Source organism: Pseudobutyrivibrio sp. LB2011 (assembly GCF_000701765.1).
In the GTDB taxonomy this organism is placed as follows: Bacteria; Bacillota; Clostridia; order Lachnospirales; family Lachnospiraceae; genus Pseudobutyrivibrio; species Pseudobutyrivibrio ruminis.
Genome location: NZ_JNJS01000008.1, coordinates 57,672 through 114,982, shown reverse-complemented (window position 1 = coordinate 114,982; position 57,311 = coordinate 57,672). Strand labels below are relative to the sequence as shown.

Annotated in this window: 64 protein-coding genes, 3 tRNA genes, 1 other RNA gene and 1 riboswitch (2 of these 69 cut by a window edge); of the genes, 60 read left to right on the top strand and 8 right to left on the bottom strand. The window is 38.2% G+C overall.

What is annotated here, in order from left to right; all coding sequences use genetic code 11:
• From trmL to T375_RS10460, 21 genes are all read left to right on the top strand, one after another.
• Positions 1-244 carry the final stretch of a tRNA (uridine(34)/cytosine(34)/5-carboxymethylaminomethyluridine(34)-2'-O)-methyltransferase TrmL gene (trmL, locus tag T375_RS10560; RefSeq protein WP_044938167.1) on the top strand. It extends 254 nt beyond the left edge of the window, so 244 of the gene's 498 nt are visible here — the last part of the coding sequence; its start codon lies off the left edge, out of view; the stop codon is at positions 242-244.
• Positions 245-252: 8 nt separating this feature from the next.
• A complete protein-coding gene (locus T375_RS10555; RefSeq protein ID WP_044938493.1) occupies positions 253-2,013 on the top strand; it encodes an energy-coupling factor transporter ATPase in 1,761 nt (586 codons plus the stop codon).
• A 43-nt stretch (positions 2,014-2,056) separates the two neighbouring features.
• Positions 2,057-2,857, top strand: coding sequence for an energy-coupling factor transporter transmembrane component T family protein (locus T375_RS10550; protein ID WP_044938165.1), 801 nt, complete (start codon positions 2,057-2,059; stop codon positions 2,855-2,857).
• 1 nt (position 2,858) lies between these two features.
• Positions 2,859-3,593, top strand: a complete 735-nt coding sequence (gene truA / locus T375_RS10545; RefSeq protein ID WP_033154492.1) for a tRNA pseudouridine(38-40) synthase TruA — start codon at positions 2,859-2,861, stop codon at positions 3,591-3,593.
• Between the two features lie 112 nt (positions 3,594-3,705).
• Positions 3,706-3,921 (top strand): type II toxin-antitoxin system Y4mF family antitoxin, encoded by a 216-nt coding sequence (locus T375_RS10540; protein ID WP_044938163.1) that lies wholly within the window; start codon positions 3,706-3,708, stop codon positions 3,919-3,921.
• The gene (locus tag T375_RS10535; RefSeq protein ID WP_044938161.1) at positions 3,914-4,234 is read left to right on the top strand and encodes a HipA N-terminal domain-containing protein; all 321 of its coding nucleotides are present in this window, start codon (positions 3,914-3,916) and stop codon (positions 4,232-4,234) included. The genes T375_RS10540 and T375_RS10535 overlap by 8 nt, the downstream gene beginning before the upstream one ends.
• Position 4,235: 1 nt before the next feature.
• Positions 4,236-5,183 (top strand): HipA domain-containing protein, encoded by a 948-nt coding sequence (locus T375_RS10530; RefSeq protein ID WP_044938159.1) that lies wholly within the window; start codon positions 4,236-4,238, stop codon positions 5,181-5,183.
• Positions 5,184-5,258: 75 nt separating this feature from the next.
• Positions 5,259-5,495, top strand: a complete 237-nt coding sequence (locus T375_RS10525; RefSeq protein ID WP_044938157.1) for a hypothetical protein — start codon at positions 5,259-5,261, stop codon at positions 5,493-5,495.
• Positions 5,496-5,751: 256 nt separating this feature from the next.
• Positions 5,752-6,180: a 50S ribosomal protein L13 gene (gene rplM, locus T375_RS10520; RefSeq protein ID WP_033154490.1), complete on the top strand. Its 429-nt coding sequence runs from the start codon at positions 5,752-5,754 to the stop codon at positions 6,178-6,180.
• Positions 6,181-6,193: 13 nt separating this feature from the next.
• Positions 6,194-6,592, top strand: a complete 399-nt coding sequence (gene rpsI / locus T375_RS10515; protein ID WP_033154489.1) for a 30S ribosomal protein S9 — start codon at positions 6,194-6,196, stop codon at positions 6,590-6,592.
• Between the two features lie 9 nt (positions 6,593-6,601).
• Positions 6,602-6,922 (top strand): hypothetical protein, encoded by a 321-nt coding sequence (locus T375_RS10510; RefSeq protein WP_044938155.1) that lies wholly within the window; start codon positions 6,602-6,604, stop codon positions 6,920-6,922.
• A gap of 118 nt (positions 6,923-7,040) precedes the next feature.
• On the top strand, positions 7,041-8,390 hold the full coding sequence (locus T375_RS10505) for an MATE family efflux transporter (protein WP_044938153.1): 1,350 nt from the start codon (positions 7,041-7,043) through the stop codon (positions 8,388-8,390).
• A gap of 168 nt (positions 8,391-8,558) precedes the next feature.
• Positions 8,559-8,807, top strand: a complete 249-nt coding sequence (locus tag T375_RS10500; RefSeq protein WP_033154488.1) for a DUF1653 domain-containing protein — start codon at positions 8,559-8,561, stop codon at positions 8,805-8,807.
• 39 nt (positions 8,808-8,846) lie between these two features.
• Positions 8,847-9,587, top strand: coding sequence for a hypothetical protein (locus tag T375_RS10495; RefSeq protein WP_044938151.1), 741 nt, complete (start codon positions 8,847-8,849; stop codon positions 9,585-9,587).
• The gene (locus T375_RS10490; RefSeq protein WP_044938149.1) at positions 9,574-10,047 is read left to right on the top strand and encodes a hypothetical protein; all 474 of its coding nucleotides are present in this window, start codon (positions 9,574-9,576) and stop codon (positions 10,045-10,047) included. The genes T375_RS10495 and T375_RS10490 overlap by 14 nt, the downstream gene beginning before the upstream one ends.
• Before the next feature lie 111 nt (positions 10,048-10,158).
• Positions 10,159-11,526, top strand: coding sequence for a sodium-dependent transporter (locus tag T375_RS10485; RefSeq protein WP_044938147.1), 1,368 nt, complete (start codon positions 10,159-10,161; stop codon positions 11,524-11,526).
• A 5-nt stretch (positions 11,527-11,531) separates the two neighbouring features.
• Positions 11,532-12,218 carry a DNA alkylation repair protein gene (locus T375_RS13750; RefSeq protein ID WP_044938144.1) on the top strand — a complete coding sequence of 229 codons (687 nt, stop codon included), beginning with the start codon at positions 11,532-11,534 and terminating at the stop codon, positions 12,216-12,218.
• A 6-nt stretch (positions 12,219-12,224) separates the two neighbouring features.
• On the top strand, positions 12,225-12,881 hold the full coding sequence (locus T375_RS13745) for a YoaK family protein (RefSeq protein WP_044938142.1): 657 nt from the start codon (positions 12,225-12,227) through the stop codon (positions 12,879-12,881).
• 103 nt (positions 12,882-12,984) lie between these two features.
• Positions 12,985-14,268 (top strand): TrkH family potassium uptake protein, encoded by a 1,284-nt coding sequence (locus T375_RS10470; RefSeq protein WP_242839281.1) that lies wholly within the window; start codon positions 12,985-12,987, stop codon positions 14,266-14,268.
• An 8-nt stretch (positions 14,269-14,276) separates the two neighbouring features.
• The gene (locus tag T375_RS10465) at positions 14,277-14,921 is read left to right on the top strand and encodes a potassium channel family protein (protein WP_044938139.1); all 645 of its coding nucleotides are present in this window, start codon (positions 14,277-14,279) and stop codon (positions 14,919-14,921) included.
• An 84-nt stretch (positions 14,922-15,005) separates the two neighbouring features.
• Complete coding sequence (locus T375_RS10460; protein WP_044938135.1) at positions 15,006-16,049, top strand: VanZ family protein; 1,044 nt, start codon at positions 15,006-15,008, stop codon at positions 16,047-16,049.
• 2 nt (positions 16,050-16,051) lie between these two features.
• Here T375_RS10460 and T375_RS10455 read toward each other — a convergent pair whose 3' ends face one another.
• The gene (locus T375_RS10455; protein WP_044938132.1) at positions 16,052-16,915 is read right to left on the bottom strand and encodes a DMT family transporter; all 864 of its coding nucleotides are present in this window, start codon (positions 16,913-16,915) and stop codon (positions 16,052-16,054) included.
• A gap of 185 nt (positions 16,916-17,100) precedes the next feature.
• On the opposite strand from T375_RS10455, the gene T375_RS10450 reads away from it, so the two are divergent.
• From T375_RS10450 to thiC, 10 genes are all read left to right on the top strand, one after another.
• On the top strand, positions 17,101-17,643 hold the full coding sequence (locus tag T375_RS10450) for a TetR/AcrR family transcriptional regulator C-terminal domain-containing protein (protein ID WP_197019856.1): 543 nt from the start codon (positions 17,101-17,103) through the stop codon (positions 17,641-17,643).
• Between the two features lie 130 nt (positions 17,644-17,773).
• On the top strand, positions 17,774-18,217 hold the full coding sequence (locus T375_RS10445) for a MarR family winged helix-turn-helix transcriptional regulator (protein WP_044938128.1): 444 nt from the start codon (positions 17,774-17,776) through the stop codon (positions 18,215-18,217).
• A 259-nt stretch (positions 18,218-18,476) separates the two neighbouring features.
• Entirely contained in the window at positions 18,477-19,565 is a 1,089-nt protein-coding gene (locus T375_RS10440; protein ID WP_044938127.1) for a radical SAM/SPASM domain-containing protein, read from the top strand.
• A 43-nt stretch (positions 19,566-19,608) separates the two neighbouring features.
• A riboswitch (TPP riboswitch) is annotated at positions 19,609-19,713 on the top strand.
• Between the two features lie 70 nt (positions 19,714-19,783).
• A complete protein-coding gene (gene thiE, locus T375_RS10435; protein ID WP_044938124.1) occupies positions 19,784-20,413 on the top strand; it encodes a thiamine phosphate synthase in 630 nt (209 codons plus the stop codon).
• Positions 20,410-21,189 (top strand): bifunctional hydroxymethylpyrimidine kinase/phosphomethylpyrimidine kinase, encoded by a 780-nt coding sequence (gene thiD, locus T375_RS10430; RefSeq protein ID WP_044938121.1) that lies wholly within the window; start codon positions 20,410-20,412, stop codon positions 21,187-21,189. Before thiE ends, thiD begins: the two co-directional genes overlap by 4 nt.
• Before the next feature lie 16 nt (positions 21,190-21,205).
• Entirely contained in the window at positions 21,206-21,400 is a 195-nt protein-coding gene (gene thiS / locus T375_RS10425) for a sulfur carrier protein ThiS (RefSeq protein WP_044938118.1), read from the top strand.
• Complete coding sequence (gene thiF, locus T375_RS10420) at positions 21,401-22,036, top strand: thiamine biosynthesis protein ThiF (RefSeq protein WP_044938116.1); 636 nt, start codon at positions 21,401-21,403, stop codon at positions 22,034-22,036.
• Between the two features lie 20 nt (positions 22,037-22,056).
• Positions 22,057-22,824 carry a thiazole synthase gene (locus T375_RS10415; protein WP_044938489.1) on the top strand — a complete coding sequence of 256 codons (768 nt, stop codon included), beginning with the start codon at positions 22,057-22,059 and terminating at the stop codon, positions 22,822-22,824.
• Between the two features lie 8 nt (positions 22,825-22,832).
• On the top strand, positions 22,833-24,086 hold the full coding sequence (gene thiH / locus T375_RS10410) for a 2-iminoacetate synthase ThiH (protein ID WP_044938114.1): 1,254 nt from the start codon (positions 22,833-22,835) through the stop codon (positions 24,084-24,086).
• A gap of 12 nt (positions 24,087-24,098) precedes the next feature.
• Complete coding sequence (gene thiC / locus T375_RS10405) at positions 24,099-25,406, top strand: phosphomethylpyrimidine synthase ThiC (RefSeq protein WP_044938111.1); 1,308 nt, start codon at positions 24,099-24,101, stop codon at positions 25,404-25,406.
• Here thiC and T375_RS13335 read toward each other — a convergent pair.
• The 3 genes from T375_RS13335 to T375_RS10390 form a co-directional block, all read right to left on the bottom strand.
• The gene (locus T375_RS13335; RefSeq protein WP_049960407.1) at positions 25,403-26,671 is read right to left on the bottom strand and encodes a transglutaminase domain-containing protein; all 1,269 of its coding nucleotides are present in this window, start codon (positions 26,669-26,671) and stop codon (positions 25,403-25,405) included. The two genes, thiC and T375_RS13335, sit on opposite strands and share 4 nt — an antisense overlap.
• 92 nt (positions 26,672-26,763) lie before the next feature.
• Positions 26,764-27,999 carry a sensor histidine kinase gene (locus tag T375_RS13330; RefSeq protein WP_049960406.1) on the bottom strand — a complete coding sequence of 412 codons (1,236 nt, stop codon included), beginning with the start codon at positions 27,997-27,999 and terminating at the stop codon, positions 26,764-26,766.
• A 1-nt stretch (position 28,000) separates the two neighbouring features.
• Positions 28,001-28,675: a response regulator transcription factor gene (locus T375_RS10390; RefSeq protein WP_044938109.1), complete on the bottom strand. Its 675-nt coding sequence runs from the start codon at positions 28,673-28,675 to the stop codon at positions 28,001-28,003.
• A 164-nt stretch (positions 28,676-28,839) separates the two neighbouring features.
• Here T375_RS10390 and T375_RS13325 point away from each other — a divergent pair, with 164 nt between their 5' ends.
• Positions 28,840-31,098 (top strand): hypothetical protein, encoded by a 2,259-nt coding sequence (locus tag T375_RS13325; protein ID WP_049960405.1) that lies wholly within the window; start codon positions 28,840-28,842, stop codon positions 31,096-31,098.
• A 47-nt stretch (positions 31,099-31,145) separates the two neighbouring features.
• On the opposite strand, the gene T375_RS10380 is transcribed toward T375_RS13325, so the two are convergent.
• On the bottom strand, positions 31,146-31,919 hold the full coding sequence (locus tag T375_RS10380) for a histidinol-phosphatase (protein ID WP_049960404.1): 774 nt from the start codon (positions 31,917-31,919) through the stop codon (positions 31,146-31,148).
• A 70-nt stretch (positions 31,920-31,989) separates the two neighbouring features.
• On the opposite strand from T375_RS10380, the gene T375_RS10375 reads away from it, so the two are divergent.
• Positions 31,990-33,297 (top strand): ATP-binding protein, encoded by a 1,308-nt coding sequence (locus T375_RS10375; protein WP_044938107.1) that lies wholly within the window; start codon positions 31,990-31,992, stop codon positions 33,295-33,297.
• Here T375_RS10375 and nudC read toward each other — a convergent pair.
• Positions 33,294-34,142 (bottom strand): NAD(+) diphosphatase, encoded by an 849-nt coding sequence (gene nudC, locus T375_RS10370; protein WP_044938105.1) that lies wholly within the window; start codon positions 34,140-34,142, stop codon positions 33,294-33,296. The two genes, T375_RS10375 and nudC, sit on opposite strands and share 4 nt — an antisense overlap.
• Before the next feature lie 124 nt (positions 34,143-34,266).
• On the opposite strand from nudC, the gene T375_RS10365 reads away from it, so the two are divergent.
• From T375_RS10365 to T375_RS10350, 4 genes are all read left to right on the top strand, one after another.
• On the top strand, positions 34,267-35,079 hold the full coding sequence (locus T375_RS10365; protein WP_044938103.1) for a TrmH family RNA methyltransferase: 813 nt from the start codon (positions 34,267-34,269) through the stop codon (positions 35,077-35,079).
• 22 nt (positions 35,080-35,101) lie between these two features.
• On the top strand, positions 35,102-35,797 hold the full coding sequence (cobI, locus tag T375_RS10360; RefSeq protein ID WP_044938102.1) for a precorrin-2 C(20)-methyltransferase: 696 nt from the start codon (positions 35,102-35,104) through the stop codon (positions 35,795-35,797).
• An 18-nt stretch (positions 35,798-35,815) separates the two neighbouring features.
• Positions 35,816-36,262, top strand: coding sequence for a D-aminoacyl-tRNA deacylase (dtd, locus tag T375_RS10355; RefSeq protein ID WP_044938101.1), 447 nt, complete (start codon positions 35,816-35,818; stop codon positions 36,260-36,262).
• 70 nt (positions 36,263-36,332) lie between these two features.
• A tRNA-Leu gene (locus T375_RS10350) sits at positions 36,333-36,416 on the top strand.
• Between the two features lie 461 nt (positions 36,417-36,877).
• Here the strand turns inward: T375_RS10350 and T375_RS10345 are convergent.
• Positions 36,878-36,962, bottom strand: a tRNA-Leu gene (locus tag T375_RS10345).
• A 132-nt stretch (positions 36,963-37,094) separates the two neighbouring features.
• Between T375_RS10345 and T375_RS10340 the strand changes: the two genes are divergently transcribed.
• The 4 genes from T375_RS10340 (at position 37,095) to T375_RS10325 (ending at position 41,407) form a co-directional block, all read left to right on the top strand.
• A complete protein-coding gene (locus T375_RS10340; protein ID WP_044938099.1) occupies positions 37,095-38,906 on the top strand; it encodes a carboxylesterase/lipase family protein in 1,812 nt (603 codons plus the stop codon).
• 66 nt (positions 38,907-38,972) lie between these two features.
• A complete protein-coding gene (locus tag T375_RS10335; protein WP_044938097.1) occupies positions 38,973-40,337 on the top strand; it encodes an MBOAT family O-acyltransferase in 1,365 nt (454 codons plus the stop codon).
• Between the two features lie 8 nt (positions 40,338-40,345).
• On the top strand, positions 40,346-41,191 hold the full coding sequence (locus T375_RS10330; RefSeq protein WP_049960403.1) for a GDSL-type esterase/lipase family protein: 846 nt from the start codon (positions 40,346-40,348) through the stop codon (positions 41,189-41,191).
• Positions 41,192-41,322: 131 nt separating this feature from the next.
• Positions 41,323-41,407: transfer RNA gene (locus tag T375_RS10325), tRNA-Leu, on the top strand.
• A 39-nt stretch (positions 41,408-41,446) separates the two neighbouring features.
• Here T375_RS10325 and T375_RS13615 read toward each other — a convergent pair.
• On the bottom strand, positions 41,447-41,605 hold the full coding sequence (locus T375_RS13615; RefSeq protein WP_155952510.1) for a hypothetical protein: 159 nt from the start codon (positions 41,603-41,605) through the stop codon (positions 41,447-41,449).
• Between the two features lie 131 nt (positions 41,606-41,736).
• On the opposite strand from T375_RS13615, the gene T375_RS10320 reads away from it, so the two are divergent.
• The 19 genes from T375_RS10320 to T375_RS10235 form a co-directional block, all read left to right on the top strand.
• Positions 41,737-41,934 carry a hypothetical protein gene (locus T375_RS10320; RefSeq protein ID WP_044938095.1) on the top strand — a complete coding sequence of 66 codons (198 nt, stop codon included), beginning with the start codon at positions 41,737-41,739 and terminating at the stop codon, positions 41,932-41,934.
• 171 nt (positions 41,935-42,105) lie between these two features.
• Positions 42,106-42,858: a CPBP family intramembrane glutamic endopeptidase gene (locus tag T375_RS10315; protein ID WP_049960402.1), complete on the top strand. Its 753-nt coding sequence runs from the start codon at positions 42,106-42,108 to the stop codon at positions 42,856-42,858.
• A gap of 24 nt (positions 42,859-42,882) precedes the next feature.
• Positions 42,883-43,137, top strand: coding sequence for a TIGR04076 family protein (locus T375_RS10310; RefSeq protein ID WP_044938093.1), 255 nt, complete (start codon positions 42,883-42,885; stop codon positions 43,135-43,137).
• A gap of 25 nt (positions 43,138-43,162) precedes the next feature.
• Complete coding sequence (locus T375_RS10305) at positions 43,163-43,672, top strand: cysteine hydrolase family protein (protein WP_155952509.1); 510 nt, start codon at positions 43,163-43,165, stop codon at positions 43,670-43,672.
• Positions 43,673-44,099: 427 nt separating this feature from the next.
• Positions 44,100-44,531 carry a CPBP family intramembrane glutamic endopeptidase gene (locus T375_RS10300; protein ID WP_197019855.1) on the top strand — a complete coding sequence of 144 codons (432 nt, stop codon included), beginning with the start codon at positions 44,100-44,102 and terminating at the stop codon, positions 44,529-44,531.
• 324 nt (positions 44,532-44,855) lie between these two features.
• A complete protein-coding gene (locus T375_RS10295) occupies positions 44,856-46,190 on the top strand; it encodes an ATP-binding protein (RefSeq protein WP_044938087.1) in 1,335 nt (444 codons plus the stop codon).
• 38 nt (positions 46,191-46,228) lie between these two features.
• Positions 46,229-46,483, top strand: a complete 255-nt coding sequence (locus tag T375_RS10290; protein ID WP_044938086.1) for a PF20097 family protein — start codon at positions 46,229-46,231, stop codon at positions 46,481-46,483.
• A gap of 265 nt (positions 46,484-46,748) precedes the next feature.
• Complete coding sequence (locus tag T375_RS10285; RefSeq protein WP_044938084.1) at positions 46,749-47,750, top strand: hypothetical protein; 1,002 nt, start codon at positions 46,749-46,751, stop codon at positions 47,748-47,750.
• A gap of 207 nt (positions 47,751-47,957) precedes the next feature.
• Positions 47,958-48,485, top strand: coding sequence for a GNAT family N-acetyltransferase (locus tag T375_RS10280; RefSeq protein WP_049960401.1), 528 nt, complete (start codon positions 47,958-47,960; stop codon positions 48,483-48,485).
• Positions 48,486-48,489: 4 nt separating this feature from the next.
• Positions 48,490-48,873, top strand: coding sequence for a VOC family protein (locus T375_RS10275; protein WP_044938082.1), 384 nt, complete (start codon positions 48,490-48,492; stop codon positions 48,871-48,873).
• 92 nt (positions 48,874-48,965) lie between these two features.
• Complete coding sequence (locus tag T375_RS10270; protein ID WP_044938079.1) at positions 48,966-49,982, top strand: deoxyguanosinetriphosphate triphosphohydrolase; 1,017 nt, start codon at positions 48,966-48,968, stop codon at positions 49,980-49,982.
• A gap of 22 nt (positions 49,983-50,004) precedes the next feature.
• Complete coding sequence (gene dnaG, locus T375_RS10265; protein WP_044938077.1) at positions 50,005-51,777, top strand: DNA primase; 1,773 nt, start codon at positions 50,005-50,007, stop codon at positions 51,775-51,777.
• A 12-nt stretch (positions 51,778-51,789) separates the two neighbouring features.
• Positions 51,790-53,184 carry an RNA polymerase sigma factor RpoD gene (rpoD, locus tag T375_RS10260; protein WP_330371752.1) on the top strand — a complete coding sequence of 465 codons (1,395 nt, stop codon included), beginning with the start codon at positions 51,790-51,792 and terminating at the stop codon, positions 53,182-53,184.
• A 36-nt stretch (positions 53,185-53,220) separates the two neighbouring features.
• The gene (locus T375_RS10255; protein ID WP_044938076.1) at positions 53,221-53,943 is read left to right on the top strand and encodes a tRNA (adenine(22)-N(1))-methyltransferase; all 723 of its coding nucleotides are present in this window, start codon (positions 53,221-53,223) and stop codon (positions 53,941-53,943) included.
• On the top strand, positions 53,936-55,600 hold the full coding sequence (locus tag T375_RS10250; RefSeq protein WP_044938074.1) for a nucleoside kinase: 1,665 nt from the start codon (positions 53,936-53,938) through the stop codon (positions 55,598-55,600). The genes T375_RS10255 and T375_RS10250 overlap by 8 nt, the downstream gene beginning before the upstream one ends.
• A 12-nt stretch (positions 55,601-55,612) precedes the next feature.
• An RNA gene (rnpB, locus tag T375_RS13340) (RNase P RNA component class A) lies at positions 55,613-55,958 on the top strand.
• A 206-nt stretch (positions 55,959-56,164) separates the two neighbouring features.
• On the top strand, positions 56,165-56,698 hold the full coding sequence (locus T375_RS10245) for a CarD family transcriptional regulator (RefSeq protein ID WP_044938072.1): 534 nt from the start codon (positions 56,165-56,167) through the stop codon (positions 56,696-56,698).
• Positions 56,699-56,701: 3 nt separating this feature from the next.
• A complete protein-coding gene (locus T375_RS10240; RefSeq protein WP_044938070.1) occupies positions 56,702-57,235 on the top strand; it encodes a phosphatase PAP2 family protein in 534 nt (177 codons plus the stop codon).
• A gap of 32 nt (positions 57,236-57,267) precedes the next feature.
• Positions 57,268-57,311, top strand: the 5' portion of a protein-coding gene (locus T375_RS10235) for a hypothetical protein (protein ID WP_044938068.1). The gene runs 235 nt beyond the window's last position; the window shows 44 of its 279 coding nt (coding positions 1-44); it begins with the start codon at positions 57,268-57,270; its stop codon lies off the right edge, out of view.

Genomic DNA, 57,311 nt, shown 5'->3' with positions numbered 1-57,311 from the left:
ACACACCCAGGTGAATTATGAACCAGACTGCTACATTATGTTTGGCAAGGAATCAGCAGGCATCCCTGAAGAAATCCTTGTTGAAAATGAGGAGAATTGCGTTCGTATTCCAATGGGACACGATATTAGATCACTTAATTTATCAAATTCAGTTGCTGTTGTTTTATACGAAGCACTGAGACAGAATGATTTCCTTGGACTTGAAACTGAGGGCAATTTGCATAGACTCAACTGGAAGGAATAGTGGGTACCATGGCAATAATAAGGTCAAAAGAATTAGTACATGAATATATTAGACGTGATGAAGAGGGCAATGTGGAGAGCATTCAGCTTGCCCTCGACCACGTTAATCTCAACGTTGAACCAGGACAGTTCATATCTATTTTAGGACACAATGGTTCAGGCAAATCTACATTCGCAAAGCACATTAATGCGCTTCTTACTCCATCAGAAGGTACAATCTGGGTAGACGAGATGAACACATCTGATGATGAGTACACATTTGCAGTACGTCAGACTGCAGGTATGGTTTTCCAAAATCCTGATAATCAAATAATAGCCAGTGTTGTAGAAGAAGACGTGGCTTTCGGACCAGAAAACATCGGCGTTCCTACCGAACAGATTGTGGAACGAGTTGATAAGTCTTTAAAGATGGTTGGAATGACAAAGTACAAAGCTCATTCTCCAAACAAATTATCAGGTGGACAAAAGCAAAGAGTAGCAATAGCAGGTGTTATGGCAATGGAGCCAAAATGCATCATTTTGGATGAGCCAACAGCCATGCTTGATCCTGATGGACGAGCAGATGTGCTTCGTGCAGTTCACACTCTCAATCGTGAAAAGGGAATCACTGTAATATTGATTACTCATTACATGGAAGAGGTTGTTGATTCTGACTATGTCTACGTAATGGAAAAGGGCAAGGTCTTTATGGAAGGCAAGCCAAGGGAGATTTTCAAGGATGTTGAGCTTCTCAAGGAGCACAGCCTTGATGTTCCTCAGGTTACACTTCTTGCTCATGAGCTTAGAAAAGCAGGTCTTGATCTACCAGAATGCGTCCTTACAAGAAAGGAACTTGTAGATGCTCTCACACAGCTTGGGATGAAAAAGGCAGCGGCTGGACAGACTACAGAAAAGCCAGCAGCAGAAGCAGAGGCCGATAAAAAGAACGTGTTAATACTTGATCATGTTTCATACAAGTATTCTCCAAATACAGCATATGAAGTAAAGGCTCTTGATGATGTTAATCTCTCTATAAAAGAGGGAGAGTTCATCGGTATCATAGGCCATACAGGTAGTGGTAAATCTACTCTAGTGCAGCATTTGAATGGATTGGAAAAGGCTACCGAGGGTACAATCTACTACAATGGTCAGGATATCTACGACAAGGATTTTGATATCAGAGACTTACGTACACAGGTAGGAATGGTGTTCCAGTATCCTGAACATCAGCTTTTTGAAACAACTGTATTCAAAGATGTTCAGTATGGCCCTAAGAATCAGGGGCTCGATGAAAAGGAACAAATCAAGAGAGCATACGAGGCCCTCGGTTTGGTTAAGCTTCCAGAAGAATTATATCTTGCATCGCCATTTGAGCTTTCAGGTGGACAGAAGCGTAGAGCTGCTATCGCTGGTGTAATTGCAATGAAACCGGCAGTGCTAATTTTGGACGAGCCAACAGCAGGCCTTGACCCAAAGGGAAGAGATGATATACTTGGTCTTATTTCCGATATGCATGAAAAACGAAAAGATACAGTTATTTTGGTTTCTCATTCCATGGAGGATGTGGCCAATTACGTTGACCGTATCATCGTAATGGATGCAGGTCGCCCAGCTTTCGACGGCACACCAAAGGAAGTCTTTGCTCACTACAAGGAGCTTGAAAAGATGGGACTTGCCGCTCCACAGGTAACATATGTTATGAATGATTTAAAGGAAATGGGTTATGATGTTGATGCCTCTGCAACAACAGTTTCAGAAGCAACAGAATCCATTTTGAAAGCTTGTAAATAATAGCCGAGACCTTATTGGCTTGGACTAAAAAAGGATTATAAATATGCTACGAGAAATTACATTAGGACAATATTATCCAGCAGAATCAGTTCTTCATTCATTGGATCCAAGAGTGAAGCTGTTTTCTACTCTGGTTTTTATCATCACATTATTTTCAGCAGACAATGCAGTGTTGTTTGCAATAGTTTTGTTGTCAATGATAGGCATTATCAGACTTAGCCATGTGCCATTTTCATTTATGGTAAAGGGCCTAAAGGCAATTGTTGTATTGCTTATCATTGCCGGCCTTTTCAATTTGTTCCTTACACCTGGAAAGACTTTAGTATCATTTTGGATTCTTTCTATTTCAGATGTGGGACTTAAAAATGCTGTGCTTATGACTAGCAGAATGATTCTTCTTATTGTTGGTACATCAATCATGACACTTACAACTACACCAAATCAGCTTACAGATGGTTTGGAGAAATCACTTGGTTTCATGAAAAAGTTCAATGTGCCAGTACATGAGATTTCAATGATGATGTCAATTGCCCTCAGATTCATTCCAATCCTCATCGAGGAGACAGATAAAATCATGAAGGCACAGATGGCTAGAGGCGCTGATTTTGAATCAGGCGGACTTATCACAAAGGCCAAAAACATGGTGCCACTTTTAGTACCACTTTTTGTTTCAGCTTTTAGAAGAGCTAACGATTTATCACTTGCCATGGAGGCAAGATGTTATAATGGTGGCGAAGGCCGAACAAAGATGCATCCTCTCAAGTATAATTCACTTGATCAGAGAGCATATATTTGTGTAGCCCTTTACATCATCCTATTTTTTGCAGTAAAGGTTATTTTGTAATATGAGAGTAATGATAGTAGTTGCCTATGATGGCAGTAACTATAGTGGCTGGCAGATTCAGCCAAATGGAGTGACAATCGAACAGAAATTGAATGAGGCCCTTACAGATCTTTTGCAGGAGCCAATTTCAATTATGGGAGCAAGCCGTACAGATGCAGGAGTGCATTCACTTGGAAATGTAGCTGTCTTTGACACTAATTCAAGAATGCCTGCTGATAAAATCAGCTTTGCTCTGAATCAGCGTTTGCCTGACGATATTGTGGTTCAGTATTCCTGTCAGGTGGAGGATGATTTCCACCCACGTTATGCTGCTTGCCGCAAGACATACGAATACAAAATCTTAAACCGCAAGATGCCAGACCCTACAAAGCGCAAGGATACATTCCACTATTATTACGATTTGGATGTAGATAAAATGAATGAAGCAGCAGCTTACCTTATTGGTCAGCACGATTTCACTTCATTCTCATCAGTAAAGGCACAGGTTAAATCCCGTGTCCGCACCATCTACACAGCAAAGGTCTACAAAGAAGACGATGTCATCCATATCCGCCTTACAGGTGATGGATTCCTATACAACATGGTACGTATCATCGCCGGCACACTTATCAAAGTAGGTGCAGGAGAGATGGAGCCAATGTACATGCTTGAAATATTCCGTGGCCGCAACCGCGAGCTTGCTGGCCCAACCGCTCCAGCTCACGGACTTACTATGATTGGAATTGAATATGAATAAAATATACCCGTACGGGTATAAAAATGTTGTTTCGATATCGAAGTACACCCTAACGGGTATAAATCTTCTGTAATTAGTTGAATTTATACCCGATAGGGTGTATATTTATTTTATGAATAATATAGCTGAATTTATAAAAACTGAACGAAAGAAAGCTGGATTAACCCAAGAGGAGTTTGCAATTAGATCTGGATTGGGTTTACGTTTTGTGCGCGAACTTGAGCAGGGCAAGGAGACTGTCCGAATGGATAAAGTCAATCAGGCTCTTGCTATGTTTGGTATGCAAGCAGTTCCGGGTGAAATAGATAGAGGTGAAGTAAATGGCTAGAATTGGGAAGGTTTATGTTCAAAATAAATATGCTGGAGCTATAAAGGAGACCGATGATGGATATGAGTATTCTTATGATGAAAGCTATTTATCTGATGAGAATGCTAAGCCTATTAGTCTTACTTTACCATTAACAAATGAACCATATAAATCAAATATTTTATTTCCATTTTTTGATGGTCTTATTCCAGAAGGATGGCTATTGGGTGTTGTAGAACGTAATTGGAAAATAGATGGTAAAGATAGATTTGGTTTACTTCTTGCAGCATGTAGAGATTGTATCGGTGATGTATACGTAATACCAGAGGAATAATATGAGATGTTTATTTTGTAATAAAGAACTAAATAGCCCGTCTGATTATGAAGCTAAGGTTTTGTGGCATAATAAATGTATTAAGAATTTTTTTGGTACAGTTGCTATTCCGGAGATTGATATTACAGAAGAGCAGTTGGAAGCATTAGCTAATTCAACTGTTAATAAAGGATTAACAGTGCCTGGCGTTCAAAAGAAACTGTCCCTTCATCTTGATAAGCAGGATAAAACTGGGAGATTTACCATTGTAGATTATCCAACAGGATATATTTTAAAGCCTCAATCAGAAGATTTTCGGGCTCTGCCAGAAGCAGAGTATTTGTCTATGAAGTTGGCGGAAATGGTAGGAATAAAGACTGTTCCTAATGGATTGATAAAAGTAAATGAAGATTACGCTTATATTACAAAGCGTATTGATAGAGAAGATGGCAAAATGTACGCCATGGAGGACTTTTGTCAGTTATCAAATCGATTAACTTCTGATAAATACAAAGGGTCTTATGAGAACTGCGGAAAAGTGATTTCTAGATATTCAAAAAATGTCGGTGTAGATAAATCGGAATTATTCTATAGATTGCTATTTTGCTTTGCTACTGGTAATTCTGATATGCATCTTAAGAATTTTTCATTAATTGAAAATGAGCCTCAAAGTAGAATCTTTGGTCTTTCTGCGGCTTATGATTTGTTACCTGTTAATGTAATAATGCCGGCGGATAAAGAGCAGATGGCATTAACGGTTAATGGAAAGAAGCGTAATATCCGAAAAAAAGATTTCTTGTTATTAGCGGAGAGTCTAGGTTTGAATAAAAAAACCGCCGAGAAGCTTATGTCAAAAATATGTAAGGTTGAAAAAAGCTTTCTTGAGGAAATAGAAATATCCCTGTTACCAGATGATATGAAGGAAAGTATGAGTAAATTGCTATCGGAACGCATTAGCATATTTCAATAGATGTAGCTCTTGTTTATAATGAAAAACTCTGATTTTAGAAGGTGTTAGTGAGTATTTTATGAGGATGTAGAGGTTATGAAAAAGGAAAGAGCTAAACGTCTTGGAAAATATGCTTTTGGATTAAGTGAAGGGAAACTATTGGATATGGAAGTTATTGAAAAGCTTAATGATGAGCAAATTAAGGAATTAATAGCTACTGGCTTTAGATTCAGACATAAAACATTGGAGGAGTATGTTGAACTATCAGGAAAGCCATTACAGGCTTCTACAGAAATAGAATGGGGAAAACATGTAGGTAGAGAAGTATGGTAGAGCAGGGAGAGTACCATACAGTAAATTGATTTATATAATAGATATGGCACAGTCTATAATTGATTATTATTAAATGCTATATAGTCCAATTTTATGGTTGACGGATACGGATTCCTATTGTACAATGTAACGGTTGATGTAGTAAGGAGACTTGCGTCCATTAGCCCGGAGGCAGGTTTTACTATAACATTCCTTGCAGGTGCCCGGACATCACCGGCTTGGGAGCTTTTTTAGATTTATTTAAGGAGGAATTCTCATGAATACTTATATGCCAAACCCATCTCAGATTGAGAGAAAATGGTATGTAGTTGACGCTGAGGGCCAGACACTTGGACGTCTTTCAGCAGAAGTTGCAAAGGTTTTAAGAGGTAAGAATAAGCCAGTCTTCACTCCACACGCTGATTGTGGTGACTATGTAATCGTAGTTAATGCAGAGAAGATTAAGGTTACAGGTAAGAAGCTTGATCAGAAGATTTACTATCATCACTCAGATTATGTTGGTGGTATGAAGGAGACTTCTCTTCGCGATATGCTTAACACACATCCAGAGAGAGTTATCGAGCACGCTGTTAAGGGCATGCTTCCAAAGGGACCACTTGGTCGTCAGATGTACACAAAGCTTTTCGTATACGCTGGACCAGAGCACAAGCAGCAGGCACAGAAGCCAGAAGTGCTTACATTTTAATAGGAGGTAGATCATGGCTAAGAATACAACAAAGTATTATGGAACTGGTAGAAGAAAGTCTTCAGTTGCTAGAGTATATCTTGTACCTGGCACAGGTAAGATCACTATAAATAAGAGAGATATTGACGAGTACCTTGGTCTTGAGACATTAAAGGTAGTTGTTCGTCAGCCACTTGTAGCTACAAACACAGCTGACAAGTTCGACGTTATCGTTAACGTAAAGGGTGGCGGATACACTGGCCAGGCTGGTGCTATCAGACACGGTATCTCACGTGCACTCCTTGAGGTAGATGCTGAGTACAGACCTACACTTAAGGCTGCTGGATTCCTTACAAGAGATCCTAGAATGAAAGAGCGTAAGAAGTACGGTCTCAAAGCCGCACGTCGTGCTCCTCAGTTCTCAAAGAGATAATCATCTGCTATGGCAGATTACAGAAGACTCGGTACATTGTACCGGGTCTTTTTTTCGCGTGAAAAATGGTCCCTAACCTCGTCCCCAGGGACCATTAACTGGAATGAGGAGATGCCCCCTGGGAATGTGCTCCTTTGTATAAAAATGATAGCCCCTACACAGGAGGGGCAGATAAAAATAATTTTGGTAAAATGCCTTCAAGAGTATATTTTTCCCTTGGCAATAGAGAGGCACGCACTCGCAACGCGCTTCTTAGCACAGTTGAAGATAAGACTGGAAAAGTTTATGATTAATACAAGAATAAGGGCATATAAACTACGTTTGAAATGAATCCCGGAAATCATTTCAAAGATGCGGATTTGCGTCTTGCAAAGGGAATAGCCCGGATACTTAAATGATCTTAACTATTAAATAATTAACATCAAGAGAAAGACCAAAGAGAGCGGCCATGACAAATACAGAACAGACCACACAAAATATGACCTCAGGAAACAGTATGAAACAGATCATACTGTTCTTTTTGCCCTTATTATGGGGAAATCTTTTCCAACAGCTGTATAGTCTTGTGGATAGCATTATAGTTGGCAAGGGAATCTCGGATCAGGCGCTGGCTGCTGTTGGGGCAACCGGGACACTTAACTTCCTTATACTTGGATTTGTTGTGGGGATGACCAGAGGATTTGGCATAACCTTTGCCCAGAGCTTTGGAAAAAACGATATGGCTATGCTGAATGCATACATCAGAGCAGCCAAGAAGCTCAGTATCACGTTTGGAATAGCCTTTACTGTTGTATGCGTTTCTTTGCTTAATAAGATGCTGACGTTCTTGAACACTCCTGAAGATATCTTTGACGATTCGTATAGATATTTTGTTGTGATCTTATTGGGAATTGTAGTGACGGTTATGAATAACCTTGAGATTACAATTCTCCAGTCAATGGGAGATTCCAGAACGCCCTTCACTGCTATGATCTGTTCATCACTCGTGAACATCATGCTTGATATTATTTTCATAATGGCCTTTGGCACCGGAGTTGTCGGAGCAGCAGTGGCAACAGTGGTCTCTCAGTTTGTATCATACCTTTTGTGCCTTAAAAAGCTTAGAACTATCGATTTTATGAGTCTGGGAAAAGACACGTCAGAAAAAGCAGATGAAAAGAATATATTGGTTGAATTGATGAAAATAGGACTTCCTGTGGCACTTATGAATTCGGTCACAGCTGCAGGGACCATGGTATTGCAGTACTTCGTAAATCTTATGGGAAGCGCATATGTGGCAGCCTATTCAGCCTGCATGAAATTTGCATCACTCTTTGAGCAGTTCGGAATGTCCGTAGGTCTTTCCATGATGACCTTTGTGGGGCAAAATAAGGGCGCTGGCAAATATGACAGGATACGCACAGGAGTAAGACAGGGCCTGATGCTCTCTACACTTGTGAATGTGCCTATATCGCTCCTTATGATATTTGTGCCCGGAAGCCTGGCAAGGATGCTGCTGACTGACAACATGATAATCGGTTATTGTACCGATTTCATGCCGATCATGGGAATAAGCTTTTTTGCCCTGGGCTGGCTTTTTGTATACAGATACTCTGTTCAGGGGTTGGGCAATACCTTTATACCAATGCTCTCAGGCGGGCTCGAAGTCATTATGAGACTGATCTTTGGCTTTTTGGTAGGAAGGAACGGATTTAAGGGAATTGCCATTTCTGAAGTATCTGCATGGATAGGCGCTTTTCTGATGCTCATGGTGACATACTATTGTTTAATTGGCAAAAGAACTAAAGCAATAGCATAAAGTAGCAATAAAAAGACTCCCTGGGTGATATGTACCCTCTTTACTGGACAATGAAAAGTTCAGTAAGGAGGGTACATATCAGAAGCTTGCTTCCTTGGAGCTTTTTATTTGCAGTAATATTTATCTCGTAATAAAATAAATATAGATACTATTTACAAGGAGTACACAATGCAAGAATTAGTTTTACACAGAGTATACAAACACTTTAAAGGGGATTATTATTTAGTTGAGGATATAGCTAGGGATTCTGAGACACAGGAAGAAATGGTAGTATATCGCAAGCTGTACGATGATGGTTCTTTGTGGGTAAGACCAAAGGAAATGTTTTTATCCGAAGTGGATCATGAAAAGTATCCAGAGGTTACTCAGAAATATAGATTTGAGCTTCAGGAGATTGCTAGCAAAAAGAATCATTAGTTTATATATTGGTTTATGTTTTGTGAGAGGTATTAATACATGACCAAGATGATGAAAAGAGCTCTAATCAATTTAGGGTTTAGAGTTTTTGTATTCCTATTTATATTTGGAGCATATATCTTTCGTAAAGATATGCTTGTTGGCTTTATGACTCACGAGTTTACATTTGGTATCGCAGAGTACGGAATTAGTCCATTACATGTACTGTGGGGAATCTTTATGATTATGATGCTTCAGCATATCATTCCTCATAAGTATCTTTCTATGGCCTACTTTAAAGGAGATGTCAAAACCTTTGATGAAGTGGAAGGTTATTCGAGACTAGCTCTTTTAGAATTTGTCCAGCAGATGAATGTAAGAGCTTGGATTGTAATGCTAGTCTGGTTGACATTTAATGCTGTGTTTGCAGTATTGTATCTCTTTAAGGTAATAGGTGCTGCAGATATGTTGATGTTGACAGTATTTTTCTATCTGTGCGACTATATCTGTATTTTAATATTCTGTCCATTCCAGTCATTTATCATGCATAACAAATGCTGTATCAACTGCAGAATCTATGACTGGGGATATTTCATGATGTTTACCCCAATGCTGTTTATAAAGAATTTCTTTTCATGGAGTCTTTTCTTTACAGCACTTATCGTCCTTATTAAATGGGAAGTGGGCTATGCGAAACATCCAGAGACATTTTGGTTTGGAAGCAATAAACATCTTCAGTGTGCAAATTGCAAAGAGAAGCTTTGTATTATAAAGAACAGAAAAGGTCATGAAAGAGTTTAATAAAGCTTTATCGAATTTCATAAATGATGCTGCGGCAGGTGGAGCAGTACGCCATCTTGCTGATTTGGGATATTCTATATCGCAGATAGCAAATGAGCTTGATTATCCTATTTCCAAAGAAAAGATTGCAGGCTATATGTGGGAGCATTTTCTTAATATTGGAAAGATAAGCTTGGAAGAACCAAAGGCATCCCATGAGAAAGCGTTCTTCGTCAAAGAACAGGATAGTTTTGGCAGGATAAGCTTTCGGAGGGTGACTGAACAAATCGACAATTCACAAACGAAATATGTTCAATGCGACTTCGGAAAGCTTCTATACAAACATGATGAAAGCTTTATAAGCAAGCTGGAAAAATTAAATCCAGGTGATAAAGAATACATAGAGCTTATGCCTTGGCCACTTACGCCTGTGTACCATGAACTGGATGAAAGAATGACTAGAATTAAAAATATAATATAAGTTTAAATTTTTGCTTCAAGGCTCTTCCTTGAAGCAATTTTTTTTGCTATACTATGTTACTGTACAAGTTTAACAGCTTAAAGTATTAAAGTAACATGGAGGAGTAATTAATTGAAGAAAGGTAATCGAGGTAGTTTCTCGGGAAAGATTGGTTTTGTGCTTTCAGCAGCTGGAGCATCAGTAGGATTAGGAAATATTTGGAGATTCCCTTACTTATGTGCTAAATATGGAGGAGGAATCTTTTTAATTGTTTATATAGTTCTTGCTTTAACATTTGGATACACAATGATCGTTGCAGAGACTGCAATAGGACGCGCTACAAGCAAAAGCCCAGTCGGGGCATTCAGGGATTTAAGTCACAACAAGTTAATGGGATTAGGAGGATGGATTAATGCAATCATTCCAATTCTTATCGTTCCTTATTATTCAGTTATCGGTGGCTGGGTATGTAAGTATTTATTTGAATATATCAGAGCAGATGTAAATGAAATCGCTTCAGATACATTCTTTGTGGATTTCATTACAAATGGATATGATGCAGAGTTTTGGTTTATCGTATTTACGATATTAGTTTTATTTGTAATTTATAAGGGTGTAGAAAATGGTATTGAGCGAGTATCAAAGTTCGTTATGCCAATCCTGGTGGTACTTGCCATTATAATTTGCATCTATTCAGTTACAAGACCTGGTGCACTTAGTGGAGTAAAATATTTATTTATCCCTAATTTTAAGCATTTTTCGATTATGACAATTGTTACTGCAATGGGTCAGATGTTTTATTCATTATCAATTGCCATGGGTATTCTTATTACATTTGGTTCTTATGTAAAGAAAGAAGTCAGCATCGAGGAATCCACAAAGCAGGTAGAGATTTTTGATACAGCAATCGCTATTATGGCCAGCCTTATGATTATTCCGGCAGTGTTTGCATTCTCTGGAGGAGATGAAAGCACATTAAATGCTGGCCCATCACTTATGTTTATCACAATGCCAAAGATTTTTGCCAGCATGGGATTTGGAAGAATTATCGGAATTCTTTTCTTTGCGTTAGTTTTGTTTGCTGCAGTAACAAGCGCAATTGCACTTACAGAAAGTGCTGTTTCTACATTTGAAGATGAATTCAAGTGGAGCAGAAAGTTTGGAACAAATGTTATGGCTGTTATCATGGTTGTTCTTGGAAGCTTATCATCACTTGGTAATGGACCACTTGCGAATGTTAAAATCATTGGCATGCAGTTCTTGGATTTCTTTGATTTCCTTACAAACTCAGTAATGATGCCTATAGCAGCTCTTGCTACATGTATTCTTATTACTAAGTTTATGACAGTAGAAAGACTCGAAGCAGAAGTTGAGCAGGAGAATCATCCATTTAAGAGAAAGGCTGTATTCTCTTTCATGATTAAATTCCTTTGCCCATTGTTTGTTGTTATTATTTTGATTAGTGCTATACTTAACGTGTTTGGGATTATTTCAATGTAAAACATATGATAACAGAAGAAATCAGAGCAGATTTATTTGCTAACCAGGATATTAAATATAGGGATTTTCAAAGCAAGCTTACACCTACGATTGCAGAGGGCTCAGCTATCGGAGTACGCACTCCAGTCCTTCGCAAACTTGCAAAAGGATATAGTAAGCGAAAGGATGTGGCAGATTTTCTTGATGATTTGCCACATCAGTATTTTGATGAAAATCAGATTCATGCATTTTTGATTAGTGAAATCAAGGATTATGATGAGTGTATAACTAGGCTTAATCAGTTTCTTCCATATGTGGACAACTGGGCTACATGCGACCAGATGTCACCAAAGTGTTTCAAAAAGAATCATGATTTGGTGCCTGGTCAGCTGTTAAAATGGATTGGTACAAATGACATTTATACAGTCAGGTTTGCTATTGTCTCTTATATGTCCCAGTTTTTAGATGAAGACTTTGACGAAGAATATTTGAAAATAGTGGCATCAGTTAAATCTGATGAATACTACATAAATATGGCTATAGCATGGTATTTCGCCACAGCTCTTGCTAAGCAGTATGAGGCAGCATTGCCATACATTGAAAACAATATGCTTGATAAATGGACTCATAATAAAGCTATTCAAAAATCTATTGAAAGCTATAGAGTCACAGACGAACACAAGCAGTATCTTAGATCTTTAAAACGGAAGTAATAAACTATGAAATCACGACAAACATCAGAATCATTCTTACTAAGCGCTATAGTTTCTGCTTCAGGAGGCTTTCAGGATGCCTACACCTACAATCTTAGGGATAAGGTATTTGCAAACGCTCAAACAGGAAATATTGTCCTTATGTCTCAGCATTTAATGCAAAGAGAGTGGGCTAAGGGATTGCGTTACTTACTGCCAATTCTTTCTTTTGCAGTAGGAATTCTTATAGCAGAGCAAGTAAGTTTTCATTATCGAAATGCTAAAAAGATTCATTGGCGTCAGATAGTTCTTTTAATAGAAATCATAGTTTTGTCGGCAGTGGCTTTTTTACCTGCATCATTAAATGTACTGGCGAATGTTTTAGTATCTTTAGCATGTGCTATGCAGGTCCAGTCCTTTAGAAAGGTAAACGGATATCCATATGCAAGCACCATGTGCATTGGCAACCTTAGAAGCGGTACAGAGAGCCTATCAGTTTACCTTAGAAACCATGAAAAAGGTGCTTTAAAAAAGGCAATGCACTATTATGGAATTATTATCGTATTTGCGATAGGTGCAGGCATCGGTGGAATTTTATCTATATATTTAGGATATAGGTGTATTTTAATATCAAGTGTGTTATTATTATTAGCGTTTTTAATGATGCGAAAAGAGCATCTATAAATCCTTGGGAGATTTGATTTAAATGAAACCGCTAAAGTTAACATCTATTCATTTAATACCATTAAGCTTTCTTATTACCATTGTAATAGGAGGGCTTATTTTAATGTTACCGTTTGCATCGGCAGATGGTGGTTGGACTGGTTTTATCCCATCGCTATTCACCGCTACCACATCGGCATGTGTAACAGGGCTTACAGTAGTAAATGTGGCTACTCACTATAGCCTATTAGGGAAAATAATTATTCTTATACTTATTCAGGCAGGTGGTCTTGGAATCATAACAGTTGTTTCCATGATTATGCTTATTACTCAAAAGAAGTTTTCAATCGCCGACCGCAAAATGCTTCAAGAATCACTTAACCTGGAAACAGACGTAGGAGTATTAAAACTGCTCATCAGAATCTTTAAGGATGTGGCAAAGGTTGAAACATTTGGAGCCGCTGTATATGCTATAGATTTTATTCCTAGATTTGGCGTGGCAAGAGGCATCTGGTATTCGGTATTCACATCTATATCAGCCTTTTGTAATGCGGGAATAGATATATTTGGAGATAGCAGTTTAATAGCGTACCATGATAATCCACTGATTATGATCAACACCATGTTTTTGATTGTTATGGGTGGTTTAGGATATGTAGTCTGGTTTGATATGTCTGAAAAGATTAAATATGGAATCAAGCAGAAATACAATCCAGTCATAATTTTTAAAAGATTTAATGAGCACACGAAGCTAGTCTTAAGCGTAACATTTGCACTGATTATTATAGGTGCAGTCCTTATCTTTATAGCCGAGTACGATAATATATATACTATTGGTCATTTTTCTTTAATGGATAAGATTATTAACAGCTTATTTGAATCGGTTACCTTGAGAACTGCAGGCTTTGCTTCATTTGCCCAGGAAAACATGACAGATTTTTCTTGTGTTATATCGTATATTTGGATGTTTATAGGTGGCTCACCTATAGGTACAGCAGGTGGTGTTAAGACGGTTACAATTTATTTGGCGCTGTTGAATATCATTTCATATATCAGAGATGATGACCAAACAATTACTTTTAACAGACGAGTGACAGAAGAAAACATGAGAAAGGCCACAGTTATTGTTTCTGTAGCTGCTTTTACAATCGTTGTTCTTACACTTGCATTGATTTCAACAAATCCTATTAATATGCAGGACGGTTTATATGAAATCATAAGTGCATCTGCCACAGTGGGACTTACCAGAGGATTGACAGGCAGTCTCAATCTGGCAGGTCAGTTAATCATTATTCTTGCCATGTATTTAGGCAGAATAGGACCTATATCCCTTGCAATTTTCTTTGCAGGTAAAAGACATAAAAATAATAAATGTAGATATTTAGAAGGAAGCTTCTTTGTAGGATAGGAGACATTATGAAAAAATCAATTGCAGTATTAGGACTTGGAAAATATGGTGCCAGCTTGGCAAAAAATATGTATGAAATGGGCGCTGATGTTTTAATCGTCGACCAGGATCAGGATAAGCTCAAAGAGCTTAATGGTTTCTGTACAGCTGCTGTATGTGCAGACATTACAAACGAAGATGAGGTTATTTCATTAGGTCTTAAAAATATGGATATCGTTGCGGTAGCAATGGCAGGAAATCTTGCTGCAAGTATCATGGCTGTTGCAGTTGCCAAGGAACAGGGTGTTCCACTTATTGTTGCCAAAAGTTCTTCAGATAGAATGACATCTATCCTTAAAAAGATTGGAGCCAACAAAGTAATCGTTCCTGAGGAGTACGGCGGAGAGCAGTCTGCTAGAATTCTTTCTTCAGATACATTCCTCGATTATTTCAAGGTAGATGGCAACCTTTGTATGATTGAAATCAATCCACTTCCAAAATGGGTTGGTAAAAATATGATGGAATTGAATGTACGTAAGAATTATAATGCCAACGTTATTGCCTTAAAACGTGGATCAAGCTGGAAGATTTTGGACCCAGCAGAGGCGCTTAACGCAGATGACTTGTTGCTTATAGTCGTAGAACGTAAGGATTTGCATAGATTAAATAAATAATCTGTTGTCTTATACACAAATTGTTGACAATTACTAAGTATACTTTTTACAATGAATATACTGCTTTGAGATTGGAGACAATAATTGGAACTTAATAGTTTTTATGATTTTTATGCGAATAATTGGATTTCGAATGTAATAATAGTCGTAGGAGCAACTATCATAGCTTTGCTCCTCGCCTATTTATTACCTTTTTTTGATAATAAAATCTGTAACAAAATCGGTTTAAATCTACAGGGCGGCGTTAGTTCTAGCAAAAATGCAGATAAAAGCGCAATCATCAGAAAAATTATTCTTTGGGTGGCCTTTGTAGTTTATCTATTTTTCCTTTTCTATTTAGTATTTCTTGCAAGAACTCCAAATCCAGATTATGTAGTTCGTAATGCGGGCTTTAGTATTTTCACTATGACATGGCAAGATATCGAGCTTCCGGAGGAAGAGTTTATCGAGTTTTACCTCAATGTTATGGTGTTCATCCCTATGGGATACTTGCTTCCATATATTTTCAGATGGTTCAGAAATCACGCGTGGAGCAGATCACTTATTATGTGCTTTGTTTCCTCTATTGTAATCGAGAATTTACAGCTTATCACAAAGCGTGGAACATATGACACTGCAGATGTTATAGCAGACACATTTGGCGGATTTATAGGAATAGCGTTGTACATGCATCGTGCGTACACTCTCACAAATCCAGAGTGGAGAAAGGATTTTAAGTACTACAAGCGCTGGAAGAAGCTGGCGAAAAATGGAGTTCTTTTTCCATTTTCTAAAAAGCTTGCTATCAATCGTGTTATTATCCAAGCTACAGATGAGGACGAGATTTGGAATTTCTATGTAAAAGATTTGGGATTCCAGATTAAGAAGATTATTATTCCAAAGGATGTTACTCAGACAAACTTGCTTCTATCAATGGGAAGAACTTCCTTGGAAGTACATTGTTTGAACAAGCAGAATGATATACCGGCCCAGACTATAGTGCTTGCACACCACAATATGGATGGTATAAAGCGAAGATTAGATAAGGCAAATATAACAAGTGAATGTGGAACGGACCCATACACAAATCATAGAACATTGACTGTGATGGGCCCGGACAATACTAAGGTTATTTTTCTTGAAACCTAATTCTATTCAGTTTTTAGATTCATGTACCATCTGAATACGGCAACACCGATAATGATGGCATATCCTGCAATACTGAGGATCGAAGGAATCTCACCAAGGAAGATTATTCCAAGGATGGCTGCAAATACAACCTGTGTGTAATCAAATACAGAAATCTCTTTTGCAGGAGCGTATTTGTAAGCGGTGGTGATTGAGAACTGTCCAAGTGATGCGCTTACACCAGCCATAAGCAGGCATAGCAGTTGTGTTGGACTCATTGGAGCAAAATCTGTAATTAAAAATGGCAGGGTCACCACACAAGAGAAGAACGAAAAATAAAATACAATAACAGGAGTTTTTACACCCTGTTGTCCAAGCTTGCGGACACAAACATATGCTGTTCCTGCGCCAAAGCCTCCAAATAGGCCGATGAGTGCAGGAACAGTTTCTGTTATAAGGCCTGTTGGTCTGATAATGAATAATGCGCCAATAAAAGCAATGATAGTAGCTGCGATATCAACACGCTTTGGATATTCCTTCAAAATAAAAATAGAAAGAATAATAGCAAAGAATGGTGATAGCTTATTTAGCATGTTGGCGTCGGCAATTCCTAATCTATCGATAGCATAGAAGTTTGCAATAAGTCCTGATGTTCCGAAAAAGCATCTTGCAAACAAAGGTGGAATGCTTGGTCTTTCAACTTTAATTCCTACGTTGGCCCTTAGAAGAGCTGCGATGGCAACAAACATAGCTACAAAATTTCTAAAGAATGCCTTTTGCATGGTTGGCAAATCGCCTGAGATACGGACGAAAAATGTCATAAGTGAAAAGCCGACAGCGGCTAATAGAATACAAATGATTCCCTTGAGTTTGTTATTTTTAGTCATAATGGGTCTCCTAAATCTTGATTATTCCCCAAACACATATCATACAATTAAAAAGTATATCACGTAATATTGATGAATTGTATAGCTAAATTATGTGAATTGCACCTTATAAAGTTGGTATTGAAGTTGCAAGAAAAATATTGGTAAAATAAGCATAGTAGAAAGGGGGAGAGGCTATGCACAGGATGTCAACAAAAGAAATTTTGGCAGAATCTTTCAAAGAGTTGGCAGAGACAAAACCAATTAATAAAATTACGATTACAAATATTACAGATAATTGTGGTATGACACAGCCTACTTTTTACAATCATTTTAGGGACAAGTATGATTTGATTACCTGGATTTATTTGCAGGAAGCGCAAAAGCATATTAAAAACGTAGGGAAAGATGGCTGGACATGGAAAGATACAATTAGTTGTAATCTACAGTATTTTATGGACAACAAGTCCTTTATAGTCAACGCATTAAAGAATACCAAGGGGATGGATTCTTTTGTTTTTCAGATGGCCAATACAAACCGTGATTTACTTGTAAAAGAAGTGAAAAGTAAATCAGGAAAAGATGAGTTATCTGATGAAATGATGGCATTGATTAAGATGTACGTATGTGGCATATGTCAGTACGTATGTGGCTGGTTATTGGAACCAAATCCAATGCCATGCGATAAACTAGCCGGCATCATACAGGAATTTGCTCCTAGTGAAATACGTCCATTTATCGGTGCTTGATTTTGTAAAATTAAATTAATGCAAAATGATTTAGTATTTGCGTTTAGCTATATCTCGACTTTCTGTAATATCGTTGATACATTATTATTGTACACAATTCTAATGTGAACGAATTATAGGAGAGTATAAAATGACAAAAACATCGGACAAGGTATTATGTTTGGAGAATCAGCTTTGTTTTCCATTGTATGCATGTGCTAAGGAGGTTGTACGTAAGTATAGAAAGCCTCTTGAGGAACTTAATCTTACCTACACCCAGTATATTGTCATGATGGCTTTATGGCAGGCTGGCGATATGACTGAAGGAGAAATTGGAAAGTGCGTGCATTTGGATTCAGGCACTTTGGCTCCACTTTTAAAGAGATTAGAAAAGCAAGGCATGATTACAAGAGGAAGATCTGAAAAGGATGAACGAAAGCTTGTTATTAAACTTACAGATGAGGGACAGGCATTAAAAGAAAAAGCTAAAAAGGTTCCAGCTCAAATGAAGGGGTGCCTAAATCTTTCAGATGAGGAAAAGGCTCAGTTAAAGAAGCTACTGGATAAGGCTATGCAAGGAATTGGTGAAGAATAAAATTGATTTTTACAATCTTCACATAGATTTCAGATAAGTAACAGTACAAGTTCATAATGGGAGAGTAATATACAATCATCGCAAGAGCGATAAAACTTTTTCATATATCATTCTCCCAAAAAAAGCTGCTGGCGGGCAGCTTTTTTTACTATGTATTTATAATTGAAAATGATTATCAACAGGAGTATAATGATTTTACAAAATCAAATCACATGCAATTAATGCGATGGAATGATAAGATCATTTAAGAGGTGTATATATGGAAAAGGAATTTGATATTCAAGCGTATATGACAGCTGGTGTAGAGCGAGTTGTAAAGGATTCAATTCGTGCTACTTTGAAAGATCCAGCTGAAAGCATTTTTATGGCAAAGTTTGCATTAGCAACAAAGAAAGCTGCTGATGTTAGAAAGAAATTCAAGGAAGAGGGCTTGCATGTTCCTCCATTCCTAATTGCATCAATCACTAGCAATTGCAACTTACATTGTGCTGGCTGTTATTCTCGTCAGAACGATGCCACAAAGGATTGTGAGCCTGTAAATCAGCTTAGCGATGAACAGTGGCTTACCATCTTCGATGAAGCAGAGGATTTAGGAATCAGCTTTATTCTTTTGGCAGGTGGCGAACCTCTTCTTAGAAAGGGCGTCATCAAGGCAGCTGCAAAGAAGCCTAATATTCTTTTCCCAATCTTTACAAATGGAGTATTCATCAGCGATGAGTACTTTGAGTTATTTGATAAAAACAGAAACCTTGTGCCAATCATGAGCATTGAAGGCCACAAGGAAGCAACTGACAGCCGTCGTGGCGAAGGAATTTACGATAAGCTTATTTCAAACATGGAAACATTCAAAAAGAATGGTCAAATATTCGGTAATTCAGTTACAGTTACTACAGAAAACTTTGACGATGTCCTTTCTGATGATTTTGTATCTATGCTTCAGGGATATGGCTGCAAGGCTGTAATCTATGTTGAGTATGTTCCTGTATCAGATGAGAGCAAGCACCTTGCCCTTAGCGAGGAGCAGGAAGAGCAGCTTAGAGCTAGAATTGCCGCTCTTCGTGAGGATTATGAGGACATGGTATTCATTTCCTTCCCAGGTGATGAAAAGTCATCAGGCGGATGTGTTGCAGCAGGCAGAGGATTTTTCCACATCAATTCCCATGGTGGAGCTGAGCCATGCCCATTCTCACCATTCTCCGACACAAACGTAATGGACATGGGTCTTCGAGGTGCTATTTCATCACGTCTCTTCCAGGTACTCCAGGCAGGCGACATCCTAAAGGATGACCATGTAGGCGGATGTGTCCTCTTCGAAAAGAAAGAACAGGTGGAGGCACTTTGCAATTAGGTGTTGATTTTTTGCCACACTTGTAGCATTATATGTAAGGAATTTAATATGAGACGGGAGCTTGTAGACAGGCTGAGAGGAAGGTGTGACCTTCGACCGAGAACCTGATTTGGATAATGCCAACGTAGGGACGCCGATTAATAATGATATTGATATTATGCGGAAGCTATTTGAGAAATCAGGTAGCTTCCGTTTTTTTATGCAAAAAAGGAGGAATAATGGAATTTAATAGCGAGCTTTATTTTATTACTGACAGTACACCTTATAAGCTAGACGAATTCCTGTGGAGAGTTGAGGATGCTTTAAAGGGCGGCGTCACTTTGATGCAGCTTCGAGAAAAAAATCGTACCACAAAGGAATATATTGAACTGGCACAGGCAGTACATGATATTTGCAGAAAGTACAATGTTCCGCTGATTATTGATGATCGTGTGGATGTAATGCTTGCTGTGGATTGCGAGGGGGTCCATTTGGGGGCAGAGGATATGCCACTTGAGATGGCAAGGAGGATTATCGGGCCTGAGAAGATTTTGGGAGCCACTGCCAAGAAAGTGGATGTAGCAAAAGCAGCATATGAGGCTGGGGCTGATTATCTGGGAGTTGGCGCAATCTATCCAACTACTACAAAAGTAAAAACTATCATTACATCCACGGAGACATTGGATGCAATATGCCAGGCAGTTCCTATACCAGTTAATGCTATTGGCGGTTTGAATGCTTCTAATATGGATGTATTAAAAGGAATTGACATAGCTGGGGTATGCGCTGTTTCAGCTATTATGAAAGCAGATTCGCCACGAAATGCTGCTGAAAGTATGAAAAAGAAGTTTAGGGAGATAAAAGGATGAAGGTAGTTTTATCAATTGCAGGAAGTGATAGCAGCGGTGGAGCTGGAATACAGGCAGATTTAAAAACCATGTCTGCTCATAAAGTCTATGGAATGACTGCAATTACTGCGCTTACAGCACAAAATACCACAGGGGTTACAGAGATTGTGGAATCATCGCCACATTTTTTGGAAGAACAAATAGATGCTTGTTTGACTGATATACCAGCAGATGCAGTGAAAATTGGAATGCTTCCATCAGTGGAGCAAGTGCGAGTGGTAGCTAGAAAGCTTAAGGAATTTGGAACAAAGAATATTGTGGTGGACCCGGTTATGGTGGCTACAAGCGGAAGTAGATTGATGGAAAACTCTACCCCAGCAGTGATGGCAAAAATGTTGTTTCCACTGGCTAGAGTTATTACACCCAATATACCTGAAGCAGAAACCCTTACCGGCACAAAGATAGAAGACAAAATAGATATGGAGCAGGCAGCCAAAAAGCTTGGAGAACAATATGGATGTGGAGTTCTTGTAAAGGGAGGACACTGCGTGGAGGATGCAAGCGATGTTCTTTTTGACAATGGATGTGTTACATGGTTTGAAGGGGAAAGAATTCATAGCACTAACACCCATGGAACAGGCTGCACATTATCAAGTGCCATTGCATCGAATTTGGCGCTGGGGTACGACTTAAAAGATTCTATCGTAAATGCGAAGTCATATATTGAAAAAGCTATCGGTGCAAATTTGGATTTGGGAAAAGGAAGTGGGCCACTTAATCATTGTGTGGCCAGCTAGAAGGAAAGGAGAAGTAATGGTTTTCTTAAATGGAAAAGAGTATGAGTTAGCAAACAAGACGCTTGCTACTGTACTGGATGATTTTAAATTTGACGTTAGAACTATTGCTGTGGAGATTAACGAAGAAATCATTTCTAAGACAACATTTAATGAGACTATCTTAAAGGATGGGGATGTTGTTGAGGTAGTAAGTTTTGTAGGAGGCGGCTGATTGATACCGACAAAGGATGAGTTCTATAAGGCACTTGTAGATAGACATGGTGCAGAAAATCAAAAAAAATTCGACGAGGCTGTGGTTGCAATATGTGGGCTCGGTGGCTTGGGATCTAATATAGCCACATGTCTTGCAAGAGCGGGCATAGGCCACTTGATTTTGATTGACTATGATTTTGTAGATGTAAGCAATCTGCATAGACAGCAGTACAAAATCAATCAGGTTGGTATGAAAAAAACTGATGCAATGGCGGCTAATTTACATGAAATAAATCCATACATAAAGATTGAGACTCATAACATAAAGCTGACCGAGGCTAACACAAAGCCATTGATAGAAAAGGCGGATATTGTCTGTGAGGCTTTTGATTCAGCTGAAAGTAAGGCTATGCTAGTTAATCTGGTACTAGAGCAAATGCCAGATAAATATATGCTATCTAGTTCTGGAATGGCAGGATTTGGCAGTGCAAATGATATAAAGACTAGAAGAGCATCAAAGAGATTCTACCTTTCAGGAGATGGGGTTAGTGATGTTAATGATGGTATCGGGTTGATTTCATCTAGAGTGATGGTTTGCGGAGCGCACGAAGCACATATGGTAATTAAAATTCTCATTGGAGAATTAGACGCATAAAAATGAAAGAGGAAAATGGAATGGAAAATGACAAACTGGTAATCGGTGGTAAAGAATTTGATTCTCGTTTTATTTTGGGATCAGGAAAATATTCGATGAAGCTTATTGAGGCAGCAACAAAAGACGCAGGAGCTGAAATAATTACACTTGCAGTACGAAGAACAAATACCAAGGATGAAGAAAATATTTTGGATTATATTCCAAAGAATGTAACTTTACTTCCAAATACAAGTGGCGCAAGAGATGCAAAGGAAGCAGTGAGAATAGCTAGGCTTGCAAGGGAGCTTGGTTGTGGTGATTTTGTAAAAATCGAGATTATGAGGGATACAAAGTATTTACTTCCTGATAATTACGAAACAATAAAAGCAACAGAAATTCTTGCAAAAGAAGGCTTTGTGGTTATGCCTTATATGTATCCAGATTTGAATGTTGCAAGAGAATTGCAAAATGTTGGAGCTGCATCCATCATGCCACTTGCATCACCTATAGGTTCAAATAAAGGTTTGGCTACAAAAGAGTTTATACAGATTCTTATTGATGAAATAGATTTGCCTATTATAGTAGATGCTGGAATTGGAAAGCCATCACAGGCATGTGAAGCAATGGAAATGGGTGCTGCGGCAATAATGGCAAATACTGCGCTTGCAACAGCAGGAGATTTGACACTTATGGCTTCAGCATTCAAGGACGCTATTGAAGCAGGAAGAAAAGCATACTTGGCAGGCCTTGGAAGAGTGCTTACTCGTGGTGCAGCAGCATCAGATCCACTTACAGGTTTCTTACATTAGGAGGCATCATGGAAAACACATTTTTATTTGATTCAAAGGAATTATCTGCAACAGGGCTAGAGCGCAAGCATCAGATTGAGACAGATCCTTCATCTAGAATCAATCACATGGAATACTTGCCAGGTATGGATATTATTGAGTCGGATGTACGTAAAAACGTAATGGAACATTTTGATTCCTACGATTACAACAAATATACAGCTGCAGATGTCAGAAGAGCACTTGCCAACGATAAATGTACAATAGAGGATTTTAAGGCACTTCTTTCTCCAGCTGCTGAACCTTTTTTGGAACAAATGGCCAAGAAGGCACAGCAGGAAACAAGTAAGCACTTCGGAAATACGGTATATCTTTTCACACCAATCTATATAGCCAACTACTGCGAGAATTACTGCGTATACTGCGGATTTAATTGCTATAACAAAATAAAAAGATTAAAGCTTTCATATGAACAGATAGAGCATGAAATGCAGGTTATTGCAGATAGTGGAATGGAGGAAATTTTAATTCTCACCGGAGAAAGCCCTGCAAAATCAGATGTTGAATATATAGGCGAGGCATGTAAGATTGCCAGAAAATATTTCAAAATGGTTGGAATTGAAATATATCCGGTAAACGTAAAGGATTACAAATATTTGCATGAGTGTGGAGCTGATTATGTTACTGTTTTTCAGGAAACATACGATTCTGATAAGTATGAGACACTGCATTTGATGGGCAACAAGAGAATCTGGCCATACAGATTTGATGCTCAGGAGCGAGCTCTTATGGGTGGAATGCGAGGAGTTGCCTTTTCTGCACTTTTGGGGCTTTCGGATTTCAGAAAGGATGCCCTGGCATCAGCCTTGCATGTCTACTATTTACAGCGCAAATACCCCTATGCAGAAATGTCATTATCATGTCCTAGACTTCGACCAATTATCAATAATGACACAATCAATCCACTTGATGTAGGGGAAAAGCAGTTGTGCCAGATTATTTGTGCTTATCGTATATTTTTACCTTTCTGTGGCATTACAGTCTCTTCTAGAGAGACTGCAGCATTTAGAAATGGAATTGTAAAGATAGCAGCTACTAAGGTTTCTGCAGGAGTATCCACTGGCATCGGCGATCATGAGGAGAAATATACAGGTGAGGAGTCTACAGACCCTTCAGGTGATGAGCAGTTTGAAATATCTGATGGCAGAAGTTTAGGAACAATGTATGTAGACATTTCTGATGAAGGTTTACAACCAGTTTTCAACGATTACATATATGTTTAAAGGAGAAGAATAATGAGAAAATACACAACACAGATGGACGCAGCAAGACAGGGGATTGTTACTCCAGAAATGAAGCAGGTGGCGCTTAAGGAATATCGCACACCTGAGGAAATAATGGAGCTTGTTGCCAAGGGACAGGTTGCTATTCCAGCAAATGTAAACCATAAGTGTCTTAATCCAGAAGGTGTAGGCAGCATGCTACGCACAAAAATAAATGTCAATCTTGGCGTATCCCGTGACTGCAAGGATTACGATATCGAAATGCAAAAGGTTATGGCTGCAGTGGATATGGGGGCTGAGGCCATTATGGATTTATCCAGCCATGGAAACACAGAGCCATTTAGAAAGAAGCTGGTAGATGAATGTCCAGCAATGATAGGCACAGTGCCTATTTACGACAGCGTAATCCATTATCAGAGAGATTTGGCTACATTGACAGCAAAGGATTTTATAGATGTTGTTCGCCTTCACGCTGAAAATGGAGTAGACTTTGTTACACTTCACTGCGGAATTACACGTAAGACAATCGATCAGATAAAGCTTCATAAAAGAAAGATGAACATTGTATCAAGAGGTGGTTCACTTGTATTTGCCTGGATGTCTATGACAGGGGAGGAAAACCCATTTTATGAATACTATGATGAGATTTTGGATATCTGTCGCCAGTATGATGTGACAATATCCCTTGGTGATGCATGCAGACCAGGCTGTCTTGCTGATGCCAGTGATGTGTGTCAGATAGAAGAATTGGTACGCTTAGGAGAGCTAACAAAGCGTGCATGGGCCAAGGATGTGCAGGTTATGGTGGAAGGTCCAGGCCATATGCCAATGGACGAAATTGCTGCAAATATGAAAATTCAGCAGAAGGTTTGTATGGGAGCCCCATTCTACGTACTTGGACCTCTTGTTACTGATATTGCTCCAGGATATGACCATATCACATCAGCAATCGGAGGTGCGATAGCGGCTCAAAACGGTGCAGCATTTCTTTGTTATGTTACACCTGCGGAACACTTGGCTTTGCCTAATCTTGAGGATGTTAAACAGGGAATCATTGCATCAAAGATTGCAGCACATGCAGCAGATATTGCTAAGCATGTACCACATGCAATGGATAGAGATAATGCCATGGCAGATGCCAGACAGTGTTTTGATTGGGACAAGCAATGGGAATGCTCAATTGACCCAGAGACTGCCCAGGCTATCCGTGCTGACCGTTCACCAGAATTTGATGACACATGTTCTATGTGCGGTAAATTCTGTGCCGTTAGAAGCATGAATAAAGCCTTGGCAGGAGAGTACATAGATATTTTAGGCTAATTGCCTTCAAAATCAGGTCCCATATTTCCAGGGCCCTTATCATTAGGGGCCATATCATCAGGTCCCATATCTGGAGTTTGGCCTGCACCAATGTCTTCAAACGGTGCAGGTTCATTTCTCCAATCTGTTATAGGCTCTTGAGGCTCGTTAATTGTAAAGTTGCCCTCAGTAATCTGTCCACCATTGTTATCAATATCACTCTTTTCTACGGTTGAACCATATACGTTTGTGTAGCTCATGGCTGTTGCTGTACAAGCAGGAAGTTTGCTTCCTAATTCACTTCTAGTGTGGTCATCAGATATGTCATCATCTGTTAAATTAAAATACGTATATACGGATGAACCATAGCTTTCTGAAATAGAATCATCCCAGGTAAGATCTACATTATAAAAATCTCCATCAACGGAAATGATATTCCAAGCGTGATCGCCACCAGATGCTGTTCCTGTAAGGTAATAGCAGGTTAAGCCAGTCTCTTGGCAAATAAGCTGGAAAGCCCTTGCGTATCCAGCACAAACTGTGGAGCCGTTTACAAGTGCCGAGTATGCACTTTGGTTTAAATCAGCGTTTGTATTATAAGTAGTTAATTCGCAAATTGCATCGTGTATATACAATTCTTTTTCGATATCAGAAGAGTATGCGCTTGCAGCAGTAGAAATGCTATCTACAACACTATTGAACTGAGTCTTTGCTGAATCTAACTGGTCACTTGATATTCCAAAGCTCAGCTGAACCTGTACAACTGCATTGGATTTGTTATATCCATATTTATAAGATGTGTTGAGCCAGAATAACTCGGGATGATCATTGAATACAGAATTAATAGTCTCGCTTAATTCTGACTCAGAAAGTTCATTTACTAATGTGAAAATCTTTGTATTGTATGCTACCGCATTTGCGTATATCTGGTTGTAAACAGCCTGTTCCTCGGAAGATAGAAGAGCTCGATAAGGATATACGGTAGAATCAAAGGTGTATTCCTCGCCAGTGTTTACAGGAGAATCCAGGGAGCTTGAATCCTGCTCGGTGCCAGTGCCCTCCATAGGGCCATTTCCCAAGGTGTGTTCACCACTTGAAAGGTCGGAAGTCGACTGTGCGAAAAAGCCTTTTGCAGCAGCTATGGTTTCGGTAACGTAGGAGATAGTGTCGTCAACATCTATACCTAATAGGGGCATGCATAACACGAATCCTTCTACTGCGATTGCTATTGCAAATGTAATGATTATTCCTTTAATAAAAGATGAAAGCTTTTTTCTTTTTTTCATAATTGACCTCTGTTGTGATATTAAAAACTATCTGTATTATAAAATCTAAAAAAGAAGAAAGCATTAGGAAAACCCTAAGATTCAGCTAATCGTCACCTAAAATTCAGATTAAAAATTACATTACCATCTATGCAATCCACCCATATTTTACCGTTGTGTTCTAGTGCAATTGTTTGTGCAATAGATAGTCCTAAGCCATAATGTCCAACTCTTTCTGCTCTTGAATAATCAGATCGATAGAATCGTTCAAATATTTTTTCACGTTCATTTTCAGGAATCTCTTCACCTGTATTAGCTACTTTTAGCATTATTTTGCAAGATTCTTCCGTTAGAGTAATATTTATTTTTCCATTAGGCGAACAGTGACTTATGGCATTGTCTATCAGTATAGAAATCAGTTTTTCCATGTTAGTTTTATCGCAAACTTTTATTATGTCATTGGCTATATCATAGTTAAGCTCAAGATTATTCTCATAGGCAGATGCTTCGAAGGGCAGAATATTGGCTAGTACAAGTTCACTTAGATTAACTTCGCTCATTGTTGGTTTGATGTTTTCAAGACGTGCTAAATCCAATAATTGATGAACGATAGTAGACATTCTTTCATTTTCATATTTTATGTTTTCTAGCCATGGATTATCAGGTAAGTTGCGACCAAGAATTTCTGCATTTGCACTGATTGTGGATATAGGAGTTTTTAATTCGTGACCTGCATCAGAAATAAATTGTTTTTGTTTTTCATAGGCGGTTTCTATTGGCTTTACTACCCATTTTGAAAGAATAATTGAAACCATAAGTAAAATTAATATAGATATTCCACCGAATACAATCATATTTTTGATTAAATAAGAGATGGTCAAATCCATAAGAACTGTGTCCATCATGGTTACTAGAATGTAGTCATCCTCTTTTGTAATAAGATAAGTTACAGAATTGCCTTCGCCATAATCCTTGCCAGATTTTAATAGATTTGAGGCATACTCGACTAGCGCTTCATTAGAAAAACCTGATGGAGCATCATTTAAGTATTCAATTACATTACCATCCAAATCGAAGGCTACAGCATAAAAAGTTGAGACCTGAAAGTTATGAAATGAAGTGGTTGGCGTGAAATCATCGGATGCTTTTTGTGGCGAAGGCTGTAGAATGGCAGAATCAGGAAAACCATTTTCATCATAGGCCTTAGCAAACATGTGGAGCATTTCTTTATTTTCTTTTGTTGTTTGAATACGTGTTGTTCCATATATAATACCTAATGTGGAAACTACTATAAAAATAAGGAACATCATTGTAATTACTACTATTCGAATTCTTGAACGTGAAATCATATTAACCTCTCAATTCGTATCCCATGCCTCTTACTGATTTTATTTCTGTAGTTGAGCCTAAGAATTTAAGCTTTTTGCGTGTAAATGAAATATAAACTTCTACATTATTGTACTCGGCTTCATTATCATAACCCCATACCTTTAAAGTAAGTTGTTCTTTAGAAATAATCTGTTCTTTGTTTGTTAGTAAACATTCAAGTATTTTATATTCTTTTTCTGGAAGGCGAATACTTTTATTTGTATTTGTACATGATAGTGTTAGAGATTTTGTGTTTAATGATAAGTCAAATGCCTCTAAAGTGGATGAGATATCCTTTCTATTACGACGAAGGAGGGCTCTAAGTCGTGCCAAGAGTTCTTCGACTTGAAAAGGTTTTGTCAGGTAATCATCTGCTCCACAATCAAGACCAGCTACTTTGTCAAGTACATCACTTTTAGCAGTAAGCATTAGAATAGGAGTCTCTAATCCATTTGCTCTAGCAGATTGTACAATATCAAAACCGTTCATTGATGGAAGCATTACGTCACATATGATTGCATCGTATATATTTGCTATACAAGCATCGTAACCTTGAGCACCGTCATATTTAACATCTACGATGTAACCTTCTTGATGCAGTAATTCACTAACAGCATCTGCCATTCTTTTTTCATCTTCAATCATTAATATTTTCATAGTTTTACCTCATTTGTATTTTAATATTGTACATATTTTTCTTGAAGAAACCTTGAAAAAACATTGTTCAAATAATCTTCACATTATTTCAAGCTTTCTTCAAGGTTCGCAGATTAAAGTACAGGCACAGTCAATGAAAAAGCAATTTTGTAAGGAGGCTTTTAATGAAAAAGAGATTTGTTTCATTTTTAATGGTAGCTGCAATGGCTACTAGTATGGTGGCTTGTGGAAGTACTACAGATACTACAACTGAAGTAACAGCAGAAGCTACTTCTTCAGAAACAAGTGAAGAACAGGCATACATAGAGGAAACTTTAAACTTGGCAAATAATGATGAAGTGACCTGGTCCTACGATTCAGAGGCAGATGCATGGATTATGTCAATTGTATCAGCAGTAGCTTATCCAGAAATTGAGGATGAACAAGGTGTTTCCGTATGTGTTCCCGGTGCATATGTAACAGGAATTGATACTGATGGAGACGGTGAAGCAGATGTTACTGCATCAAGCTACTCAGATGCAGTAAACGGTACACTTGTAATTGATTACGAAGCAGAAATTGTTAGCTCAAATGGACAGGTATACACTGCAGCAACTGCTCCTGTAATCGTAAATACAGGTGCAGCAGGATACAGCTCTTCAACAAATACTGAGGCGGCAACAACATATGCATCTGAAGGCTACATCAACATGTCATGTGGTAACAGAGGTAAGAACGATACAGCTACAGATGAAGATGGAAATGAATATTATACAGGTGATGCTCCAAGCTGCCTTGTGGATCAAAAGAATGCTATTCGTTTTGTTAAGTACAATATTTTACTTGGTAACCTTCCAGGTAGCACAGAATACTTTGTTTCAACTGGTGGCTCAGGCGGTGGAGCACATGCTACTATGGTTGCTGCAACTGGTAACAACTCTGATTTTTATGACTATGAAATCGAAGCTGGAGCAGTAGGTGTTTATCAGAATGAGGATGGCAGTTATTCAACATCCGTAACTATTGATGGAACAACATACGAGATTTCAGATGGTGTATGGGGATGTATGGCTTATTCTGCAATTACATCACTATATGAGGCTGATATGGCATTGGCATTTGAATACTATATGGATACAGATTACGATTTTGGCACTGAGTTCAAAGAACAGCTTGCTGAATATCTTTCTGAAGAATACATGGAGTATATCAATGAACAAAACCTTTCTGTAAATGAAGCTGATGTTCAGCTTGATATTAATGGTGATGGAGATATGACAGATACTATTTCTCTTACTATCGAGTATGATGAAGAGAAATATGCAGATACAAATGGATATGGCGGAACATACGTTGATTTCTACTTGGCAGAGTTTGTATCAAATCTTCAGTGGTATCTTGATAATTTGGATTACGCAGAAGGGTGGACTTGGTTTGACGAGGATGGAAATGCTCTTTCTGACGAGGAAGTTGCAGCTATGACATCAGAAGATAAAGCTGAAGCCTTCATTGAAGGTAGATATGCAAAGAGCTCTTCCGGTGGAGATATGATGGGTGGCCCTGGTGAGGGAGCTCCTGAAGGGGCAGGCCCAGGTGGTGATATGGAAGGTGCTCCAGAAGGCGCTGGCCCAGATGGTGCAAGTTCTGATGGTGAATCTGAAGAATCATCAGATAGAAGCTTTGATAATAGCGATGTAGCTGCAAATTCAGCTGGTGATACTATGGATGTTGGTACTCCTGATGAAGGAACAACACAGTCTGCAGGTACAACAACTGATTCGGCAAACTACAGCACTTATGAAGAAATGCTTGAATCATATCAGGAAGATATTGCAGAAATTCAGGCTGGGGATAAATATGGTAATAACATAGTAGATCTTTATAATCCTCTTAATTATATTGGCGATGAAGACACTGACGATGCAACTTGGGTTAGAATTCTTTGCGGTGCATCTGAAGGTGACATCTCAATGTTCAACTCATTGAATCTACAGATTGCTATGCTTTCAGCAGGCATTGATGCAACTATTGATTGGCAGTGGGATGGTGGACATGTACCATCAGAAATCCTTGGGGATAGCCTCTCATACTATGTGGATAAGATGTATGGTGAATATGTAGATGGTGCAGAAACTATTACTAAGGCTGAAGCTGAGACCCAGACAGAGAATGGTGATGCTACAGAAGCAACTGGAACAGATATTTCTAGTTGGGTTGATTACAGTGATACATCATCTGTTTCATTTACAGTAGCAGATGCAGTAAGCTACAGAACACAAGGTGCAAGTAAATCTGTACCAGGATTTGATGTAATGGATTATGGTCAGGAAGATTATGTATTTGGTGACAGTGATTCTGATGCGAGACATTGGAGTGAAAAGCTTCTTGAAGTACTTGAAGAGCATGCAGATGTTTTGTCAGAACTATTTAATTCAGGAAATTAATAACTAATAAAAAAGAACCATCAGGTCAACAGGCCTGATGGTTTTTGTTATTTGATAGAACGAAGAGTACAAATATTGTCTCCGATTGTAATGTTGTGCTTATTCAAGAACGCCATGAACTCAGGGTTAAGCTCTGGCTGGCAAACTGACTGTGGATCGTGGGCGTCACAGCCAATTACAAAGTTTGCACCCATTTTTGTGGCTAAGTCAAAGAACTTGTCACATGGATAGTTGCGCTTTCCTGTGAAGCCAAGAAGATTTACTTCAAGTGGTATATTTAAATCAATGGATGCAGCAACAAGGCGTTCCATGTGCTTTTTGTAGGTGTTGTCATCGCCATTGTAGTAAATCAAGTCAGGATGTGCCAAATATGTAAACATTCCTGTTTGCATTCCCTCGATTGCAGTATCTACGTAATCAATCAAGTGTTGATCATCAGTGGTAGGAGCTCCAGCATAGAATCCATCAATCTCGTCAGGAATGAAATGCTGCCCCTGAATAATATAATCAACTGGATAGTTTCTGAGCTCTTTAATCAGAGCATCAAAGTATTTTCTAAAGTATTCTACCTCGAATCCTATGTAAATAGTGATATCGTCCTTGTATTCTTCTCTGAGCTTTACAAGTGTATCAACATAGTTTTCTAATTCCTCCATACCCATTCTTATGTGTGACTTATAACTGGATGGATATGGCTGTGGGGTGTGATCTGAAAAGCCAAGAATTTTGAAGCCGTTTGCGATGGCAGATTCGATGTATTCTCTTTCGCTGCCAGTGGCATGATTACATCTTGGTGTATGTGAATGATAATTTGCTAACATAAAAGTTCCTCCGACAATTGAACATAATAACACAAAATAATAAAATATGATAATTAAGGAGGATAAAATTATGTACGACAAGATATCACGATTACTCATGTTTGGGGATTTAACAGAGGATACAATTCTTTATCAGCTTGGAAAAGCTATTGATATGGTGGAGTCTGGTGATTATAACAAAAGAGAAGCTACCCGCCAGATTAACGCAATTTCAAAGAGACTTCTTATGCTTGCAACAGATTATGGGTTTGACGATAATCTTTGGCATAATTATTTAACCTTCTACATTATCATGAATGAAAATCCATTTTCTTTAGTTACAGAAAAGACTGATGTTAAGCCTGGTTCTGTTAATCACTTAGTGGAAAATGATTTTAGAATTCTAAAAGAGCTTTTTGATTACGATTTTTCATCTTTGGAAAAGGAGCTGGGCATTGAGTCATTCTCCGTATTTACGAACTACAATTCTGTTAGAAAAAATGAGCAGATGTATAACCGTAATGTGAGCGAAAAAGTTAGAAAGCTATCAAAGGAGCTAGAAGCAGCAGGAAATGAAAAGGAATTTTTTAACGTAATTACGAATTTCTACAAGGCCTATGGTGTAGGAATGTTCGGCCTGAATAAGGCCTTTAGAATAGAAGAAGTAGGACTTAATGACATTAAATTTGTTCCTATCAACAATATGGATGAGGTTGTGCTTGATGATTTGATTGGATACGAATATCAAAAGCAACAGCTAATCGATAATACGGAGAGCTTTGTGGCTGGCAAAAAGGCGAATAATGTGCTTTTGTTTGGTGATAGTGGTACAGGAAAATCTACAAGTATTAAGGCAATTGTTAATCAGTACTATGATGATGGCCTTCGTATGATTGAGATATATAAGCATCAGTTTAGATATCTATCAAAGATTATAGCCAGCATTAAGAATCGTAATTACAAATACATCATCTATATGGATGATTTGTCATTTGAAGAGCATGAAATAGAGTACAAGTTCTTAAAGGCTGTTATTGAAGGTGGCGTTGAGACAAAGCCAGATAACATTTTGATTTATGCTACTTCAAACCGTAGACATTTAATAAAGGAAACATGGAATGATAGAAATGATCAGACCAACACTGACGACAGACATCATTCAGATACAGTTGAGGAAAAGCTTTCACTTGTTCATCGCTTTGGCGTAACCATCAGCTACTCAAAGCCAATGCAAAGAGAATATATAGATATTGTTCTTGGATTGGCCCAAAGAGCAGGTATCACCATGCCTCAGGAGGAACTTATTGCGAAAGCAAAGGTATGGGAAATGGAGCAGGGCGGTCTTTCAGGAAGAACAGCCCAGCAGTTTATATATCATATATTAGGCCAGCAGAATTAATCTGCCAGCTTGTTTTCTTTGAACATTTTCATCATCTCATTTGTGAGGCTGTAGTCGAGGGGCTGCAATTCAATATCCTCTCGGCTCACCCACTGAGCATATTTCAGTTCTGATTCATCCATAGTGATGGTGTCGTCGCCATCCACATCGCAGTAATATCCAAGCAGAATATCGCTGGCAATTCCCCAAGGCTGAGATTTGTAGTAGCGGATATTTTTTACTTTTAGTCCTGTTTCTTCCATTACTTCACGTTCAACAGTTTCTTCCATGGTTTCGCCTATTTCTGTAAATCCGGCAACAAGGGCATTGTGAGCAAAACCAGTTTTGTATTTTGTGAGTAATAGCTTATCTCCATTTTTTACACCAACTATTACAGCAGGATTGATACGAGGGTATCGTGTGCGGCCGCAGTTAGGGCAGACTAAAGCGCGCTCGGATTTTGAATGCTCATTCTTTGTACCGCATTTTCCACAGAATCTGTTTGCTTCATACCAGTCAATCAAATGGATGGCAGTGTAGGCTGCAAAAACATAGTGCTTTGGATAGAGATACTCATTTCTGATTTGTCTCATTGTATAGAACTGAAATCCCTCAGGAAGTGAGGTAGTATCAGTATTGGTATCAGTGTTGTAAAAGAAGTTTTCTCCATCAATTTCAAAGAAGTATATAGGATTAAGATTTGATTGAATGTCTTTTATCTGTGGAAAAGAAATGCTTTTACTTTCTTCATCAACATTTAATAGGATTTTTCCGTCGCTATGAATAATAATTAAATCATCTGACTTAGGAATAGCGTCAGTTCTATAGCTATTGTTAAGTTTGCTTGGGAATATATCTTGAATCATATGTACCTCCGAAAATTGATTTTGTACAATTTATTATGTGCTTAAACTTGAAAATGTCAATGTTATTTTAGTATCACTGTGGTTATGGTAGAATATTATAAATTTGGAATAAACGGTGAAAGATATGATAAAAATTGAAAGTATAGATGATAGCAGAGTAGATATATTTACGAAGTACAATGAAGCTCAGCTATATCATTATTATGAGCCTAATGGAGGCGTATTTATAGCAGAAACTCCAGAGGTAATAAAGAGGGCGCTGGCTAGAGGCGCAGAGCCTATTGCTTTTTTAGTTGAGGAAAAGGCATATGAGTCACAGGTTGTGCAGGAATTGTTGAGCGATATCAGTGATGATGTAGAGGTATTTGTGGCAGAGCTTAATGTCATCAACAAAATCACTGGTTTTAACCTTACACGTGGCGTCCTTGCAGCCTGCAAAAGGCCTGATTTGCCTAGTGTTTTCGAAATCCTTCAGTCTTCAAAGCGAGTGGCAATCCTTGAGGATGTTATGAATCCTACAAACGTTGGCGCTATTTTCAGATCTGCAGCAGCATTAGGGGTTGATGGAATCATACTGACACATGACAGCGCAGACCCATTTTACAGAAGAGCGGCCCGCGTTGCTATGGGAACTGTGTTCCAGGTACCATGGACATATTTTGACAAGGGCTCCGATTATGTATCAGCTCTTAAAGGTGAGGGCTATTCAGTTGTATCGATGGCATTAAAGGACAATGCTATATCACTTGCAGAGCCAGTGCTGAAGGAGCAGGAGAAGCTTGCAATCGTATTTGGTACGGAGAGTACCGGAATTAAGCAGGAAACGATTGATGCATCAGATTTCGTTACAATTATTCCTATGTATCACGGCGTGGATTCACTTAATGTTGCAGCAGCTAGTGCGGTTACATTTTGGGAGTTATGTAAAAGAGATTAATAGATTACAGGAGACTTGAGATATGGCTGGAGTTTTATATGGAATAGGAGTTGGTCCTGGTGATCCAGAACTGCTTACAATAAAGGCTGTAAAGGCAATCAAGGATGCAGATGTCATCTGTTTGCCAAGGGCGGAAAAGGATAAATGCAGAGCATATCAAATCGCTCTTCCAGTGGTTCCAGAGCTGGCGTATAAAAAAGTTATTAGCCTTGATTATGAAATGACAAAGGATGAGGCTAAGCTTAAGGAAATGCACGAAAGCTTTTATAGAAAGTATAAGGAGCTTTTATTTGAGGGGTATAGCCTGGCTTTTTTGACTATAGGTGACCCTACAATATATTCAACCTTTGGCTATATTATGAAGCTTGCTAAAAAGGATGGAATAGAAGTAGAGATAGTTAATGGCATCACTTCTTTTTGTGGTACGGCAGCTGCAGCAGGAATACTTATAAGCGAGGCAGATGAAAATGTGCATATCCTATCGGGCCAAGGCAATCTTGAGGATGAGCTGAAAATGTCTGGCACAAAAATAATAATGAAAAGTGGAAAGAATGTGGCAGCCATAAAGGAAAGACTTGTAGAGATGGAAAATGCCGGAAGTGTTAACGTATTTGCGGTAATAGATTGTGGTATGGAAACAGAACAAATCTTTACCAGCGCCATGACTATTCCAGATGATTCTAGATATATGATGACAATTATAGTAAAAGAAAAGTAAGGTGGGTAGGAGAATAAGATGAAATTTGTAGTTCAAAGAGTTAATGAAGCATCTGTAAAAGTAGATGGAAATGTAATAGGACAAATCGGAAAGGGCTTTTTAGTTCTTATTGGTGTAGCAGATTCTGATACAAAAGAAATTGCAGACAAAATGGTAAAGAAGCTTTTGGGGCTTCGTATATTTGATGATGAAAATGACAAGATAAATTTATCTCTTTCAGATGTAGGAGGAGAGCTTCTTTTAATTTCTCAGTTTACCCTCTATGCTAATTGTAAGAAGGGATATCGCCCATCTTTTACAGATGCTGGCGCACCAGACATGGCAAACGAAATGTATGAATACATTATTGAAAAATGCAAGGAACAGTTCCATGTTGAGACGGGAGAATTCGGCGCGGATATGAAGGTGTCTTTGCAAAATGATGGCCCATTTACAATCATTTTAGATTCAGCAGAAATCTGCTAAATTTTTAGCAATTTATAGGTCTAGAAAGCCTTGACTTGCTATCTGAAATTCTATAGAATACTAAATGTTCGCAGGAATGGCGGAATTGGCAGACGCGCAGGCTTCAGGTGCCTGTGGTAGCAATATCGTGTGGGTTCAAGTCCCATTTCCTGCAGCTTAGCCTCAGTTTTTACTGAGGCTTTTTTTATACAAAAAACGAGCGACACCAATTCGAAATCAACCGATTCCTAACTGGTGCCGCCCCTTAACATCGATCCCAATGGACTATACCTCTCTATCTAATATATTTTAAAAGTAAAAAATGTCGCGTGGTTAAAAAATTAATTCTCTGGTGGACCATACCTCCAATCACTAGATTTTGTAGTTACTAAATTAATTCTCTGGTGGACTCTACCTCCCTTTCTGCTTTTTTCTCTCTGTTATTTGATAAGTCTATTATACATCCTGGTGGATAAATTGCAAGATAAATATGCATGATAATTATTATTTGTCAGACAATAACAATGTTCGAAGATATGTTTTGTGTATAATTCCGATTGAATAATTAGTTTTACCTCGGAAGGCGGGGTGGAGTGGAAAAGAAAAAAGGCTTCGGTAAAACCGAAGCCTTCGATATGCGGAAGGCGGGACTTGAACCCGCACGCTCGCAATGAGCACAAGATCCTTAGTCTTGCTCGTCTGCCAGTTCCGACACTTCCGCGAACAAGAGATATACTATCAGAGTCTGGCCAACATGTCAACAAAAAAATCACATTTTTCTTGTAAGATTTTTTTAGAGCTAGTATAATGGATTGGGATAAATTAAATTGTGTGAAATTAAGGAGAGGCGACAATGGTATTTTCGATTATTGTAATCATACTGACAGTTCTTTATATTGCAGTTTTGGAGCTGTCTAAAAATATATTATTAGGTTGGGCGATTGGTATACTTGCGGCTATTGCAATGTTAGTAGCAAGGACAATGCTTATAAAAAGAGATTCATATAATATTAAGTCTATCATTATCATGTGGATTATATTTGTGGCCATATTGGCATGTAACTATGTGCTAACTGCGCCACCTTATAAAAATGTTCCAGCAGTTGCAAATAAGAATCCTGATGTTACAGATGTTGTATCTGTTGAGCAGGGGGATTTGACTGGTGTATATAATGAGGATCATTCTGTAAAGGTATACGCTGGTATTCCTTATGCTAAAGCACCTGTGGGTGAGCTTCGTTTCAAGGAACCACAGCCGGCAGAAAGCTGGGATGGTGTAAGAGCATGCGATGAATTTGGCCCTATGGCAATGCAGGCTCGTACCAATCCTTTATATGACAGCTTGTCGCACATCCTTGGCTGGCATGACTATAGAGTGCAATTTGGTGATGAGTATCTTGAGGCTATGAGTGAAGATTGCCTTTATCTTAATGTCTTTGCTCCAGAGGATGCATCAGATGAGCCTCTTCCTGTCATCTTTTATATTCACGGAGGAAGCCTTTCAACAGGTCAGTCTTCATATACAGAGTATCGAGGCGAGGACTTGGCGAAGAGAGGAGTTATTGTTGTAAACTTTGCCTATAGATTAAATGTTTTCGGATACTATGCAGCTGACGATTTGAAAGATGAATCAGCAAACGGGACTACAGGTAATTATGGATTGTTGGATCAGATAGCTGCACTTCAGTGGGTTTATGATAATATCGAAGCCTTTGGTGGAGATCCAAATCAGATTACTATAGCTGGAGAATCAGCAGGCTCATCTAGCGTAAATGCAATGTGCGTATCACCTCTTACAGCTGGTCTGTTCAACTATGCTATTGCAGAGTCTAGCGGTATTTTGGCTAGAAAGCCATTCCATACTTTCAGAGATTATAGTGAGGCAGTAAAAGAAGGAGACGCTGTGCGCAAGGAGTTTGGTGTTGCATCATCTGCTGAGCTGCGTGATATTCCAGCAGAAGAACTGGTAAAGACAACATCAGATCAATCTGCTATGACTGTCGATGGCTATGCCATTACAGAACAGCCTTATCTTACATATGAAAATGGGCAAAACCATGAAAAGGCTCTGTTAAATGGATTTAATGCCAAAGAATCAGATGCATTCTTGTTGACCACAAAAGCTACTAAGGAGAATTATGAAAAGCTGCTGGCAGAGGATTTGGTGTCTTACGCAGGGGACATGGCAAAGGTCGTTCCGGCAGATTCGCCACAGCGTGACCAGCATTTCATTGTTGATGCTATGGGAGATGCTAAGGGTGCTTTAAATATTAGTTATTCTGCGATATGGTTTAGCTACTCTCATTATCTATGGAATAACTATTTGGTGGAGCAGGGTGTTCCTACCTATGAGTATTACTTTACAAAGACAAATGATTCTTTATCTAATTATCATGCAGGCGAGTTGCCTTATGCTTATGGCAATCTTTGGAGACATCCAGGGCTGTATTCTGATGAGGATTATGCGCTGTCAGATACCATGCAACAGTATTGGGTAAACTTCGCCAAGACTGGAAATCCTAATGGAGACGGACTTCCTACATGGGAGATGAGAGATGAGAATCAGTCGAAATTACTACAGCTTGATACCGATATTAAGATGATTGAAGATCCAAATAACGAACTATATAAAATAATCGATAAATATCAAGCAACATTTAATTAAATTTATAGAAGAAAAAATAAAAGGGTTATTGTATACTAAATACGAAGGAAACTTTGGGAGAATACAATGACCTTTTTTGATTTGATTTTTATTTTTAGATTGGTACCAATCTTTTTGATTATATATTACATTTTGCCATGCAATTGTCGTGCATGGCTTTTATTGGTTGCAAGTATAGGATTTTACTATATTAATGAGCCGGTGTATATTGCTGTAATTTCAGCGGCTACACTGATTAATTATATTTTGGCTAAATTTCTATCCAAGAAAAAATCAAAGGTTATACTTGCAATCGGTGTTATTATAAACTGTTCATGTCTGTGCTTTTTCAAAGGAGCATCTTCATTTGGTTTAAATATAGTTATTCCTCTTGGAGTTAGCTATTACATTTTCAAAATGATATCTTACCTGGCAGATTTATATAAAGGTAAGATTCAAAAGGTTGAGCTAATAAACATGGCCAACTATTTCTTTATGTTTCCACAGATTATTTCGGGACCAATTGCTCGATACGACTACGTAGAAAGCAATGTTTCCTGGGTAAAGAATGAAAAGTCTAAAAAAGAGAATTTCTGTGCTATCCTTTTGCAGATAGAAGATGGTCTTAAGTATTTTGCAATCGGATTGTTTATGAAGGTGATGATTGCGGATCATCTTTCTGTTCTTTGGAATGATATTAAAACCATTGGCTATGAAAGTATTTCCACTCCTTTGGCTTGGCTTGGAGCATACAGCTATTCGTTTGAATTATATTTTGATTTTTGGGGATATTCGCTGATGGCAGCTGGCCTAGGTGTGATGCTAGGATTCCCTTTCATTAGCAACTTTAATCAGCCATATTTTTCAAAGTCTATCTCTGAGTTTTATAGAAATTGGCATAGCACACTAGGCGCATGGTTTAGAGATTATGTTTATTTCCCTCTTGGAGGCAATCGCAAGGGCAAGCTTTGGACTGTATTTAACTTACTTGCCGTTTGGGCTCTCACTGGCCTTTGGCATGGTCAAACATACAATTTCTGGATATGGGCAGGAGCAATATTCTTGATTATTACAATAGAGAAGTTTATTCTTAGCAGATTTGAAAAGCTATTTATGGTGGTAGGGCGTATTAACGTTATGGTAATTATTCCTATTACATGGGTTGTATTTGCTATTCATTCCATGAAGGCACTCAGAATATATATGTTAAGGCTTTTCCCTGTGATAGATATTTCAGTTGCAGTAAATAAAAATGATTATCTATATATGCTTCAGGATTACTGGTTATATCTAGTGCTGGCAATTGTTTTTACTATTCCAGCATTAACAGGTTTCTATAAGAAGCATAAGAATAACGTATTTACGATATTTGTTATTTTTGCAATGTTTTGGATAAGTATTTTTAGTTTGGCTAATTCGGCGGGAAATCCATTTATGTATTTAAGATTCTAGGTGATGATATGAAAATAAACAGTATTTTATTGTTACTGCTTACAATTATTAGTGCAATTACTATTGCGATAGTTGGGATTGTTTTTAGAACTACCATATATACGAAGTACTATACAAATCCTTATGAAACTACTTCTATTGGAGCTGTTTTTCAAGCAGCGTCAGATAACATTTTCCCATGGTCTAAAATAGAAGTGGAAGAAAAGAAGACAGTCACAGTTACTAAGAAAACAAATAAAAAGATTAATAAAATAAAGAAATATGTCTCTGTAGATAACAGCTATTTTGATGATGCTTTATTTATTGGCGATTCAAGAATGGTAGGACTTTCTCAGTATTGTCAGGATATTGATGCCAGAGCTACATTTTATGCAAAGAAATCCCTCTCCATATACAACATCAGGGATGATAAATGGATAGAAACTGAGGATGGTGAGGAAATCAGTTTAGCTGAGGCTTTAGAGACTAATCATTTCTCAAAAATATATATAATGGTTGGCATAAATGAGCTTGGAAGAGGAGATGAAGTCGATTTCAGGCAAGCCTACCAGGATGTAATTAATCAGATCCAGGCAGCTGAGCCGGATGCTTATATATTCATTAATAGTATCATGCATGTTTCTGGTGAGAAAAATGAGACAGATGAGCTGTACAACAACACCAATATTAATATTAGAAATGATGCTATAAAAACATTAGAAGATAGGCAAAACATCTTTTATCTAAATATCAATGAAGCAGTAGATGATGAGGAAGGAAATCTTGATGCTGAAACAACATCAGATGGTGTTCATTTAAAGGGAGCATGCTACGAACCATGGCATGAATATTTGCTTTCTCATGGTGTGGAATAATACACAAAATAAATGTGCAGAATTTTCAGATTTAGTACGTTAAAGTTAGACACTTTAATTTGCAAAAAAGCGTTGACTATTTAGGGATGCGATGCTATTATAATCAAGTCGTCAGGAACAAGTACTGATGCGCGGAAGTGTCGGAACTGGCAGACGAGCAAGACTAAGGATCTTGTGCTCATTGCGAGCGTGCGGGTTCAAGTCCCGCCTTCCGCATATTTAGAAAGAGTAACCAATTGATTGGTTGCTCTTTTTTTATTCTTCTCTAATACATATATAACCAATCAACTGGTTACTCTTTCTAAATGTGCCGATGAGTTCCTTGAACCCGGGGTTCAAGGTCTCCTCGGCACGAGTGCCTTCGTCGGTCGGTTCGGTGGGAAAAAGATCCACCGGATCTTTTTCTTTTTCCATCTCACCCCGCCTTCCGCAAGCTGCAAAAGAAAAATAAATAATTATAAGTCATGTTTGGTTTTTTGAGGATAATATTGTATTCTTTTATGTGATGAATACAACAAATCGCAATCTTACGGAGGGACACAAGTATGGAATGCATGAAATGTAAAGCGAAGATGTTGAAAGCAAAATTAAAAGGGGATGTAGTTGGTACTGTAGTTTACTTAACAACTAAGAAAGAAGGACTATTTGCAACAGAAAAAAATAGTTCGGTTTCTTGCTATGTGTGTCCTAAATGTGGATATATTGAATTAGCTGCTGATAATCCTCAAAATCTGATTTTGTAATTAAAGCAGATAAATACTATTTTGTAAAGGAAAGATACAAAGCCATAGAATATGGTTGTGGCATAGTGCAAATTACTGCTTCTGATATGGGAGTGAAGCTATATACAGCATACGGATTTGCACATAACAATAATTTTATGCAGTATAAATTATAAAAAGGCAGGGTATACAATGAGTAAAGTAAGTAAACAATTTCTAATTTATACATTTATTATAATGGGAATATGTTGGGGCACTTGCATGATATGTAGTTTAAATGGTCTTTCATTAAAGAATGACTACTTTTTATATATCCCATACATGCTAGGTGGATGGTCACCAACATTTGCTTCATATATTGTCTTAAAGAAAAATGGTAGAGTAGAAAATTTTAAGGATTGGTTGAAAAATGTGTTTGATTTCAAACACGGGTTAAAAGCATATTTGCTTGTGATACTTTTGGCTGTTGTATACGTATTTCCCCAGTGTATAGTCTCCGGTTATGAGAAAGGTGAGCCTATATACATAATGATTCTAGCCATACCTTTAATGCTGCTTGGTGGAGGTCTTGAAGAAGCTGGATGGCGCTACATTCTTCAACCTGAACTAGAAGAGAAATGTCCGTATGTTTTATCAACTATCATTGTGACCATAATATGGTGGTTATGGCATTTTCCATTGTTCCATATAGATGGTGTGGGACAGCAAGGGCATAGCTATATTGCCTTTGGATTAGGCGTGCTTGGAATGGCTTTTGCATTAGCGTGTATTAGGAAATGCACAAATAGCGTTTGGTTATGTGTACTTTTGCATTGTATCGTTAATGCTTCTGGGGCAAGTTTTAAAATCAATGATACTGTTATAGGTAATGCTGTTATGGCTGGGATTATGATTGTAATCACACTGGCTATTGTTTATTTAAATGATAAAAAAGTTATTCGTTAAATCACAATTTATAGGAGGCTTGAAGTGGGTTATACAGACAACAAGGTAAAGGTTACAGTAGTAGAAAGTCATTGTCCAAAGTACAAAGTTGGAGATGTTATTCGTTTTATAGGCGGTGACCTTGATAAAGATAACAGTGATAATGTTTGCATGGTTGCAATGCAGGCAATATATCCGTTCATTTATGCCTTTAGAAGAGGAGGTAATTTAAAAAATGGCCCTTATCAATGTATTGATTGCGGAGAGACTGTAGTATTTAATATTGAAATTGAATCATAAAAATCGCAATTTGTAGGTAGAGAAAATGGAAATGAAGAAAGCATTGTTGGTAATTGATATGCAGGAGTTTACCGTGGGAGAAAACCATGCCAATATATTTAAGTATCCGGGGGATATAGTTGCGAGAGTCAATAAAGTTATTGATGAAAACGCCGATAGCGTTATTATTTACATTTCAAACCTTATGAGGAATAATATATGGAATAAGTTTGCACCATTTCAATGTTATGAGGGTACACTACAAGCAGAACTGGTCAAAGAACTACATGTAAATAGTAAATATTGTTTTACTAAGTATAAAGGAGATGCATTTTCAAATCCTAAATTTACCACATTCATAAAGGAAAATGGAATTGATTTGATAGAACTCGTAGGCGTGGATGGGGGAGGCTGTGTCTCATTGACAGCCATTAGTGCTTGTGATTTAGGCTTTAAGGTCGTACTGAATAACAATGCAATTGGAACTACTTTTGTAAGAAAACGGGATAAATATTTTAAGCGACTAAAAAAGCTTGGGGCAGAATTTGTTTCATGAGAATTATTTCTGCGTTGTTTAGGCAGGGGAGTTTCACCCAGGTTTTTTACATAGAACAGTTATTTCGAAAGAGATAACTGTTCTTTTTTTTATTAGAACTTTTGAATTGTTTATTCCTTACTGGATGAGGATTCTGTATAATTGAAGGCAGTGAAATTAACAACTCGAGAATTGTAGATGGGAAAAAACATTTAGTTTTATGAATAGTTTTATTAAAAAATATGGTAAAAGATTAGGAATAATTATCCTCTTTTATACTATTAACTTTGGATTATGGGAGATGATTGCTCCAATCATTTCTGGTGAGTGGGCTTCTTTTGTAGTATATATATTGCTCTTTGTGATCGTGCTTTTATTTTTTCGCAGGGAACTTCGTGGCGCATGGCATGAGATTGTCGCTTCGAAGTTAAAGGATAAGAGATTCTATATGAAGTGGTTGATTGTATTAGCAATAGATTTGGCATTGACAATGCTTGTTGTATGGTTGGCTAGTACATACTGGCCAGCAATTATGCCTGCAAACAATGAGAATGTGAAGAACCAGCTAAACTCTGTTCCGGTAATACTCGGTGTGATTCAAGGTTGTGTATTTGCTCCAGTAATTGAGGAAACGGTGTTTCGCTACAGCATTATTGGGGTGCCGGAGTGTAAATCTAAGTTGCTGATTCTAACGATGGTTTCTATTGTTATGTTTGATTGCATCCACATAGTGGCACCGTTAGAGTTCTTCTACTATTTGGTTCCAGCTGTAGTTTTGACGCTATTCTATAACTGGAATAAAAATGTTGTTGCATCTATGCTGTTACATTCGTCAATCAATGTTGTTGGATATGTAGCGCTTTTAAGTGGACTTTTGTGACTAAAGGACGATAAAAACATAATTATGAAATACAAAAAGATTAACCCTACAGAAATAGACGCACTCTGGGAATTGCAAAAACTATATAAGGCAGAGATTGGCGAGGATGAGCCAGACGTTAATGCGAAGGAACTTGGTTAATCTATAAATCAAATTTGTCGCCCTAATTGAATATTGAACGCTACGTAATTTAAGCGGGTTTTGATTTGAATAGTTTTACAGTAATAAAATGCGAGAGAAACTATAAAAGTGCCTCATAAAATGTGATAATATTTATTGAGGTGGCTATTTTTTTGTGATAATATGTGCTTGGAGGTAAAGAAAATGTATTACAGACGAAAGATTGATGATTATTTAAGTAATTGGAAAGTGGATCCAGCGCATAAACCTCTTATAGTAAAGGGGGCACGACAGATTGGTAAAACAGAATCAATCATGCATTTTGCTAAGGCTAATTATGAAAATGTTGTATATATAAATTTTGCTTTAGAGAAGAAATTCTCGCAAATACTTGCAGATGGATATGATGTTGCAAGTGTTATAAAGAATATATCATTGGCTGATCCATCTATAAAGTTTGTCCCTAACAAAACGGTTATCATTTTTGATGAAATTCAGGAAAACCCCGATGTTGCAACAACACTTAAATCATTTAAGATAGATGGGAATTATGACGTTATTTGTAGTGGTTCTATGCTAGGAATTAATTATAAGAAGATTCATAGTAATAGTGTTGGGTATAAAACGGACTATGAGATGTATTCAATGGATTTTGAGGAATTCCTTTGGGCTAAGGGTTATAATCAAGAGCAGATTGACTCAATCTTATCTCATATGATAGAACTCAAGCCATTTAATGATAATGAGTTAGCTATTTTTAAGAGTTTATTTCTTGATTATTGTGTGCTGGGAGGAATGCCGGATGTCGTAAAACTATATATTGAAACCGGAATATTTTCTGGAACTCTCGATGTACAGGAACAGATTAGGCTTGATTACGAAGAAGACGTAAGAAAGTATGCAGAAGGTCTTGATCAAACTAAAATTATAAGCGTTTATAGAAGCGTTCCTGCTCAGCTTGCAAAGGAAAACAAGAAGTTTCAGTTTAATAAAATTTCGAAGAATGCCCGTTCAAGAGAATATACCGGATGTATAGAATGGCTTATTGATGCTGGCGTTATAACTGAGTGTAATTGTTTGCAGTATCCTGAGTTGCCATTAAAGGGCAATATCGAGGAAAGTAAATATAAGTTGTACTATCCCGATACTGGATTATTGGTATCTGCATTAGACGCGGAAGCCCAAGAGGATTTGAGAGTAAATAAAAACCTTGGCGTATATAAAGGTGCTCTTTACGAAAATTTTGTGGCAGAGGCTTTTGTTAAGCAAGGTTTAGGACTCTTTTATTATAAGAAAGAAAACTCAACATTAGAGGAAGATTTCTTTGTAAGGACTCAGAATAATTTGATTCCAGTCGAAGTTAAGTCAAATAGTGACCAGTCAAAATCATTATCTTCGCTGATAAAAAATGAGAACTATAGCGATATCTCATATGGGATAAAGCTGGGAGACTTCAATGTTGGTAATGCAAATAACATATATACTTTTCCATATTTTTGTGCATTCAAGATGAAGGAGTATTTAAAGAAAATAAATTAAAAAATCGGGATTTTAAAAAGAACGGAGGAAGAATTGTTATGAATTGTCCTAATTGTGGTAAAGAAATGAGATCGGGAATTGTCAGGGCAAATCCGCTACGAGATAATAAAGTTTTTTGGTATCCTGAGAATTATAAAAATAAATCGATTATTAATGAGGAACCAGTAGCTCTTTCTTTACAGGCGGAAGGTTACTATTGTGATGAGTGTATGACTGCGTTTGCAAGTTTTCAGAAAAAAGAATACGGAAATTTTGAACGTTTATTTTACAAGATATTTGATCAGGAGTATTAGAGCTAATAATAAAGACAACTTAGAAATCTAGACATTTATAGCAATATATTAAATAAATATCCTACATATTTGTCAAATATGTCCATTAATAATTAGGTTATTAGTCTCGATATCAATATGTAAGAATTTTTACTAGGCTAGGGAAGCGCTTATTTCAACGGAATGAAGTTGAGATAGGCGCTTTTTTAGTTATCTACAACCCGCTCGGACCTTTCTGGAGAGCGGAGCAGCTTTGACTGACAGATGAGCTGCAGAAAGGAGTTTTATGACAGAATATTTAGCAGAAAATAATTATCTATTTCAGAGTAGCATTTCAAGTAGTTATCTTTATTTTTCTAATTTTGCAAATAAAGATACAAGCTTCGAAAATGCTTTGAAAACAACTTCAGATGAACAATTGAATACCCAGGAACTAACAGATGGAGGAAAAAATAAGGGAAATAGCTACACTCGAATTGTATCTGCAACAGTGATGAATAGTGAGTTGCGAACAACTACAGGTGAAGGTGGCATTACAGCATATTCTTACCAAAACTTCAAGCCACATATCAATAAGTTGATGGAAACACTTATGGGCGTAACCATGGAGAAGTTCAACGTAAGTCTTGATACTGTTGTGGAAGAACCAGCTGAACTTCAGACAAAGGATTTAGGATTTGGATTTGTATTGTCACCAGGATCTGCCTTTGGAATGACCGCAACTCAGATTATTAATCCAGATTCAGATGATGTGATTGTTAGAGTAAAGATGTCGGAAGCAAGTGGAGGTGAGACTTTCGATGTTAATATCTCAGAAGTAGATCCAAGAAATGCAACGGCTATTGAAATGTTTGCATATTGCCAGTACGCAGATTCTATTGGAAAAGGCATAGCAAAGAGCAATTTCCCAAGCTGGAACACGGTGAATAGATATATGGATCCAAGCGGAGTGTTTGAGTTTGATTCTGTTGAGCAGGCGGCTACGAAGAAATTCAATTGGGTCGAAGCAATTTCGGAATCGGATATCTATTATAAGCGTGAATCAACAGGGGAAATCCTTGGTTCAAAAGATATTTTGGAAATGCTCATGGAGAGCTATAAGAAAATCCATGAGAAGGATGATGAAGATGGCGACTGGCGCAAAATGACTGATGAGGAATGGGAAAAACTCTTGGCAAGAGTTGATGCTGATATTGATGATATGGTAGAACGTGTCAAAGAGGAAACCGAGGCGGCTAAGGAAGAGCGAGCTAAAGCAGAATTAGAAAAAGAAGCAGAGCTGTTATAAATTGCAGGTGATAGCAGCAGTGACACTTAATGTGTCCTGCTGCTATTTTTTGACTTTAAAAATACAAGTCATATTTGGAATATTGGGGATAATATAGTATGCTTTGTAGTAACCTATGCAACTCAAGCGTATTTTGGGGATTTTGGGATGTATGTATGGTCATTTACTGAGAATGAATCAATTAATTCTAGTTTATAGGTGCAACAAATGATTAAGACAAAGCGTTTATTATTAAGACGAGTAAAAAAAGAGGATTGGAAGGCAATTCAGAGAATATGGAAAGATGAGACCGTTTCTCCATATGCTCAGTATGATAATATAAAAGAACTTGATGATTTATCTGTTACCAATAGAATTGCAAGATGGGGACGCGAAGCAGAACATTATGATCATATTTTCTTTGCAGTCTGTTTGCAAGAAGAAATCATTGGATACATTTCATCTAATAGATGCGATGATGCTTATGAAATAGGATATTGTTTTCATTCAAAATATCATGGGCAGGGCTATGCAAAGGAAAGTGTTTTAGGTGTAATTGCTTACCTGCGCGATATTGGTGCTAGTAGATTAGTAGCAGGAACAGCAATGAAAAATATACCATCAATCAGATTATTAAACTCGGTAGGTTTTAAGCAGGTAGGAGCTGAAAAAGTATCTTTTTATAAAGATTCAGATGGAAAAGATATTTATTTTGATGGTGGAATATTTGAATTACAGCTTGGATGGAAGGGGTAAATGTATGAAAATTGAACATGTAGCAATGTACGTTAATAATCTGGAGAAGGCCAGAGATTTCTTTGTTAAATATCTTGATGGAAAATCTAATGATGGCTATCACAATGTAAAAACGGATTTCCGCTCTTACTTCATTTCTTTCGATGATGGGGCAAGATTGGAAATAATGAACAAACCGGATATGGCCGATGACGAGAAAGCCTTGAATCGTACAGGACTTATCCATATAGCTTTCTCTGTGGGAAGCAAAGAACGAGTAGATGAACTGACACATAGTCTTAGTGCTGATGGATTTGAGGTTGTAAGCGGACCAAGAACAACTGGAGATGGCTATTATGAAAGCTGCATTATTGCTATAGAAGGAAATCAGATAGAAATTACGATTTAATTCCATTTTGTAAAAATAAAAAAAGGATATCCTTTTTTTGCGTGTAATATGTTCTTTAGAGGTGTCGTTTTATGCAAAAAAAGGGGGACAAAATGGGCACAATTCGAGAGATGATTGAGCAGATGGAGAGGGAAACTCTTAGCCCTTATGCCACACTCAATGAAAATTCACGTGGCCGAGAAAAAGACGAGCCACAGTGTGATATCAGACCTCTGTTTCAGAGGGATAGAGATAGAATTCTTCACAGTAAGGCATTTCGCCGTTTGAAGAATAAGACACAGGTCTTTCTTACTCCTCAGGGTGATCATTACAGAACAAGATTATCTCATACTCTAGAAGTTTCACAGAATGCCAGAACTATTGCAAAGGCTTTACGTCTCAATGAGGATTTGGTAGAAGCTATTGCGTTAGGGCATGATTTAGGACACACACCATTTGGACATGCTGGCGAGGCTCAGCTAAATGAAATGTGTTCTACTGGTTTTGTGCACTCAGAGCAGAGCGTGCGCATTGTTGAAAAGCTTGAAAAAGGCGGTCAGGGACTTAACCTTACCTGGGAAGTTAGGGATGGAATCCGTAATCATCAGACCAGCGGACATCCAGCTACACCAGAAGGCCAAATCGTTCGCCTTTCAGACAAGATTGCATATGTAAACAGCGATATAGATGATGCCATTCGTGCACACATCCTCACAGAAGAAAGTATTCCAATGGAGATTCGCAAGACTCTTGGTATGACTTCAGCAGTCAGATTGGATACTCTTATTCACGACGTTATTATAGAAAGCACTGACAGTCCTGTTATAAAGATGTCTCCTGAAATCGAGCAGGCTATGGCAGAGCTTCGCAAATTCATGTTTGCGAATGTTTACAAGGATTCTGTGGCAAAGACAGAAGAAGTTAAGGCAAAGAGAATGATTCGTGAGTTGTATGAGTATTACACAGAACATTTCGAAGAATTGCCTACTCGCTATCGCACCATGGAGGATGAGGGCGAAAGCCAGGAAAGAATTATTTGCGATTACATCTCCGGAATGACCGATCAGTATTGCATTACAAAGTTTAATGAATACTTCATGCCAAAAGCATGGGTCGTTGATGGATTCTAATATTATATTTTAGGGAGAATACATGCCTTATTATTCAGATGAAATCGTCGAGGAAGTCAGAACTAGAACTGACATAGTCGATGTTATTTCTCAATATGTTAACCTTCAAAAAAAGGGCAGCCAGTATTTTGGACTTTGTCCCTTTCATAATGAAAAAACAGGCTCATTCTCGGTAAGCCCACAAAAGCAGATGTATTATTGCTTTGGATGTGGAGCCGGAGGAAATGTTTTCAGCTTCCTTATGAACTACGAAAATATGACCTTCAAAGAAGCTATCGAAGAACTTGCTCCTAAGTGTGGCGTCACACTCCCACAGAGGGAAATGACCTACCAGGAGAGGCAGAGAGCGGATAGACGCAGTCGTTTATTTGAAATAAATAAAGAGGCTGCAGGCTATTACTACAAGATGCTTCGCTCCAAAGAAGGCGAGCAGGCCATGGCCTACTTCACCAAGAGAGAGCTTACAGCTGATACACTTCACAAATTTGGTTTAGGGTGCACCAGCAAGTATTCAGATTCCCTTTATAAATACCTTAGAGGTAAGGGATATGAGGATGAGATTTTAAAGGATTGTGGTCTTATAACCATCGATGAAAAACGCGGTGGTCACGATAAATTTTGGAATCGTGCTATGTTTCCTATTTTCGATGCCAACGGCAAGGTTGTTGCCTTTGGTGGACGAGTTATGGGGGACGGCGAGCCAAAATATCTTAACTCTCCTGAGACAGAGATATTCAATAAGTCCAAGACCTTGTTTGGCTTATACTTTGCCAGAAAAACAAGGCGCCAGCAGTTTATTCTGTGTGAAGGCTATATGGATGTTATATCTTTGCATCAGGCAGGATTCGATAATGCAGTTGCCTCACTTGGTACGGCCCTTACAGAAGGCCATGCCGGCATGCTGAAGCGATACGTCAAAGACGTTTATCTCAGCTATGATTCCGATGGGGCAGGTCAGAAGGCTGCACTTCGAGCAATCCCAATTCTCAAAAATGCAGGCATTTCATGTAGGGTCATAAATATGTCACCTTACAAGGATCCTGATGAATTCATTAAAGCCTTAGGAGCAGAGGAATACGAAAAACGTATTCAGAATGCGGAAAATAGCTTTATGTATCAGGTGAGAATGCTTGAAAAGAACTACGATTTGACAGATCCTGAGAAAAAGTCCGACTTCCAAAAAGAAGTTGCAAGAATGATTGTTACAGAGTTTCCAACTCAGCTTGAAAGAGAGAACTACACTGAATCAGTGGCGGCTCGTTTCAACATACCTCGCGAAGCTCTTGGCAAATATATTATTGAGCTTGGACAATCTGGAATTACAGCAAAGAACCAGACACAAAACCGTGATTCCGAGCGCCGCAGCACTCCAAAGCCAAAGGATGACGGCATGAAGATGTCCCAGCGCCTGCTTCTTACCTGGCTTGTAGAAGATACAAGCATATATGGAAAGATACAGGAGTATGTTACACCTGACGATTTCGAGGAAGGTGTATACAAACAGGTAGCAACAGAGGTATTCAAATACCTTTCAGATGGAAGCACTGTTGATACCGCTCGAATAGTTGATTTATTTATGGAAGACGAGGACAGGCGAGTAGTAGCCGCTCTCTTCAATACAACTGTTGGAGAACTTACAGACAATACGGATCTTAGCAAAGCACTAAAAGAAACTTTGCTTAGAATAAAAAAACATTCACTGGAGCTTGCACAGAAAAATGGAGCAGATTTAAAGAGCTTGGTGGAAGGAAAGAAGAAGCTACAACGACTTGAGCGTTTAGAATTCTCACTATAGAAAGGAATAAAAATGGCAAAAAAGAAAGTTGAAGAACTAATCGAAAACCAGGATTTAGAAGCAGCTGCAGATGCATTTTTAGCAGAAGCAGACGAAGCTGAAGCAGAAGAGTCAGAGTCTGATGACAAGGATGTAAACTTTGCAGACTTAGAAGAGATTTCTGCAGAGGATCTTGAATTTAACGAGCATGATTTCGACAACATTGACGAGACAGCTGATGATGAGGATGTTGATGAGTTCCTTGCATCTGTAGGAGCAAAGACATCAGTTGATAGAGATGATGACGACGATGACGACGATGATGATCTTGATTCATTCGGAAGCGATGAATTAGATTCAAAGGTTACTGAGCTTGTAAAGATTGCAAAGTCTCAGAAGAGCATTATCGAGGACTATGAAATTTCAGAGTTCTTAAAGGATTACAAAATCGATGCAAAGCAGATGGAGCGTATCCTTACATACCTTGATAAGAGAGGTATCGATGTAAACTTCTCTTCAGGTCCATCTGATGCACTTCTTCTTGCTAGTGATGATGAGGATATCGAAGATATCGATATGTCTGTTCCTGATTCAGTAAGCATCGAAGATCCAGTTCGTATGTACCTTAAGGAAATTGGTAAGGTACCACTTCTTTCTGCAGAGGAAGAGGTTGAGCTTGCTCAGAGAATGGAAGATGGAGATCAGGAAGCAAAGAACAAGCTTGCTGAGGCAAACCTTCGTCTTGTTGTTTCTATTGCAAAGCGTTATGTAGGTCGTGGAATGCTTTTCCTTGATCTTATTCAGGAAGGTAACCTTGGTCTTATGAAGGCTGTTGAAAAGTTCGATTATCACAAGGGTTACAAGTTCTCTACTTATGCTACATGGTGGATTAGACAGGCTATCACTCGTGCTATTGCAGATCAGGCTCGTACAATCCGTATCCCTGTACATATGGTAGAAACAATTAACAAACTCATCAGAGTTTCTAGACAGTTACTTCAGGAGTACGGCCGCGAACCAACTCCAGAGGAAATTGCAGCAGCAATGGGCATTACAGTAGACAGAGTACACGAAATCTTAAAGATTTCTCAGGAGCCAGTTTCACTTGAGACTCCTATCGGTGAGGAGGAAGATAGCCACCTTGGTGATTTCCTTCCAGATGAAAATGTTCCTGTACCAGCAGAGGCTGCAACATTCACACTTTTAAAGGAACAGCTTCACGAAGTTCTTGATACACTGACAGAGCGTGAGCAGAGAGTTCTTATCCTTAGATTTGGTCTTGAGGATGGAAAGGCTCGCACACTTGAGGAAGTAGGTAAGGAGTTCAACGTTACTCGTGAGCGTATTAGACAGATTGAGGCAAAGGCCCTTAGAAAGCTTCGTCACCCAAGCCGAAGCAGAAAGCTTAAGGATTACCTTGATCAGTAAAATCATGATTTAATTACAAGGTTTATACATAAATAAATGATAAAATTATCTCCAAGATTACAAATTATATATGACATGGTGCCTAAGTGTGGAACTGTTGCTGATGTGGGCTGTGACCATGGCTATCTTACAATTTCTCTTCTAGAGAATCATATCGTAAACAAAGCAATAGCTATGGACGTTAATAAAGGGCCACTTGAATCAGCGAAGGTTAATGTTGGGCAGGCTAATCTTTTAGATCAGGTCTCATTCAGATTGTCAGATGGATTGGCCAAGCTTGATGAGGCCGAGGCAGATGTCATATGTATTTGTGGTATGGGTGGTGCTTTAATAAAGAGGATTTTGGATGCTAGGCTCATGGTTGCAAAAAGTGCCAAGGCACTTATTTTGGAACCGCAGTCGGAATACAAGGCTCTTCGTGAGTATCTTGTGGATAACGGCTTTCAATTTCTCGATGAAAGTTTATGTACAGAAGAAGGCAAGATTTATCCAATAATGAAAGTTACATTTTCTGGTGAGCACACTGAGCTTTCAGATGCTGAGCTTGAATATGGACCAATCATTATTGAAAAGTCTCCGGATTTATTACAGTCTCTTTTAGAAAAGAATAAAAGGGAGTATACATCAATCCTCAATAAGCTTGAATCACTTCAAGGAGAAGAAGTCACTGACCCAATACAACATAGAAAAGCGATACTGCTAAATGAGCTTGAGCTTATAAAGCAAGTAGAGCTGAAACGGAGGAAGAGTCATGGCTAAAGTAATTATTAACGGTAAGGAAGAGACTTACGAAGACGGTACAAAGTTATTAGACATTGCAGAAGCTCATCAGGCTGATTATAAGGACGATATTGTCCTTGCTAAGTACAAAGGCAGTCTTACCGAGCTACACATGGCTGTATCTGGTGTCGCAGAGCTAGAATTCTTAACTACAGCAGATAAGGACGGCCGTAGAGCATACCGTAGAAGTGTAGTATTTTTACTTCAGCGCGCTCTTATGGATGTATATCCATTGCCAGCAAATCCATACCTTAGGGTGGAGCATTCCTTGGGACAGGGAGATTTCTGCACTATTGATGGTGTTGGCGAAATTACAGAGGAAAAGCTTGAAGAGCTTAAAAAAGTTATGCTGGATTTAGTTCAGCAGGATATTCCTCTTAAGAAATATTCAATTAAAACTAGCCAGGCAAAGGAATTGTTCCATAGCTTCAATATGAAGGATAAGGAACAGCTTCTTAAATATCGTACAAGTTCCAATATAAATGTGTATGATTTGGATGGATGTATTGATTATTTCTACGGATACATGGTACCATCTACCAAGTATCTGCAGTATTTTGATTTGATGAAATTTGAGCATGGCTTTATGTTATTATTCCCTAATGCTAACAAGCTTAAGGGAGACTCAAGGACTGTTGCAGAGTTTACTAGTCCAATAAAGCTATTTTCAGTTCAGCAGGCATCATCCGAGTTTGGACGAACAATGGGAGTTCCTACTGTTGGTGCATTAAATGATGCTATAGCAAGTGGCAGAATAAAAGACATTGTCTTATCTCAAGAGGCAATTATGGAGCGTAATATTGGCGAGCTTGCTCGTACAATTGCTTCAAACAAGGATGTTAAGTTTGTTATGATGGCTGGTCCTTCATCATCAGGAAAGACCACATTTTCACACAAGCTTTCTGCTCAGCTTAGAGCTTTAGGCTGCGTGCCTCATCCAGTACCACTTGACGATTTCTATTTAAACCGTGATCAAATGCCTATAGATGAATATGGAGAAAAGGACTTTGAGTCAATAGAAGGCCTTGATATTCCATATTTTAACGAGTGCATGGTTAAGCTTTTGAAGGGCGAAAGAGTTCTTCTTCCAAATTTTAATTTCAAAATTGGAAAAAGAGAGTATAATGATCACTATATGCAGTTAGGAAAAAATGATATACTTGTTATCGAAGGAATTCATGGACTTAACGATCGAATGAGTGCATCACTTCCTGCTGAAAGCAAATACAAGATTTATCTTTCTGCATTAACTCAGCTTTCTATTGATGAACACAATCCACTTTCTACTGCTGATGGTAGATTGATTCGCAGAATTGTGCGAGATTCTAGAACGAGAGCTACATCTGCTGCAGAGACCATAGCAATGTGGGATTCTGTTCGAAGAGGAGAGGAAAAATACATTTTCCCATTCCAGGAGCAGGCAGATCATGTTTTCAATACAGCTTTAATATACGAGATGGCGGTGCTTAAGCTATACGTTGATCCACAGCTATACGCAATTCCGGCGGACCATCCAATGTATCCAGAGGCAAAGCGCCTCATAAAGCTTTTAGATTATTTCCTTCCAATGGCACCAGATGTTATTCCTAATAATTCACTGGTTCGCGAGTTTATTGGAGGAAGTTGTATTCTTTAATAATGTTTATAAAGGGCTAGATGAGTAGTCGCTGTTCTATTGTAATGATAGGAGAGAGGAAAGTCCGGGCTTCACAGGGCAAGGATGCCAGCTAACGGCTGGTGGAGGTAACTCCAAGGATAGTGCAACAGAAATAAACCGCCCATATTATTATGGGTAAGGGTGGAAAGGCGGTGTAAGAGACCACCGTTTCGTTGGTAACAACGAAAGCCATGTAAACCCCATCCGAAGCAAGTTCTAAAAAGTGCGTACGCGGCCCGCCAGCACTAGGTTGAACGCTTGAGGTTATTGGCGACAGTAATCCTAGATAGATGACTACTTTAAAAGACATAACCCGGCTCACAGTCTAACCCTTTTCTTTTTTTCTTATAATTTGTCAGAATGTTGTCATTTTTTACAAATTCCATCTTACAATTTTAAATATTCGTGGGAATAATTCACGAATGTGAATTTTTTGTGTCTAGACAAGGTAAATCGTGCTATAATAGACCTATCGAAACTATATCTTAGGGGAATAGGAGTTATGGAGGTACTTGTTGTAATGGTTTAGAAGGATGGTGTAAAATGGAATATCAGGTAGGCGATTATTTAGTTCATGAGGGCAGTGGTGTTTGTCAGATTGAAGATATTGATGACATGGAACTTATGGGCAAAGGTTCTCGCAAAACTTATTACTGCATGTCGCCTGTATTTAAGGCAGGGGCAAAGGTATTTACTCCAATTAGTGGCTCAACAGTTAGGCTACGTCCAGTAGCAAAGCAGGAGACTTTTACTAGAATTCTTGAAAACATTGACAACATTGAGTGCATTGAGGAGCCAAACGAAAGAGCTCTTCAGGAAAAATTTAAAGAAGTGATGGGTGAGTTTACACCAGAGTCTTTGGCTCAGGTCGTAAAGACAGTACTTATCAGAAAGTGGCAGAGAATTGCCGCTGGCAAAAAGGTAATGGCCCTTGATGAAAAGACACTTTCAGTTGCAGGTCGCAAGCTTTACGAGGAAATGGCTTTTTCAATGGGTAAGGATATTACATTTGCTCAGAATCTTTTTGAGGAAGCTGTCAAAACACACACCGCAAATTCTGTATTAATAGGTGCATAATATATGATAGCTTACAAAGCAATTACAGAACATATTAAAAATAATAATGGTCTTGTTACAGCTCTTAATGTGCTGGACAAGGCCATTACTTATATTACAGTCTTGCTGTATGCAGGATATCTTGTTTACGGGGCGTTCTTTGAACCTTCAGGAGATTACAATATTTTGTATAGAAGTATTCTAATTCCTGGGGTTTCTTTTGTTATCGTTTCTCTTTTTAGAAAAATCATTAGTGCCCCAAGACCATACGAAGTATATGATTTTGTCCCAGCCTTAAATAAAGACACAAAGGGAAAAAGCTTTCCAAGTAGACATGTATTCTCTATTTTTATGGTAGCTTTTACAATCATGCAGTCATCGGTGGCATTAGCAGTGTTTGTGATTATCCTTGGGGTAGCGCTTGCAGTAATAAGAGTTATTGGCGGTGTGCATTTCATCAAGGATGTAATTGCAGGTTTTGCGATTGCTCTCATAATTGCAGTTAGTTGTTATGGTATTTTATGTGGCGTTTTTGGCCTCATTATGCTACCATTTTAATTAGGATTATATTGTAGGAGCAATTATATTATATGAAAAAAAGTGCAAAGAAAGCCTTAGCTGTGCTATTTAGCGT

Bases quoted from the DNA above. Each gene is read 5' to 3' on its own strand.
- T375_RS10555 (WP_044938493.1), top strand. From the start codon at position 253: ATGGCAATAATAAGGTCAAAAGAATTAGTACATGAATATATTAGACGT.
- T375_RS10550 (WP_044938165.1), top strand. From the start codon at position 2,057: ATGCTACGAGAAATTACATTAGGACAATATTATCCAGCAGAATCAGTT.
- truA (WP_033154492.1), top strand. From the start codon at position 2,859: ATGAGAGTAATGATAGTAGTTGCCTATGATGGCAGTAACTATAGTGGC.
- T375_RS10540 (WP_044938163.1), top strand. From the start codon at position 3,706: ATGAATAATATAGCTGAATTTATAAAAACTGAACGAAAGAAAGCTGGA.
- T375_RS10535 (WP_044938161.1), top strand. From the start codon at position 3,914: ATGGCTAGAATTGGGAAGGTTTATGTTCAAAATAAATATGCTGGAGCT.
- T375_RS10530 (WP_044938159.1), top strand. From the start codon at position 4,236: ATGAGATGTTTATTTTGTAATAAAGAACTAAATAGCCCGTCTGATTAT.
- T375_RS10525 (WP_044938157.1), top strand. From the start codon at position 5,259: ATGAAAAAGGAAAGAGCTAAACGTCTTGGAAAATATGCTTTTGGATTA.
- rplM (WP_033154490.1), top strand. From the start codon at position 5,752: ATGAATACTTATATGCCAAACCCATCTCAGATTGAGAGAAAATGGTAT.
- rpsI (WP_033154489.1), top strand. From the start codon at position 6,194: ATGGCTAAGAATACAACAAAGTATTATGGAACTGGTAGAAGAAAGTCT.
- T375_RS10510 (WP_044938155.1), top strand. From the start codon at position 6,602: ATGGCAGATTACAGAAGACTCGGTACATTGTACCGGGTCTTTTTTTCG.
- T375_RS10505 (WP_044938153.1), top strand. From the start codon at position 7,041: ATGACAAATACAGAACAGACCACACAAAATATGACCTCAGGAAACAGT.
- T375_RS10500 (WP_033154488.1), top strand. From the start codon at position 8,559: ATGCAAGAATTAGTTTTACACAGAGTATACAAACACTTTAAAGGGGAT.
- T375_RS10495 (WP_044938151.1), top strand. From the start codon at position 8,847: ATGACCAAGATGATGAAAAGAGCTCTAATCAATTTAGGGTTTAGAGTT.
- T375_RS10490 (WP_044938149.1), top strand. From the start codon at position 9,574: ATGAAAGAGTTTAATAAAGCTTTATCGAATTTCATAAATGATGCTGCG.
- T375_RS13750 (WP_044938144.1), top strand. From the start codon at position 11,532: ATGATAACAGAAGAAATCAGAGCAGATTTATTTGCTAACCAGGATATT.
- T375_RS13745 (WP_044938142.1), top strand. From the start codon at position 12,225: ATGAAATCACGACAAACATCAGAATCATTCTTACTAAGCGCTATAGTT.
- T375_RS10470 (WP_242839281.1), top strand. From the start codon at position 12,985: ATGTTACCGTTTGCATCGGCAGATGGTGGTTGGACTGGTTTTATCCCA.
- T375_RS10465 (WP_044938139.1), top strand. From the start codon at position 14,277: ATGAAAAAATCAATTGCAGTATTAGGACTTGGAAAATATGGTGCCAGC.
- T375_RS10455 (WP_044938132.1), bottom strand. From the start codon at position 16,915: ATGACTAAAAATAACAAACTCAAGGGAATCATTTGTATTCTATTAGCC.
- T375_RS10450 (WP_197019856.1), top strand. From the start codon at position 17,101: ATGTCAACAAAAGAAATTTTGGCAGAATCTTTCAAAGAGTTGGCAGAG.
- T375_RS10445 (WP_044938128.1), top strand. From the start codon at position 17,774: ATGACAAAAACATCGGACAAGGTATTATGTTTGGAGAATCAGCTTTGT.
- T375_RS10440 (WP_044938127.1), top strand. From the start codon at position 18,477: ATGGAAAAGGAATTTGATATTCAAGCGTATATGACAGCTGGTGTAGAG.
- thiE (WP_044938124.1), top strand. From the start codon at position 19,784: ATGGAATTTAATAGCGAGCTTTATTTTATTACTGACAGTACACCTTAT.
- thiD (WP_044938121.1), top strand. From the start codon at position 20,410: ATGAAGGTAGTTTTATCAATTGCAGGAAGTGATAGCAGCGGTGGAGCT.
- thiS (WP_044938118.1), top strand. From the start codon at position 21,206: ATGGTTTTCTTAAATGGAAAAGAGTATGAGTTAGCAAACAAGACGCTT.
- T375_RS10415 (WP_044938489.1), top strand. From the start codon at position 22,057: ATGGAAAATGACAAACTGGTAATCGGTGGTAAAGAATTTGATTCTCGT.
- thiH (WP_044938114.1), top strand. From the start codon at position 22,833: ATGGAAAACACATTTTTATTTGATTCAAAGGAATTATCTGCAACAGGG.
- thiC (WP_044938111.1), top strand. From the start codon at position 24,099: ATGAGAAAATACACAACACAGATGGACGCAGCAAGACAGGGGATTGTT.
- T375_RS13335 (WP_049960407.1), bottom strand. From the start codon at position 26,671: ATGAAAAAAAGAAAAAAGCTTTCATCTTTTATTAAAGGAATAATCATT.
- T375_RS13330 (WP_049960406.1), bottom strand. From the start codon at position 27,999: ATGATTTCACGTTCAAGAATTCGAATAGTAGTAATTACAATGATGTTC.
- T375_RS10390 (WP_044938109.1), bottom strand. From the start codon at position 28,675: ATGAAAATATTAATGATTGAAGATGAAAAAAGAATGGCAGATGCTGTT.
- T375_RS13325 (WP_049960405.1), top strand. From the start codon at position 28,840: ATGAAAAAGAGATTTGTTTCATTTTTAATGGTAGCTGCAATGGCTACT.
- T375_RS10380 (WP_049960404.1), bottom strand. From the start codon at position 31,919: ATGTTAGCAAATTATCATTCACATACACCAAGATGTAATCATGCCACT.
- T375_RS10375 (WP_044938107.1), top strand. From the start codon at position 31,990: ATGTACGACAAGATATCACGATTACTCATGTTTGGGGATTTAACAGAG.
- nudC (WP_044938105.1), bottom strand. From the start codon at position 34,142: ATGATTCAAGATATATTCCCAAGCAAACTTAACAATAGCTATAGAACT.
- T375_RS10365 (WP_044938103.1), top strand. From the start codon at position 34,267: ATGATAAAAATTGAAAGTATAGATGATAGCAGAGTAGATATATTTACG.
- cobI (WP_044938102.1), top strand. From the start codon at position 35,102: ATGGCTGGAGTTTTATATGGAATAGGAGTTGGTCCTGGTGATCCAGAA.
- dtd (WP_044938101.1), top strand. From the start codon at position 35,816: ATGAAATTTGTAGTTCAAAGAGTTAATGAAGCATCTGTAAAAGTAGAT.
- T375_RS10340 (WP_044938099.1), top strand. From the start codon at position 37,095: ATGGTATTTTCGATTATTGTAATCATACTGACAGTTCTTTATATTGCA.
- T375_RS10335 (WP_044938097.1), top strand. From the start codon at position 38,973: ATGACCTTTTTTGATTTGATTTTTATTTTTAGATTGGTACCAATCTTT.
- T375_RS10330 (WP_049960403.1), top strand. From the start codon at position 40,346: ATGAAAATAAACAGTATTTTATTGTTACTGCTTACAATTATTAGTGCA.
- T375_RS13615 (WP_155952510.1), bottom strand. From the start codon at position 41,605: ATGGAAAAAGAAAAAGATCCGGTGGATCTTTTTCCCACCGAACCGACC.
- T375_RS10320 (WP_044938095.1), top strand. From the start codon at position 41,737: ATGGAATGCATGAAATGTAAAGCGAAGATGTTGAAAGCAAAATTAAAA.
- T375_RS10315 (WP_049960402.1), top strand. From the start codon at position 42,106: ATGAGTAAAGTAAGTAAACAATTTCTAATTTATACATTTATTATAATG.
- T375_RS10305 (WP_155952509.1), top strand. From the start codon at position 43,163: ATGGAAATGAAGAAAGCATTGTTGGTAATTGATATGCAGGAGTTTACC.
- T375_RS10300 (WP_197019855.1), top strand. From the start codon at position 44,100: ATGAAGTGGTTGATTGTATTAGCAATAGATTTGGCATTGACAATGCTT.
- T375_RS10295 (WP_044938087.1), top strand. From the start codon at position 44,856: ATGTATTACAGACGAAAGATTGATGATTATTTAAGTAATTGGAAAGTG.
- T375_RS10290 (WP_044938086.1), top strand. From the start codon at position 46,229: ATGAATTGTCCTAATTGTGGTAAAGAAATGAGATCGGGAATTGTCAGG.
- T375_RS10285 (WP_044938084.1), top strand. From the start codon at position 46,749: ATGACAGAATATTTAGCAGAAAATAATTATCTATTTCAGAGTAGCATT.
- T375_RS10280 (WP_049960401.1), top strand. From the start codon at position 47,958: ATGATTAAGACAAAGCGTTTATTATTAAGACGAGTAAAAAAAGAGGAT.
- T375_RS10275 (WP_044938082.1), top strand. From the start codon at position 48,490: ATGAAAATTGAACATGTAGCAATGTACGTTAATAATCTGGAGAAGGCC.
- T375_RS10270 (WP_044938079.1), top strand. From the start codon at position 48,966: ATGGGCACAATTCGAGAGATGATTGAGCAGATGGAGAGGGAAACTCTT.
- dnaG (WP_044938077.1), top strand. From the start codon at position 50,005: ATGCCTTATTATTCAGATGAAATCGTCGAGGAAGTCAGAACTAGAACT.
- rpoD (WP_330371752.1), top strand. From the start codon at position 51,790: ATGGCAAAAAAGAAAGTTGAAGAACTAATCGAAAACCAGGATTTAGAA.
- T375_RS10255 (WP_044938076.1), top strand. From the start codon at position 53,221: ATGATAAAATTATCTCCAAGATTACAAATTATATATGACATGGTGCCT.
- T375_RS10250 (WP_044938074.1), top strand. From the start codon at position 53,936: ATGGCTAAAGTAATTATTAACGGTAAGGAAGAGACTTACGAAGACGGT.
- T375_RS10245 (WP_044938072.1), top strand. From the start codon at position 56,165: ATGGAATATCAGGTAGGCGATTATTTAGTTCATGAGGGCAGTGGTGTT.
- T375_RS10240 (WP_044938070.1), top strand. From the start codon at position 56,702: ATGATAGCTTACAAAGCAATTACAGAACATATTAAAAATAATAATGGT.